This window comes from Loktanella sp. Alg231-35, from assembly GCF_900143545.1.
GTDB lineage: Bacteria > Pseudomonadota > Alphaproteobacteria > Rhodobacterales > Rhodobacteraceae > Yoonia.
Genome location: NZ_FREV01000001.1, coordinates 396,164 through 452,135 on the forward strand (window position 1 = coordinate 396,164; position 55,972 = coordinate 452,135).

Consider the following 55,972-nt stretch of genomic DNA (forward strand, 5'->3'; position numbering starts at 1 on the left):
GCAGATGAGACTGACCTGCATTTCGTGCAGATCAGTGCGATTTTTACGGGTGTGCCGGACCTGCGCAAAGTGTTCGAAGCTGCCAAGATGCGCCGTCAGAATGGCAAGGGCACGCTGCTGTTTGTGGATGAGATTCACCGCTTTAACAAAGCGCAGCAGGACGGGTTTCTACCCTATATGGAGGATGGCACGATCCTGTTGGTTGGTGCCACGACCGAAAACCCGAGTTTTGAGTTGAACGCTGCGGTTCTCAGCCGAAGCCAAGTGTTTATTCTGACCCGGCTGGGCTTCAAAGATCTCGAACTGCTGGCGCAACGTGCGGAGAAGGAATTGGCCAAAGCCCTGCCGCTGGACGGCCCGGCGCGCGATGCGTTGCTAGAGATGGCGGATGGGGATGGCCGTGCCTTGCTTAATTTGATTGAGCAGGTGAGTGCTTGGAAAACGGACAAGAAGCTATCCACCGATGATCTGACCAAGCGTTTGATGAAACGCGCCGTCAAATACGACAAGTCAGGTGACGAGCATTACAATCTGATTAGCGCTTTGCATAAATCCGTGCGCGGGTCTGACCCGGATGCGGCGCTTTATTGGTTTGCGCGAATGCTGGCCGGGGGCGAAGATCCGCGTTTCCTTGCCCGTCGCATCACCCGCATGGCGGTTGAGGATATCGGTTTGGCCGATCCCCAGGCGCAATCGGTCTGTCTGCAATCTTGGGAGACGTATGAACGGTTGGGCAGCCCTGAAGGGGAACTCGCTCTGGCGCAGGCCGTTACCTATCTCGCGCTCGCGCCCAAATCGAATGCGACTTATGTGGCGTACAAAGGCGCTGTCGCGGCGGCCAAACAAACTGGGTCAGAGCCTCCGCCTGCTCATATTCTGAACGCGCCGACCACGTTGATGAAAGAACAGGGGTTTGGTGCTGGCTACAATTATGACCACGACGCCGAGGATGGGTTTAGTGGGCAGAACTATTTTCCTGAAACCATGAAGCGTGGGGTCTACTACGTTCCAGTGGATCGCGGATTTGAGCGTGAACTGAAAAAGCGTGTCGATTTCTTCGCGGGCCTGCGCGCCAAGCGTGGCAAGAATTGACAAACGACCAGCGAGCCGTCAGAGCAGCGCCATGATGACACCTGTGATCTCTGTAGCCCTTGGCGGGGCGATTGGTTCTGTTCTGCGATACCTTGTGGGGTTGGTCGTGGCCTTTCCATTGGGGACGCTGGCGGTGAATGTAATCGGGTCTTTCGCGATTGGATTGGTCTGGGTGCATTTGGCCGATCGCGGATTGCAGCATTGGTTGCCGTTCTTGATGACCGGCGTTCTGGGTGGGTTCACGACGTTTTCGGCCTTCACTTTGGATGCGCTACGTCTGGTCGAAGAAGGTCGCGTGACCGCTGCCGGGGCCTATGTGTTGGCCTCTTTCATTATGTCGATCCTCGCCTGTGCCGCGGGCCTTTGGATCGCAAGAGGAATGACGACATGAGTGCTGTGCAGACACGGGTGATCGGCCCGGATGATGGCGACCAACGCCTTGACCGCTATTTGCGCCGCCTGTTCCCGCATCTGACCCAAGGGCGGATCGAGAAGATGTGTCGTAAGGGCGAGCTGCGTGTGGATGGTGGCCGGGTGAAATCCAATTCCCGCGTGGAAGTGGGGCAGAGCGTTCGCATTCCACCGCTGCCGACTGAGGAAGAGGCGGCGGCTGCCGCCAACCTTGCCAAGCGTGGTGTGACGAAGGCGGACGCCAAGCTGATCCAGTCCTGTGTCATCTATAAGGACGCGCATATCATCGCGATCAACAAGCCGCCGGGTCTGGCGACCCAAGGTGGGTCAAAGACGACCCGCCATGTTGATGGGTTGTCTGAGGCTTTGATGTTTGATTATGACGAAAAGCCCCGGTTGGTGCATCGTCTGGACAAGGATACCTCGGGGGTTCTGCTGTTGGCGCGGACGCGCATGATGGCCAAGCAGTTAACCGAGAATCTAAAGCATCGCGAGACCCGCAAGATTTATTGGGCCGCCGTTGCGGGTGTCCCGCATCCGCGAGCGGGGACGATCAAATACGGTCTCGTGAAAGCCCCCGGTCATGGCCGGAGTGGCGAGAACGAAAAGATGCGCTGCGTGCATCCGCGTGATCTCGATAGCGTTGAAGGTGCCAAGCGTGCGACCAGCGACTACGCCGTGATGGATACGCTGGCCAGCCGTGCGGCTTGGTGTGCTTTGGTCCCGATTACAGGGCGAACGCATCAGTTGCGCGCGCATATGGCCGAGATAGGGCATCCGATTGTCGGTGATGGGAAATATGGCGGTTCCGGCCAGGAGAACCTTGGCGATGGTTGGGGTGCCGGCATGGGCAGCGAGATCGGGCGCAAGCTGCATCTGCATGCGCGTAGCTTGACGATCGAGCATCCGGCGACAGGGGCGATGCTGCATCTGACAGCGCCACTACCAGAGCATATGCAGAACACCTGGGATTTTGTGGGGTGGGTCGTGGGCCATGCCCCGGTTGATCCGTTCAATATGCCCGATGAGTGATCTGCGACTGGTGATCTTTGACGTTGATGGAACGCTCGTCGATAGTCAGGCCGAGATTGTCGCGGCGATGACGCTGGCGTTTCAGTCCGAGAACCTTCTGATGCCTGATCGCGCAAGGGTCCTTTCGATTGTCGGACTGTCGCTGGCAGAGGCATTTGGCACGCTCTGCCCGCAGGTGACAGAGGCGCAGCGCGACCGGCTAGTGACAGCCTACAAGGATGCATTTGTCAGCTTGCGCAGCGATAACAAGGAAATGGGCCCGCTGTTCCCCGGCGCACAGGCCGCACTAGAGCGGTTACAAGGGCAGGATCATACCCTGCTGGCGGTGGCCACAGGAAAGTCCCGGCGCGGCTTGGACAAGGTGCTGGGCCGACATGGGCTGACAGGCGTCTTTCATAGTGAGCAGGTGGCCGATCACCACCCATCCAAACCACATCCATCGATGATCCTGACTGCGATGTCGGAAACCGGTGTCACATCAGAGCGCGCTGTGATGCTTGGTGACACGACCTATGACATGGATATGGCGCGCGCGGCTGGGATCGGCACGATTGGGGTCACTTGGGGCTACCACCCGGCCGAGAACTTGCACGCTGACATCATGATTGACGATTTTGCGGCCCTCAGCGATGCCGTTGACCAACTCGTGGGACCTTGAAGAATGAGTGACTGGAAACCAAAACGCTTCTGGAAGGCCGCAACGGCGACAGAAATCGAAGGTGGCTTTACCGTCCTGTTAGATGACAGGACGGTGCGAACACCTGCGAAGGCCCAACTGACCGTGCCGACAATGGCGATGGCAGAGGCGATTGCGACCGAATGGGACGCGCAGGAAAAACTGCTTGATCCTGCGACCATGCCCGTGACGCGTGGGGCCAATGCCGCAATTGACAAAGTGCGGGCGCAGCGGCCTGAGGTGATCGCGCTTCTGGCAGAATATGGTGACAGCGATTTGCTGTGTTATCGGGCGGCGGGGCCGGAGGAGCTGCTTGCCAAGCAGGCCGAAGGGTGGGACCCGATGCTTGAGTGGGCCGCTAATACCTTGGGCGTGCGGCTTTCTGTGGGCGAGGGTGTGATGCACGTGACGCAAGACCCGGCTGCCTTGCAAATACTGGCGGACGAAGTCGCAACGTTTGACGATTTCGCCTTGGCTGCGGCCCACGATCTGATCAGCATTTCGGGGTCCTTGATCCTGGCGTTGGCTGTCACGAAATCGGCCATTCCGGTGGATGACGCATGGCTGTTGTCACGCATTGACGAGCACTGGCAGATCGCGCAATGGGGCGAAGACGAAGAGGCTGCCGCAACGGAAAGTAGCAAGCGCGACGCCTTTGTCGCGGCTGCCCGTTTCTACCAGCTTTCGGTCAAATAATCGAAACAGTGCGTTTCCTGGCAAAGCCAAAAAATCATCCAAATTTGGAGCATTTTGGTCGAAGTCTAGAACAGTTGCCCTTGACTCTAGCCACGTTTGATCAAAGTCTGCGTGCATTGAGTTGGGAGAACCCATCTCATTCATCATGACTGTCTATCGGGACGGGATAAAAATTGGCCACCCTAGCGGGGTGGAAACTCAGGAAGAGGTAAAAATGAAAAAAACCGCATTTTACGGCGCGCTCGCTGTTGCTGGTCTTGCTGCATCGACAGCATCTGCTGCGACACTTGACGACGTCAAAGCACGTGGTGTGCTCAACTGTGGCGTGACAACTGGTCTGGTCGGCTTTGCATCGCCAGATGCGAACGGTGTCTGGAACGGTTTCGACGTTGGCGTATGCCGCGCAGTTGCTGCTGCTGTCTTGGGTGACAGCGACGCGGTCGAGTTTGTCCCAACAACAGGTAAGACACGCTTTACTGCGCTGGCCTCTGGTGAGATCGACGTGCTGGCACGTAACACCACATGGACTTTCAGCCGCGACGTCGACCTGAAGTTCGAATTTGTTGGCATCAACTACTATGATGGCCAAGGCTTCATGGTTCCACGTGATCTGGGCGTTGCATCTGCAAAAGACCTTGATGGCGCGACTGTCTGCATCCAGACAGGCACAACAACAGAGCTGAACCTGGCGGACTTCTTCCGCTCCAACAGCATCAGCTATGAGCCAGTGCCAATCGAAACAAACGCCGAAGCACAGCAGCAGTACATTGCTGGCGCATGCGACGTTTACACAACTGACGCATCCGGCCTTGCCGCTACGCGTGCATCTTTCGAGAACCCTGGCGACCACGTTCTGCTGCCAGAGATCATCTCAAAAGAGCCACTCGGCCCGCTTGTTCGCCACGGCGACAACGACTGGGGTGACATTGTACGTTGGTCCCTGAACGCGCTGATCGCAGCTGAAGAGCTGGGCGTGACATCGGCAAACGTCGAAGAGCTAGGCGCTGCACCAACTGGTAATCCAGAAGTGAACCGTCTGCTGGGCACCGAAGGTGAGCTGGGCGCGATGCTGGGTCTGGAAGCAGATTGGGCAAAGAGCGCGATTGCTGCTGGTGGTAACTACGGCGAGCTGTTCGAAAAGAACATCGGTGAGAACACACCAATCGGTCTGGCGCGCGGTCTGAACGCGCAGTGGACAGACGGTGGTCTGCTCTACTCTCCACCATTCCGCTAAGGACTGACTAAACGATCAAAGGGCGCGGTTTCGACCGCGCCCTTTCAGCAAATACGACCAAAAAATTGGCGCACCGGAACTGCAACAAATGCAGTCGAAAACAAGCGCCAAATAAACGGGGAAAATTTATGACGTCGATTACAGACCCGCCACGGGGGTCATTCCGCCCGTCGATGCTGATCAACGACACGCGCTACCGATCCTATACGTTTCAGGCGATCGCGTTTGTTGTTCTGGCCTTGTCGATTGGCTATCTGATCAACAACCTGTTCACCAACCTGGCCGCGCAAGGTCTGGACATTGACTTTAGCTTTCTGGGTGCGCCCGCCGGCTATGACATCAACCAACGCCTGATAGAATACACCAGCCAGTCAACAAACTTGCAGGCCGCCTTTGTTGGTATCCTGAACACTTTGCTGGTTGCCTTTCTGGCCTGTGTGACCGCCACGATCTTTGGTGTGCTTGCCGGGGTCCTGCGACTGTCGAACAACTGGCTCGTGCGCAAACTGATGGCGATCTATGTTGAGATCTTCCGCAACATTCCGGTGCTGATCTGGGTTCTGATTATCTTTACGATCATGATCGCGGTGCTGCCCGGGCCACGGGAATTCCGCGGCGATGATCCATCCGCAACCATGTTCCTCGGCATATCTGCCTTCACTAACCGTGGCGTCTATATTCCCCTGCCATTCTTCGAGCGCGGCTTTGGCGGCGGTCTTGATTTTCTGATGGTGCTGGCTGTGCTGGTGGGGTCGTTCTTTGGTGCTCGCGCCGTGAACGCCCGCGCCACCCGCATTCAGGAGGCAACGGGCGTTCGTCCTGCGACGCTGCTCACAAACCTTGGCATCTGGTTCGGTCCGTTGATCGTCATGTTCCTGGTCTTTGGCCTGCGCTTCGAAGTGCCAGAGCTGAAGGGGTTCAACTTTGCAGGCGGTATCAAGGTCGGTGGTCCACTGATCGCGATCTGGTTTGCGCTGTCGATCTACACCGGTGCCTTTATCGCGGAAAACGTGCGTGCCGGTATTCAGGCCGTGTCAAAAGGCCAGACAGAGGCCGCAGGCGCGCTGGGCATTCGTCCCGGCCGCATCATGAGCCTTGTGGTTCTGCCGCAGGCCCTGCGGGTGATCATTCCGCCGCTGATCTCAAATTATCTAAACATCACCAAGAACTCTTCCTTGGCGATTCTGGTGGGCTATGCGGATGTGACTGCGACGCTGGGTGGTATTACGCTGAACCAGACGGGTCGCGCGATCGAATGTATTCTTTTGCTGATGTTGTTCTATCTCACGATCTCTTTGCTGATCTCAGCGGTGATCAACGTCTACAACAACGCAATCAAGTTGAAGGAGCGCTAGGATATGACGACTGATCGTACAATCGCCTTCGTCCGCACCGAAGACGTTCCTGCAATGCCACCGCCGCCCAATGCAGTGGGACCGGTAAGATGGATCAAGGACAACCTGTTTGCGACACCCGCAAATAGTGTGCTGACGATTCTTGCGATCCTGGCCATCTATATGATCCTCAACGGCACTGTGCCGTGGATGGTCAATGGTATCTGGGCATCACCAAGCCTCGCTGTGTGCCGCGAAATCCTTGATGGCGCATCGGGTGCCTGTTTTGCGGTGCTTGGCGAGCGTTGGAACCAGCTCTTGTTTGGGTTCCAGTATCCCGCAGACCTTTACTGGCGTCCGGGGCTGGCCTTTGTGTTGCTGTTTTTTGCAGCCGCACCGGTGCTGTTCTTTGACTTGCCGCGCAAGCTCTTGATCTTCACAGCGCTTTATCCCTTTATCGCCTACTGGCTGATCTGGGGTGGGTCCATCTTTGGACCATTGCTGGCACTTGTTGGCATCGTAGCGGGCGCGTTGTTCTACCAGCGGTTCGTGAAGAACAGCTTTGCTATTGGCTTCTTTGGCGCAATTGCTGTGGCCTTCGTGGTCTGGACCATCGGCGGGGCAATCCTTCCCGATGGGGGGATCACCGAAGGGGCCATGCGCTCTGTGCCAAGCCGAGACCTTGGTGGGTTCATGCTGAACATGATGCTGGGCGTCACCTGCGTGTCATTGTCGTTGCCAATTGGCATCGCTTTGGCGCTGGGGCGGCAATCCAGCATGCCAATCATCAAGCTGATCTGTGTGATCTTCATTGAGTTTGTGCGGGGTGTGCCGCTTATCACATTGCTCTTCGTGGCAAACGTGATGCTGGGGTACTTCTTCCCTCCGGGCTCTGGCGTTGATTTGTTCCTGCGCGTTGTGATCATGATCACGATGTTCTCGGCAGCCTACATCGCCGAGGTGATCCGGGGCGGCTTGGCGGCTTTGCCAAAGGGCCAGTACGAAGCTGGTGATAGCCTTGGGCTTGATTATGCGCAGGCGATGCGTCTGATCATCCTGCCGCAGGCGCTCAAGATCTCGATTCCGGGCATCGTGAACGTGTCGGTGGGTCTGTTCAAAGACACCACGCTTGTCTCGGTTATTTCGATGTTCGACCTTGTCGGAATGATCCGTGGTCCGATCCTCGCGTCTGTTGAATGGCAGGGTGTCTACTGGGAGCTATTCGGCTTTGCCGCGCTGCTTTTCTTCATCACCTGCTACGGCATTTCACAATACTCACAATGGTTGGAGCGTAGGCTCGCAACCGACCATCGCTAAGGGAGGCTGAACTAATGGCCGAAGCAACACAAATGCAGGTATCCGACGAACTTGCGATTACCATCGAGAACATGAACAAGTGGTACGGCGCGTTCCACGTGCTGCGCGACATTGATTTGTCCGTGTATCAGGGCGAGCGGATCGTGATCTGCGGTCCGTCGGGGTCTGGCAAATCGACGCTGATCCGCTGCATCAACGCATTGGAAGAACACCAGCAGGGCAAGATCGTGGTGGATGGCACAGTGCTGTCATCCGATCTCAAGAACATTGACAAGATCCGGTCAGAGGTCGGCATGTGCTTTCAGCACTTCAACCTCTTCCCGCATCTGACGATCCTTGAGAACTGCACGCTCGCTCCGATCTGGGTGCGCAAAACGCCCAAGAAGGAAGCCGAGGAAACCGCGATGCATTTCCTTGAGAAGGTGAAAATCCCTGATCAGGCGATGAAGTATCCGGGCCAGTTGTCCGGTGGTCAGCAGCAGCGTGTGGCGATTGCCCGGTCGCTTTGCATGCGCCCACGCATCATGCTGTTTGACGAACCGACATCGGCGCTTGACCCTGAGATGATCAAGGAAGTGCTCGACACGATGATCGAGCTGGCCGAAGAAGGTATGACCATGCTTTGCGTCACCCACGAGATGGGCTTTGCCCGTCAGGTGGCCAACCGCGTGATCTTTATGGACCAAGGCCAGATCGTGGAACAGAACGAACCGGAAGAGTTCTTTAACAACCCCAAGTCCGAGCGGACACAGTTGTTCCTGAGCCAGATTTTGGGTCACTGAGATTGATCAAAGACAAAGAAAAAGCCCCGGTGAGAGCCGGGGCTTTTTCGTTTGAGTGGCTTCTTTGAGTCCAAGTGTCCAATGCATCGAAATGCATGTTGCTGCAGTCAAGGTGTAGAACGGAAGTTCGCAACACGCACGAAATGAAATTAAGCGGCTAGGCGCAGCGGACATTGGATGAACTGACTACCTGGGATTAGTGGCCTCTTTTTTGTGTAGATGTCATTCATAAATGACCGTTATCGCAATCCGCAAGGCGGTCTACCCGATCGATGGAGCAAGATGAACCACAATGAAAGTCTATATCGCTAACTTCGGTCGACAGAACTATGAATGGCCGATTTGTCGGGAGCGTGGAACAGTAGCGACTATGAACGCCGTCGACGCCCAGAAATATTGGGACGCGAATGACCGTGCGGGTTACGTGTCCAACCGGATGGCGAACGATACCACTTCGGCAGGAAAGAAACCGACCAAAGCTACAGCCTCCCGCTGGTTCAACCTGATGACTATTGTCGCTGAGACTTTGGGCGATGTTTGGGTTCACAAAGACGGGAACGAACTTTGGTGGACGACCTCTCGCAGTGAAGTACCTTCTTTCGAAACGAAGAAGGAACCAATCGAGCGAGGTCGTGAGGTCGTAATTTGCCATAAGCCCTGTGAGCTCTGGTCAAACAAATCAAAGAAAGGCGTTCCACTGAGGTGGAGCGAACTACACCCTAAGGCGAAAGACTTCTTGTCTACCGAGGCTACGCTACAGTCTCTCAGCCCCTTGTACAAAGACTACACATTGGCGTTGATCGCCGGAGAAGATTTGAGCCAGTGGCACGCCAGTCCCCGTTGGGCGCAACGCGTCGAAACTGCCAAAAAGGGATATGCCCCGATCAAGTATGGGTCGCAAGCTGACAAGATTGCGTACCAGCGAGCTTCGGAACTCTTCGATGCTGCTGACGCTGCCGACCGCATGGCACGTACCGCAGTTAACACAACGAATTCAGCAAACGGCCAAACGGTGGAGCGCGTTGTGAAAAAGAAGGATCTCGGTTTCCCGTCAGCGGCAGCTCTTCAGGACTACATCACGGAACTTCTGGGGTCTCAGGAATATAACTGCGAACTGACGGGCCTTCCGCTGGAGCTGGATGAGGTGAATGGCGATCCTGCGATGTTCGCTTCTTTGGACCGCATCGATAGCAGCGGGCATTATGCGTCCGGCAATCTTCAGGTCGTTTGTCGTTTTGCTAACTTCTGGAAAGGTGCTTCTAATGATACGGAGTTTCGACGTTTGATCGATGTTATTCGATCATCTGTCAGTACTTAGTCAGCAGGTTCTTAAGCTAGTGTCCCGATGTGGACCGCGATCCCTGCATTTTCGAACTTTGCTCAATGATTGTAGAGGGCCGAAATCGACAGTTTGGCAGATCAGAAGGAAGGTCGGGAAAGTCCGCAAAGCAGATATAGATATCCGCTAAATCTACATTTACTCAATGTCGTGCGCCGAAGTTCCAATCAGATCACGTGGAACCACAAATGCCCGACACCGGCCAGTCTGTGGCTGAATATCCCGCCACCCACCAACCTCAAAATCAATTACCGTTGTCGCACAGGTGGGGTAGTCACTGAACCGGCGATGGTCTGCGGCTTTGTCGACCAACTCGTTGGCCAGCATCCCGATGCCGGGATTGTGTCCGATGACGCCAACCGTCTGCACTTCTTGCCGCCTGACCAGATCAAGGATCGTGTCGGGTGCCGCATGGTAGAGCCGCGCCGAAAGTTGCAGGCGCGGCGCGGGTGAGAGTGCCGGAATGATCAACCCCGCCGTTTCCTGCGTCCGCTCCGCGTCCGAGCAGAGGAGGACATCGGGCACATATCCCTGCGCGGCCATCCACGTTCCGATTGCCGTGGCTGATGCTTGGCCGCGTTTGTTCAGGACACGTGCATGATCGTCGGCAAAGGGATCGCCCCAACTGGATTTGGCGTGGCGGATCAGGATCAGGCGCAGGGTCACAGAAAGGCCTCCATATGGAACGCGGCTTGTGCGGGCAGGCGGTTGCCTTGGCCCACAGGGCAGGCCCGACGGGCCAGACATCCCGCCCTGCGGCAGTCATCGCCTGCGGCTGAGGCAACATGCGCTTTGCAGGTTGCCACGTCATAGCCGTCGTTGAATGCGCCAACAGGGCAGGCGGTTGCACAGGGTTGGCCGGTGCAGGTCAGGCAGGGTTGTTCAGAGGTGCCCAATTGGGCGTCACCGTTCCAGCGCAATGCGCCACGGAAGGATGCAAAAAGCCCCGCCTCATCATGTACCAGAAACCCGATGGGCGAAGGCCAAAACCGCCCCGATTGCACTGCCCAGGTATAGAACGGGGCATAGGGCGGGCCACCAAAGGGAAAGAGCGGCTCTGCGTTCATTTGCATAGCCACCTTAGAGACAACACGATGCGACCAGCGATCCAACGGATCATCGTCACCATCCTTGTATTCGGCGCTGTCGCAAAAGATGGGCCAAAAGCGGGGTTCATCCGGGCCGACTAGCGTGATCCTGCCTGCGCCATCAGGGCAGTCGCCCATCTGTCGCAGCCCATATTGATGCAGTGTCGTGTCCAGATCGTCAGATACCATTTGCGCCACCTTAAGTGGCTTTGATGCAATCGCAACCTCTTAGCGGCGGCGCCACATCCTTGGCATCCGGTTGGTGCTTGCCACGCCACCAACTGTCGCCTCAAAGCGGAGCGTATCGCCCGCACATTCAAACCAGCCAATACCGCCGCCACCCAAGCCAGTGTCGGATGAAAAGGGAATTTCCATTGTTTGGCCAAGGACGTCTGCCGACCCAACTAGGCTGTAGTCGTCGACCGCCGCCAGAAATGTGTTGTCGGATGCATCCATCTGACCTGCGCTATACCCGACGACCTTAACATCCATGGCTGGTACATCCGGCATCTGGACATTGATGATCATATCGTCAGCCAACAGGGTAAAGCTGCCATCTGCAGCGATCTGCATCGACACCTCTCCATTCACTGGCGTTGCGGCACCTTGCATCTGGGCGGCCATCATAGCGGCGATATCGCCCATATCAGCGATCCAAGTGTCAACCATGCAGGCCTCCACATCGGCGTGGGCCTGGGCCGCGATTATCGAGGTTATCAGTGCAATCGCCGGTAGGGCAGGTTTCATCGGAGCCTCCACTGTGGTCCATCGAAACGCTAGCACAGGGCCCAAGTGGGCCAAAGTAAGGTTATTATGACCTTGGTTCGCGGATCAGTGATCCGGCACCGTGATCCGTAAACAGCTCTAGCAGGCAGGCATTGGGCGCCCGCCCGTCGAGGATAACAACCGCACGCACACCGTCTTTCATCGCGGCAAGGGCTGTTTCGGTCTTGGGGATCATGCCCCCTGCGATGGTGCCATCGGCGATCAACTCGGGGATCTTGGCAGGTGCAATTTCGGTCAGGACTTCGCCTGACTTGTCCTTCACCCCTTCCACATCCGTCAGCAGCAACAAGCGGTCCGCGTTCAACGCCCCGGCAATCGCCCCTGCGGCAGTGTCGCCGTTGATATTGAATGTCTCGCCGTTGCGGCCCAACCCCAAGGGGGCAATCACGGGGATCGCATGGGCGGCGTGCAAGTCGCGCAGGATTGTTGGGTCAACGTCTGCGGGTGTGCCCACAAAACCAAGCGCGGGATCCGTCTGATCGCACACAATCAGGTTGGCGTCTTTGCCTGACAGGCCAACGGCCTTGCCGCCCTCATCGCTTATGGCTTGCACAAGGCGGTTGTTCACCTGACCGGACAAAACCATTTCGACAACATCCATGGTGGCCTGATCGGTAACCCGTTTGCCATTCACGAACTCGGAGTGGATATCCAGCTTGCCCAGCAACTCATTGATCATCGGACCGCCGCCGTGAACAATCACCGGGTTCAGTCCAACCTGACGCATCAGCACCACGTCGCGCGCAAAGCTGCGCATTGCCGCATCGCTGCCCATGGCGTTTCCGCCCAGCTTGATCACAACCGTCGCGCCGGCATAACGCTGCATATAGGGCAGGGCCTGGCTTAGGGTTTGCGCGGTTGCGATCCAATCACGGTTCATGTCCTGGTCCCTTGTCTTCACTGGATGCCTGCAATGATAGCGCGCAGGGTCGGGATGCCGTCGCCCTTCTCCGAGGATGTCAGGATGATCTCTGGGAAGGCCGCGGGGTGCTTGGCCAAGGCAGCCCTTGTCTTGTCGAGCGAGGCGTTCAGCGCGTCGCCTTTCAGCTTATCCACTTTGGTCATGACAACCTGAAACGTCACTGCAGCACTGTCGAGCAGCGACATGATTTCTTCGTCAACGGCCTTGGCGCCGTGCCGCGCATCGATCAGCACAAAGACCCGGCGCAGTGTTTGGCGGCCCGAGAGGTACTGCTTGAGCAAGCGCTGCCATTTTTCCACAACGGCGACCGGCGCATTGGCAAAGCCATAGCCGGGTAGATCGACAACGTAGATGTCGCCTGCGGTGAAAAAGTTGATCTCTTGTGTGCGTCCCGGCGTGTTGGACGCGCGGGCGAGGCCCTTGCGCCCTGTCAGCGCGTTGATCAGGGATGATTTGCCGACGTTTGACCGCCCGGCAAAGCAAATCTCGACCCGGTCCGCAGCGGGCAGGCCATCCATGGCCACAACGCCTTTGACGAAATCGGTCTCACCCGCGAACAGCAGGCGCCCTTTTTCGAGGGCCTGTGCGTCAGGCTCTGCCACCTCGGGGAACCGCATTTCCATCGTCAGACTACCTTTGCCGTGTCGTTCGTGGCGATCTTACCGCCCTTGATCACCTTGGCATAGACGCCAAAGTCCTGATGGTTCCAGCCGTCGCGCAAGGCCGCCAGGGTGTCGGCGTCACGTTTGCCGGTGTGCGGGTTGGCCATGGTGTGCTTGCAGCGCTCAATGGGTTCGACGACGTGCAGGATGGCCTCTCCGATCTGGACGTCTTTGCCCAGCCATTCCAGTTCTTCCCAAGGGCCTGCATCATCCAGCCAGATGTTCCCGCGCCAGCGCTCGATCTCAAGCGGGCGACCCAGTTTTTGCGACACGGCGTTGTGGCTCGCGTGGGTCATGATGGACACCGTTGGATAGTTGCTGTCGGTCATCCCGCGGTCGGGCGCCTTGGCTAACCCGGTGGGCTGGCGTTTGTCCGCCGGACAAAGCGGTTGCACCCACGCGATGAAACGGGCCACGTCGGTGGGATCATCGGGGCGAAAGCTGATCGCGCCCAAGGCGTCGTGCCGCAAGGCGATAGTCGCGTTCGTTTCGTCCAGTGTTGCCCAGATACCGGCAAGGTCCGGGGTGGCTGCGCCAATCATGAAGTTCCGACACATCACCCATGCTGGGTTGCTGTGGTCAAACTTTGTCGCGTCATGGGTCACAGCCCAATGCCTGTCCCAAGGCATCGTCTGCCCTGCGATAAGCGTGACCTGATCCAGCGCTTCGCGACCGTGACTTTTGATGGGGTGCCGCCACAGTGCTGCGACACTTGGCATCTACTTGCCCTCTTTCTTGTCGGTCTCGGTGGCGGGCGCCTTTTTCTTGAGGCTGGATTTGATGTTGCCAAACACATCCGGTTTCGCCCCATGGCTGCGCATAATCGCATACTGCTGGGTGAAGGTGATGATGTTGTTGGCAATCCAGTACAGCACCAGACCGGATGCAAACGAGCCGAGCATGAACATGAAGACCCATGGCATCCAAGCAAAGATCATCTGCTGTGTAGGGTCGGTTGGCGCGGGGTTCAGCTTTTGCTGCAACCACATGGACACACCCAGAAGGATCGGCAGGATACCAATCATGATGACCGCAAGGATTGACCCCGGCTCTGGTCCGGCAAAGGGCAGCAAACCAAACAGGTTCAGGATCGAGGATGGATCAGGCGCGCTGAGATCCTCAATCCAGCCGATCCACGGTGCGTGGCGCAGCTCGATGGTGACAAAGATCACCTTGTAGAGCGAAAAGAAGATCGGAATTTGCAACAGGATGGGCAAACAGCCCGCAGCGGGGTTCACCTTGTTGTCCTTGTAGAGCTTCATCATGCCTTGCTGCATGGCTTGCTTGTCATCGCCCGCGCTCTCTTTGAGCTTTTCCATCTCTGGCTGTAGCTCTTTCATCTTGGCCATCGACACGTAGGATTTATAGGCCAGCGGCAGCACGATGATCTTGAGGATCACGGTCAGCGCGAGGATCGACCAGCCCATGTTGCCGATAAAGATGTTGAGGTAGTGCAACAGCGCAAAGATCGGCTTGGTCAAGAAGAAGAACCAGCCCCAGTCGATACTATCAAGAAAGCCCGACACGCCACCTTCGTTTTCATAGCTGCGGATTGCTCCCCATTCTTTGGCACCGGCAAAAAGGCGGGTGGTTACGGTCGCTGTCGCACCCGCTTCCACGGTTTCAATTGGCATTACCGCTTCGGCCTGAAACAGGTCGCGGGTGTCGAAATATTTCGAGGTTGAGCGGAACGGCGTCGCCTGATCAGGGATCAGGGTCGTCATCCAATAGTGGTCGGTGTAGCCCAGCCAGCCAGAGCCGGTAACATCTAAACGCTCGGCTTGTGTGCGTTCGCGCGGATCAACGTCGTATTCCGTGATGTCGTCATAGTCGGTTTCCTCCAGCTCACCATCTGTCATCCGCACAAGGCCTTCGTGCAGGATAAAGAAGTTCTTGAGGTCATCGGGTTCGCCGTGACGGCGCAGCAAACCATAGGGCCGCGCGGACACCGCGCCGCTGCCAAGGTTTTCAACGCTTTGTGCGAAGGTGAACATGAAAGCATCATCAACCGCGATTTCGGTGCGGAAGATCTGACCAGCACCATTGTCCCAAGCCAAGGTAACCGGGTTTGACGGGGTCAGCGTATCGCCGCTTTCTAGCGACCAAATTGTTTCGGGGCCCGGCACGGCGCTGGCGTCGATGCCGTCAGTTGCCGTCCAACCGAAGGCCGCGAAGTAAGCACCGCTTTCGCCCACCGGGCGCAGCAAGCGTACGATGTCGGCGTCGTCATCGGTTGTTTCGCGGTACTGCGTCAAAGCCAGATCGTCGATCCGACCACCCTGCAACGAGATGGAGCCTGCAAATTGCGGCGTCTCAATTGCGATGCGGGGGGCCGCTGCGGCAGGTTCTGGCGCCGCGGACGGTGCCGTGGCCGCAGGGGCCACAGGATCAGCAGCGGGCAGTGTCGGGTCTTCCGCGACCTGCGCCGTTTCGGTGCCTGGTTCAACCGGCAATTCTTCGGGCGGAAACAGTGTGGTCCAGGCCACAATGACGGCAAAGCTCAACACCGTTGCCAAGATCAGGTTTCTATTCTGGTCGTCCATCTGAAAATCGCCCATTTTCACTAAGAAAGTCTGGGGGTCGTTCAACCTGTCAGGGGCCAAAAGGTCAAGCTGTTTTCAGTGAAAATGGGGCGATTGCGGCAACAGGCGTCAGGCCGTTGCCAGCCTTGGCCATTCGCTGCAATTGTCAGGTGATCAGTTTTTCGGGTCGTTGAACCGGCGTTTGACGGTTTGAAATACCTTCAGAAGACGTGGGTCTTGGCTTGCCAGCTTAGAAACCATCTCGGAAAAAGCGGCGTCGTCTTGCCCATAAAATGCTTGGGCTGCCTCTTGCGGGCTCATGGATTGAGATACTGACTTCATACGTGTTCACCTTTCGCACCTACTATCAGATCCACACTAATTGTGTATCTGGGTGAAAATGAGGCCGTATTGGGGCCATCTTCTTGATTTGCCCACGTGTATGGAATGTCACGTGAAAGCCGGGTTGAGCGCTGTTTCGATAAAGCAAATAGCCTTTTGAGTCGCTCTATAAATTACGTTTACGTTAGTTGCCATATTGAACCGACTCGCAACCACCATTTCAAGAGCGATCTTTCTTGAAGATTAACAATAAGTTAACGGAAAATTACATGCTTAAGTTGTGTAACTCGTTGAGTTACAATCTATCCCTGAGGCTGTACCAGAGCATTGCGAGTACCAGAAGCGGTGCGCGCAGCGCGGGCCCGCCTGGGAATTTCAGTGTCGGAACCTGTGCCATGATGTCGAACCGTTCGGCCTGTCCGGCGATGGTTTCTGCCGCAATTTGACCGGATAACGTGGCAAGCGCGACACCAGCACCAGAAAACCCTGATGCGGTCAGGATATTCCCGCCGAGCCGCTCAAAGTGCGGCATCCGGTTCATCGTGATCCCCAGCGTCCCGCCCCATGCATGATCAATGCTGATATCATTGAGTTGCGGAAAGATTTCGGCCAGCGGTCTGCGCACGGCAGAGGCGATATCGGTGGGAAACTTGTACCCATAACTTTCGGTGCCGCCAAAAAGCAGCCTGTGATCTTCGGAAAACCGAAAGTAGTTCACCACGAATTTGCTGTCGGCAACGGCATGGTTGTTGCGCAGCACATCTTCCTGCGCCTCAGGCGACATAGGGCTGGTGGCAACAATGTAGTTGTTGATCGGCATGACCCGCTGCGCCACATGCGGTTGAATGGTCCCTAGATAGCCATTGCACCCCAACACCACATGCGAGGCCTTGATCTGCGCCTGATCGGTGCTGATCGTGACGGGGTCGCCCTCTGCTAGACTGGTGACCTTGCTTTGCTCAAAGATGCGCGCGCCGGATTTTACCGCGAGCCGGGCCAGACCCAGCGCCAGTTCCAGCGGGTTCACATGACCGCCGCCCATATCAAGGGTGCCACCATGATATGCAGGCGAATTGACCAGATGTCGGCATTCGTCAGGCTCAAGCACGCGCAGTTGGTCGTAGCCATATTTGCGCGACATATGATCGACATAGGCTTGGTTGTGATGGTGGTCGCGCTGGCGATGCACGGTGTGGATGATGCCGTCATTGAAATCAGTATGAACCTCGGCCATCTGGCAAAGCTCTCGCACGAGGCCTACGGCCTGACTGCCAATGGACCAGAGCTGGCGTGCGTGCGCGTCGCCGACCATATCCTCCAGCTCATCCTGATCGCGGCGCTGGCCCATGCTGACCTGACCGCCGTTGCGTCCCGATGCGCCAAAACCGACCCGCTGCGCCTCGACCAGGATCACGTCATAGCCGCGCTGGGCCAGATGATAGGCGGTGGACAGGCCAGTAAAGCCTCCACCCACCACGCAGACGTCACAGGTCAGCGCGCCCTTTGCGCTTGGAAAACGCGCCAGCTTGTCGGCACGCGCGGCATAGTAGGACGGCGGGTATTCCCCTTGTCGATCATTGACAGTCAGCAGATCCATGTCGGTCAGCCTGTTTTCATCAATCCATCAGCCAGCACTTGCTCGTAAGCCTCATCCAGTGACTTGCGCGCACGCGTGATCAGGATGTCGATCTCTTCGATGGAAATCGTCAGCGGAGGCGAGATGATCAACCGATCCCCCACGCTACGCATGATGATGTTATTTGCAAAGCAACGGTCACGGCAGATAAACCCAACGGTGCCCGGATCAGGGAACGCGGCGCGAGTGGCCCTGTCGGGCGTCAGCGCGATGGAGGCCATCATGCCGACGATCTTGGCCTCGCCCACAAGAGGGTGATCCATCAGCCCTTCCCATTGTTCGCGCAGGTATGGGGCAGTCACGTCGCGCACAGTGTCGATGATTTTTTCTTCTTCCAGAATACGCAGGTTTTCAAGCGCAACCGCACAGGCCACCGGATGGCCCGAATAGGTGTAGCCGTGGTTGAACTCCGTCTCGCGGAGCACCCCTGCAACCTTGTCTGATACAATCGACCCGCCAATCGGAATGTAGCCAGAGCTAAGGCCTTTCGCGATGGTAATCACGTCAGGTTCAATCCCTACGGTTTGAGAGCCAAACCAGTTGCCAGTCCGCCCAAAGCCGCAAATCACCTCATCGGCGATCAGCAGAATGTCGTAGGCTTTGCAGATGCGCTGAATTTCCGGCCAATAGGTCTCTGGCGGTACGATCACACCGCCTGCACCCTGAATGGGTTCGGCGATGAAGGCCGCGACCTTGTCCGGCCCGACCTCCTTGATCTTTGCCTCTAGCTGTTGGGCACGTTCCAGCCCGAAGGCCTCTGGTGTCGTATCACCGCCTTCGGCCCACCAGTTTGGTTGATCGATGAACTCAATGCCAGGGATAGGCAGGCTGCCCTGGCCGTGCATCCCCTTCATGCCGCCCAGTGATGCCCCGCCGATGGTGGAGCCGTGATAGGCGTTCCAGCGCGAAATGATCACATCACGATCTGGCTGGCCTTTTTCTGCCCAATAGGTGCGCACAAGGCGGATATTGGTGTCATTGGCATCCGAACCACCGCTGGCAAAGAACACATGATTTAGATCACCCGGCGCCAGTTCCGCCAGTTTCTGGGCGAGCATGATCGCGGGCACGTGGGTCGTCTGAAAGAAGGTATTGTAATAGGGCAGTTCTTTCATCTGGCGGGCCGCGGCTTCGGCCAGTTCATCGCGGCCATAACCGATGTTCACACACCACAGGCCTGCCATACCGTCGATGATCTCTTCGCCTTCGCTGTCCTTCAGCCAGACGCCATTGGCGGCTGTGATGACGCGGGGGCCTTTGTCTGACAGCTCGTTGGCATGGGTGAATGGATGCAGGTGATGGGCAGCGTCCATTTCCTGAAGCTCGGCTGTGGGCGGATAGTTGGCAAGGATATTCATTGCGACCTCGGATCATGCAGTTGCTGGGAAGAACGTGACACCGATTTACGGTTTCGAAAAGGCCTGCAAAGCATCCACCATGGATTTTGCACGCTGCGGGCGCGTTTGACCTGTCTCAGATGCCAAATCCGAGAAAATCAGGACATTCTATTTGCAAAATTGCCGTTCTTGTTAAAGACTTTGTCGATGAAGCGAAATCCTAGGGGAGACATGGATGCTTAAGATGAAAACCGGCGTCATTCTGGCTGCCGCCGTTGCAACTGCACAGGCAGGCTGGGCGGAAGAAGTGCGCGTTTACAACTGGTCCGACTACATCGATGAAGACCTGCTAACCAAGTTTGAAGAAGAAACCGGGTACGAGCTGATCTACGATGTGTTTGACAGCAACGAAGTCCTGGAAACTAAACTTCTCGCTGGTGGATCTGGCTATGATGTTGTGGTGCCATCGGGTACATTCCTGCAACGCCAAATCACAGCGGGCGCGTTTCAGCCGCTAGATGCATCCATGCTGGAAAATACCGGCAACCTCTGGGACGTTGTTCAAGCGCGTACGGAAACATATGATCCCGGTGGTGCTTACTCCATCAACTATATGTGGGGCACCACCGGCATCGGCGTGAACGTCGATAAGGTGACAGAGCTTCTGGGCGAGGACGCGCCCATTGCATCGCTCGACCTGATCTTTGACCCTGCAAACATGGAAAAGCTGGCCGAATGTGGCGTGCATTTCCTTGATGCCCCGTCCGAGATTATCCCGGCGGCCTTGCAGTACATTGGCGAAGACCCTGACAGCAAAGACGAAGACGTGCTTGCCAAGGCAGAGCCGATCCTGACTGCTGTGCGTCCCTATGTGCAGAAGTATCACAGCTCTGAATATATCTCGGCGTTGGCCAATGGTGATATCTGTGTGGCTTTTGGCTGGTCCGGCGACATCCTGCAATCGCGCGACCGCGCATGGGAAGCCGACAATGGGGTTGAGGTCGCCTATAATGCGCCATCCGAGGGTGCATTGATGTGGTTTGACCAAATGGCGATCCCAGTGGATGCGCCAAACCCCGCAGGCGCCCACGCCTTCCTTGATTTCATCATGAATGCGGAAAACATGGCTGCGGCCTCAAACTACGTCTACTACGCCAACGGCAACGTGGCATCGCAGCCGCTGTTGGAAGAGGACGTGATCGGAGATCCGGCGATCTATCCAGATGCCGAGACGCTTGAGACACTTTATACAACTACACCCTATGATGCGCGCGCGCAGCGCTTCGTGACACGGATGTGGACACGTATCAAATCCGGCACCTAAGTGCCTTGTCCGGCCCGACAGATGTCGGGCCGGACTACCTTTCCCAGTGCCGGCCCCGGAGCCCTGACCGCATATGTCCCAAAACGAATTCGCGCCGTGGAACGATTCTGCCGCAAAGCCGTTGATCCAGTTTCAGAATGTCACCAAGCAATTCGGGGATTTTACCGCCGTCGATGATCTGAGCATCGACATCTATGAACAAGAATTCTTTGCCCTGCTTGGCCCGTCGGGCTGTGGCAAAACCACGATGATGCGCATGCTGGCCGGGTTTGAAAAACCCACAGGCGGGACGATCCTGCTGGACGGCAAAGACATCTCGCCGATCCCACCCAACAAACGCAGCGTGAACATGATGTTCCAATCCTACGCGCTGTTCCCGCATCTGACGGTCTATGACAACATCGCCTTTGGTCTGAAACGATCCGACATGCCAAGAGATCAGATCGACGACCGCGTTAACAAGATGCTCAAGCTGGTCCAGATCGAGAAATTCGCAAACCGCAAGCCCGAGCAGATTTCCGGAGGCCAACGCCAGCGCGTGGCTTTGGCCCGCGCCCTTGCGAAAGCACCCAAATTGCTGCTGCTGGATGAGCCGCTTTCTGCACTGGATAAGAAACTCCGTCAGGACACCCAGTTTGAGCTGATGGATATTCAGGAAAAAACCGGCACCACCTTTGTGATCGTCACCCATGATCAGGAAGAAGCGATGACGGTGGCCAGCCGCGTGGCCGTGATGAATTTCGGCAAGCTCATTCAGGTCGATACGCCGACCCAGATTTATGAAGCGCCCAATAGCGCCTATGTGGCCGACTTTATTGGCGACGTGAACATCATCGAAGGCAATGCAACGAAGGACGGCGATAAGGTGTCGATTGCCTGGGCCGAGGGCCAGCCAGAGATCGTCGGCACCCCGTCGCAGCCCGTTGGCGAAGGGCGCGTCAGCTTTATCATCCGCCCTGAAAAGATCACGATTTCATCGGACAAGCCGACCGACCGGCGCAATGCGGTGCAGGGTAAGGTGCTCGACATTGCCTATCTAGGCAATTTGTCGACCTACCACGTGGAAATGCCCAATGGCATTGTGATCAAGGCGCAGGCCGCCAACCAGCGCCGCCGCGATAGCCTGCCATTTACGTGGGAAGATCCGGTCTGGCTATCATGGAGCGATACCGCCGGTGTCGTGCTAGAGGGGTAGGGGCAGGTATGAACTGGCGCCGCATCGCACTCATCTCTGTTCCGTATTTCTGGCTGCTGGGGTTGTTCCTTGTCCCGTTCTTTATCGTCCTCAAGATATCTCTGTCAGACATTGCGCTGGCCATCCCGCCCTATACGCCGACGCTAGAGCTATCCGAGGGATGGTCGGGCCTGCGCGATCTGGTTGCCCAGCTTGATTTTGAAAACTTCGCCTTTCTGGCAGATGATGATCTTTACTGGAAAAGCTATCTTTCCAGCGTGCAGATCGCGTTCATTTCGACGTTTATCTGCCTGCTGATTGGCTTTCCCATCGCTTACGGCATGGCCAATGCGCCCACCGAATGGCAACCGACCCTCATGCTGCTGGTGATCCTGCCGTTCTGGACCAGTTTTCTGATCCGGGTCTATTCGCTGATCGGACTGCTGAGCCAGGAGGGGATGATCAATCAATTCCTGATGTGGATCGGGATTATTAATGAACCGCTGATGATCCTCAATACCAACTGGGCTGTCTATATCGGGATTGTTTACACCTATTGCCCGTTCATGATCCTGCCGATTTACGCCACGCTGATCAAACTCGATGCCTCGCTTTTGGAAGCCGCCGAGGATCTGGGTTGTTCCCGAACAGAGGCGTTTTGGCGTATCACGATCCCCCTGTCCAAGGCGGGTATCATCGCCGGGTGTTTCCTTGTTTTCATCCCTGCGCTGGGCGAATTTGTGATCCCATCGCTGCTGGGCGGCTCTGGCACGCTGATGATCGGCAAGGTCCTGTTTGAGGAGTTCTTTGCCAACCGTGACTGGCCGGTGGCCAGCGCTGTGGCGGTGATCTTGCTGTTGATCCTGATCATCCCGATCGTGATGTATCAACGCAATGAGCAAAAAATGATGGAGGCCGACACATGAGACGGCTGACATGGTTCAATGCAACGTCACTCACCCTGGGGTTTGCGTTTCTCTACATTCCGATGATCATTGTGATCATCTATAGCTTCAACGAAAGCCGTCTGGTGACAGTCTGGGGTGGGTTCTCGACCAAATGGTACGGGGAGCTTTTCCAGAATGAAGCGTTTCTGGATGCCGCATTGGTCACGTTTCAGGTTGGTCTGATCTCATCCCTGATTGCCACTGTACTTGGCACCATGGGAGCCTATGTGCTGGTGCGCGGGGGGCGGTTCTTTGGGCGCACGCTGTTCTCTGGGATGATCTACGCACCGCTTGTGATGCCCGAAGTGATCACGGGCCTGTCGCTGCTGCTGTTGTTCATCTCGATCGGGTTGGACCGTGGCATGACGACAATCGTGCTGGCGCACGCAACATTTTCGATGTGCTACGTCTCAGTGGTGGTCAGTTCACGCTTGGTCAGTTTTGACCGTTCGGTAGAAGAGGCCGCTCTTGATCTGGGATGCACGCCTTTTGACGCTTTCCGTTCTGTCACCCTGCCCATCATCGCACCGGCCGTGATTTCCGGCTGGTTGCTGGCGCTGACACTGTCGCTGGATGATCTGGTGATTGCATCCTTCGTGGCGGGCCCGTCCTCAACCACACTGCCGATTAAGGTCTTCAGCTCGGTCCGGCTGGGCGTCAGTCCCGAGATCAACGCGCTTTCAACAATCCTGATCGGGATCGTCACGATTGGCACGGTCGCCGCTTCCCTGACTACCAAACGGGCGGCACTGCGCCGCAAGCGCGAGCAACAGATGGCAGAACAGGCAAGCGGCTAAGCCTAGCTATCGAGTGAAAGATCCATATCGACCTTGGTATCAATATAGGTGCCATAAGCGGGGTGCGCGAATGCATGCATCACGTACATCGCTTCGTTCCAGATCGCTGGAATGAACCGCTTCTGCGCCAGCCCATGGATGAGCGCGATTTTTTGGGTGTCGTGATTTGCGTTGAACTCATTGATTGCCAGCAGTTCGCCCACAAATTCGCAGTGCAATTCGTTGTCGGGACCGATCGTATCATCAAAGAAGCAATAGGTTCTGGGCAGCATTTTTGAGGAATCAGCGTCAAAAATCCGAAAGGCCGCCATGGTCGAAGTGTAGAAATCCAGATCGAAGGATACAAAACCGACCGGTGCGACGTCATCACGCTTGCAGAATTCAGGCACGGTATCGGCGACATCCCCGATAACAAGCTGCGCTGTTGTTAGGCGCGCCCTCAGCTTGGGCACATCCATTTTGAACTGTTCCATCTTCCATGCATAAGGCAGGTCGCGGTAATCAAGCGGGCGCGGCAGGCCTTCACCAATATCGAAGCCGTAGACATCAACCCGAACGCCGACTTCCTTGCCGACGTCTGCTGCGATTTGTTCCAGCGCCAAAAGCCCGTTGCCGCCGGCACAGCCAAACTCGATTGCGCTAATCGCATCAATGCCCAAGGCCTTTGCCTGCTCGGCTGCGCGGTGGACGCCATAGGCGAAATGAGGGCGGCCATAAGCGTCAAAATCAACTTTTTCACTGACCGTCGCGGCGGCGCCTTGCTTCAATCGCTGTTGTTTGAATCGTGGCGGATCAAGCGCCAGAACTGCCTTATCACGTGCGGCGCGCACCGCCTTCTTTATCGCATTCATGAACCATTTCCCAAATCACTTTGGTACCAATAATTGGTACACCTAATCTCTTACAAACGCGTGCTTTGTCAGACCAACGCTTCAAACACACCTGTATTGTTTGCCAGTCCGGTACCAATCGCACAAGCCTCCTCGTGACGGACAGCCCCCGGCGACCGCCGTACCAGATTTGTCAAAGCGTGGTGCCTGCGCATAGACTGAATGCGTATTTGAGCAAATTTGGTAAATGAAATGCATTCCAGACGAGGCTTTCTTTTGGGCGGGACGGCCGCCGTGGCCATGCCGCTCAGCGCGTGTGACAGCCTCCCTGCGATCTTCTCACTCAGCCCCAAGGGCGCGGTTGATATCCACAATCACATCTTCAATGGCAGGGATGTGCCCGCAACAGGGTTCATTCGGCAGGTGGTGCTTAGGGATGCGGATGCCCCGGTGACATCGGGCGGTTTGTTAGAGTCTCTGATCAAATTGCTGGCCCTGATCATGCTGTCAGGTACACCCACGCCAGAACAGGAGTTGAAAAGCCTGGGGCAACCACAGGCGCGTACACCAGAAGATTTGCTTGCGCAGGACGAGCGAAACACCGCACGCGGTATTGCCCGGTTTCAGCGCGAGAGCGGGGCAGAGACGTCGGGATTTCGTACGCAGCCCCGCGATGACCAAAACATTCTGGGACAGATAGAAGCCGAGCTTGGCATCGCATCAGGTCCGGGACGCACCTTCCAATTGCGCGCTGACTATCCCGCCACATTGGCCCGCGAGATTTACCGTGAAGGCACTGGGGCTCCGGACAAGGTAGGGCGCTCGTTTCAGTCAAGTAGCCGCCTTTTGTCGACGATCCGTTGGGCTGGTTTACTGACCCGCGCGCGCAATGACATTTTCGAAGAGTTGAAGCGGCTTTACGGTGGCGAGGGACAGATCAGGATATTCTCACCTTCATTGGTTGATTTTCAGCGGTGGCTAAGGCCGCGTGACACGGTTAGCTCTGTGCGGTCCCAGATCGAAGTGACGTCCCGGATTGCGCAATTGCACAAGGATGATCTGATCCTGCCCTTTGCTCCGTTTTGCCCGCTGCGCGCAGCGCTAGACGCCGAAGACAGCGAGGATCCCAATTTCGATACGCTGGCCGATCTCAAATACGCCGTGGCAAGGGGTTTTGCTGGTGTAAAGCTTTACCCGCCCATGGGTTTTCTGCCGATGGGCAATGCCAATCTGCCGAACCGCCCCTTTGTCAGGCGCTGGCCTTTGGGCGGTGGTCAGGCATTGGATGACGAGCTTGAGAAATTGTATAATTGGTGTGTCGCCGAAGGCGTGCCGATCAAGGCACATGCCAATAACTCGCTTGCGGCACAGCCGTGCAGCAGCCTTTATGCTTCGCCAACCAATTGGGTGCCTGTTTTGGCGGATCCGCGTTATCGGGAACTGCGGCTGAACCTAGCGCATTTCGGAGGGTTTGAAGAAACGCTGGATCCACCAGAGCGGTGCCGCGATCCACAAGGACGAGATTGGGAACGCATCATCGCAGGCATGCTGGACCAATATCCCAACCTCTATTTTGATATTGGGTATTGGTCAGAACTGCTCGGCCCTGGCAGCGAAGATTATGAGGATGTTATCAACAAGACGATCGCCTTGTCCCAATCGCAGCCCCTGATCGCAGAACGGATGATGTACGGTTCAGATTGGTCGATGCTGGGACGTGAACCCGCCCACAACACCTATAAGCTGCGCGTCGAAGAGGCGATGGCACGCATGTTCCCTGATCAGGACCAGCGCAATGCGATCCTTGGTGAGAATGCGCTGCGATATCTGGATTTGCGCCGCGGTACGCAGCAATGGGCGCGCTTGTCGGCCTTTTTTGCGGACAACAAGGTTTTTGCAGGATTGCTGCGCCGCGGCTGAGAATATCAGAAAATCTGTTGATCTTGACCGATGGGCCATGGTTCAAATGTATCATACCTTGGCAATAAAGGCATTGCGCGCTGCTGCTTGGGTGGGCGGAGCCTTTCTGCTCATAAGCTGGGTCTGATCGGCCCAAAGCGTGCAGCCGGCTCCATTCAACATCACAAGGCGGCGCGCCGCCAAAGCTGAAGGGTAAGCCATGCTTCACAATGATATGCTCGCGCAATGGGATCGCGATAACTTCTTTCACCCCTCCACACATCTGGCAGAATTTGCGCGGGGCAATGTGCCCCAGCGTGTCGTTACCGGTGGTCAGGGCTGCTATATCGAAGATCGCGACGGCAACCGATTGCTGGATGCCTTTGCGGGGCTCTATTGCGTCAATGTGGGCTACGGGCGGCCCGAGATTGCTCAAGCCATCGCCGATCAGGCCAGCGAGCTGGCCTATTATCACTCTTACGTCGGTCACGGCACCGAGGCCTCGATCACCCTAGCAAAGATGGTGATGGACCGCGCGCCGGATCACATGTCCAAGGTCTATTTCGGCTTGTCGGGATCAGATGCCAATGAAACCAACATCAAACTGGTCTGGTACTACAACAACATCCTTGGCCGCCCGCAGAAGAAAAAGATTATCTCGCGGTGGCGGGGCTACCACGGGTCCGGCCTGATGACTGGCTCGCTGACCGGGTTGGAGCTGTTTCACAAGAAATTCGACCTGCCATTGGCACAGGTGTTGCATACCCAAGCGCCCGACTATTTCCGGCGCAGCGATCTGGGCCAGAGCGAGGCGGCGTTTGTTGCGCATTGCGTGGCAGACCTAGAGGAGCTGATCGACCGCGAGGGGGCCGATACAATTGCGGCATTCATCGGTGAACCCGTGCTGGGCACTGGGGGGATTGTGCCGCCTCCGACGGGGTATTGGCCCGCCATTCAGGCCGTTCTGGATAGGCACGACATCCTGTTGATTGCGGATGAGGTTGTCACCGGATTTGGCCGATTAGGCACAATGTTTGGCGCAGATCACTATGGCATGCACCCGGACCTGATCACTATCGCAAAGGGACTGACATCGGCCTATGCGCCGCTGTCTGGGTCCATCGTATCGGACAAAATGTGGGCAGTGCTGGAACAGGGCACCGATGAAAATGGCCCCATCGGGCATGGATGGACCTATTCCGCCCATCCGATTGGTGCTGCTGCAGGTGTGGCGAATCTTGCGTTGATCGACACGCTGGGCTTGGTCGAGAATGCAGGCAGTGTTGGCGCTTACCTGAATGCAAAGATGCACGCGGCGCTGGGCGATCACCCACATGTGGGCGATGTGCGCGGCGAGGGCATGCTTTGCGCTGTCGAATTTGTAGCCGACAAGGACAGTCGACAATTTTACGATCCAAGCGCCAAGATCGGGCCGCAGATTGCGGCCAATCTGCTGGAACAAAGCAACGTCATCGGGCGGGCCATGCCGCAGGGTGATATCTTGGGCTTTGCCCCACCATTCTGCCTGACCCGGTCAGAGGCCGATCACATCGTCGCCGCGGCCCATCGGGCCGTCACATCCGTGCTTGGGTAATTCAGCGAAAGGACCATACGATGACCACACATAATGCTGCCTTCGCGACATCCGAATATGACCGTCGTATCGCTAAGACGCGCAGTGCCATGGCCGCTGTTGGGCTGGATGCGATCTTTGTCACCGACCCGTCCAATCAGGCATGGCTCACCGGGTATGACGGGTGGTCGTTCTATGTGCATCAGGGCGTGCTGTTAACCATGGAGGGAGAACCCATCTGGTGGGGTCGCCACATGGACATGCTGGGCGGACGCCGGACCTGCTGGATGCACCACGACAATATCATCGGTTATGGCGATCACTATGTGCAATCCACTGTGATCCACCCGATGCAGGACCTTGCTACACAGATCAAGGCGCGCGGGCTGGCGCAGGCCCGCATCGGCGTTGAGATGGAAAACTACTATTACTCCGCCAAGGCCCATGCGGTTTTGACCGAAGCGCTGCCCAACGCCACGCTGGTGGATGCCACGGCGTTGGTCAACTGGCAGCGGTTGGTCAAATCCGATCCCGAACTTGCCTTTATCCGCAAAGCGGCCCGCATCTCTGAAAAGGTGATCAACACGGCGATTGAACGCGCAGCGCCCGGCGTGCGCAAGAATGACCTTGTGGCGGACATTATGCACGCAGGCATTTCTGGCGTGGACGATGATTGGGGTGACTATCCCGCAATTGTGCCACTCACCCCATCAGGGCTGGACGCCACCGCAGCCCATCTAACGTGGGATGGGGCACCCATGCGGGCGGGCGAGGCTACGTTCTTTGAATTGTCCGGGTGCTACCGCCGCTACCACGCCCCGCTGTGTCGCACTGTTTTTCTTGGCACACCACCGGATGAGATGCGGCGCGCAGAGGCGGCCCAGCTTGAAGGCATCGCCGCTGGGTTAGAGATGGCAAGGGCAGGCAACCGCACCTGCGACATCGCCAACGCCTTCATGCAGGTCATGGCCATGCACGGTATCGAACGATCCGGGCGCATGGGCTATCCCATCGGGTTGAGCTATCCGCCCGATTGGGGCGAGCGCACGGCCTCGATCAGGAGCGAAGATGAAACCGTGCTCGAACCGGGGATGACCTTCCATTTCATGCCCGCACTTTGGATGGATACATGGGGGCTGGAGACAACCGAGACGATCCTGATCCGCGCTGATGGTCCGGCTGAGACCCTCTGCGATATCGACCGCAAACTCTTTGTGAAAGACTGATTCAATGATTGCAGAGACCAAGCGTATTCTGGCGGATCTGATCGCCTTTCAGACTGTCTCGGCGGATAGCAACTTGCAGATGATCGCCTATCTTGCTCAGCGGTTGGAGGCTTGCGGTGCAAGCGTCGATGTTTTCCAAGACAAAAGCGGCAAGAAGGCCAACCTCTTTGCCGCGTTGGGGCCTGCATGCGACGGGGGCATTGTGCTTTCTGGTCATTGCGATGTTGTTCCGGTTACCGATCAGGACTGGACCAGTGACCCTTTCGAGATGGTGGAACAAGACGGCAAGCTATACGGGCGCGGCACCTGCGACATGAAGGGGTTCATTGCGGCAACGCTCGCCATGGCCCCGCATCTGGCGCAAAGCGTGCGCGAACGTCCACTACATTTCGCCTTCACCTATGACGAGGAAACCGGCTGCATCGGGGCCGGGCATCTGGCGCAATCCCTGACTGATCGTGCGATCAAACCGTCGCTGGCGATTATCGGTGAGCCGACAAACATGCAGATCATCGAAGGGCACAAAGGGTGCTATGAATACACGACCCGGTTTCAAGGGCTTGAGGGCCACGGCTCGGCCCCTGATCTGGGAGTGAACGCCGTGGAATTTGCGGTGCGTTACGTTAGCCGGTTGCTGGCCCTGCGCGCTGCGCTGAAAACCATGGCACCAGACAGCAGCCGCTTCGATCCCCCGTGGACCACGCTCAATATTGGGGCGCTAAAAGGGGGCAGTGTGCATAATGTCATTGCGCCTAAGGCACAGGTGGATTGGGAAATGCGCCCGGTTCAGGTCAGCGACGCGGATTTCGTCAAATCCTCTATCGCGGCCTACTGCAACGACGTGCTTTTGCCGCAAATGCGTGCGGTCCACCCGGCGGCATCGATTGAGACGGAAGTGATCGGCGAAGTCGCGGGGTTGGTTCCAGTGGACAACAACGAGGCGCTGCGCATCGTCATGGAGCTAACCGGGGCCAATGGCGCTGACGTGGTGCCCTTTGGAACCGAGGCGGGTATTTTTCAGTCCCTTGGTATGGATGTTGTCGTTTGCGGGCCGGGGTCGATTGAACAGGCCCATAAAGCAGATGAATTCATAAAGGTTGATCAACTAAGCCAGTGCCTGACGATGCTGGAGAAACTGGGTGGCAAGCTATCCGATACGATGAACAGGTTGTGAATTTCGGTGGTAGAACGGACTTTCCCCTTCGCCCCAAGAGGTGGCTAAGAATGACATAAGTATATGTAAATATTGTATTTAAATACTGCTCCAGCACATGAATAATTCATGAACGCAGCGTTTCGAAGTGGTTCACTGGGCCTGTGGCATCAAAGCAGAGGAACTTGAGCGCTCACGTATCTTGCGATTCGTTGATGCGCAGAAGAGAGAGAAGAGATGCTAGTGGTCAACTTTGGTTTGCTGAAAGAAGCCGACGCGAAAGAAGTTCGTCATGAAGAGATTGATATCATGACCGGGGCGATTGACGCGATCGCGACAGAGTCGTCACGTTTTCCTAGCGTGGACAGCGTTGTCAGTGACATCGAAGAAAGATGGGACACATCTGCCCTCGTGGCGTAGATGCATCGTTAGATAGTGTGAAAGTTCATCGCTGAAATGCATAGAAAATTGGGAAGAATTCTGTTGGCCGCTATCCTGGGGCTGCTGCCTAAGGTGGCGATGGCTGACATGCTTGAGCTGTCTCAGGAACAGATGCGACAGCTTGTCGCCCAACAGCAAGTTCTGGGTACCGAGGCGATCTTAACAGACGCTTCCGCCACGTTTGGTGGCGATGTGATGGACATCCGCGGTTTTCTGTCAGAAGGCCGAATGACCTACCGTTTGCTGTTGAAACGTGGTGATGGGTCGGTTGTCGAATTACTCTATAACGGCGTCAACGGACAGCGCGTTTCGCACAACAGCGAGATGGGTCAGAGCGTTTCAAAGGTAGCACAAAGCAGCAACGGTAACTCGGGCGGCAACGGCAACTCTGGCAACAACGGCAATGGCAACGGGAACTCCGGTAACAACGGCAATGGCAACGGCAACTCCGGTAACAACGGCAATGGCAACGGCCGCGGAAACTAAGGCAATGCGCATTTTTCTGGCAATTCAGGGCACATCTCACTAGCAATTGATGCATGCGTATTCTTGTTGCTGAAGATGATATCGAACTCGCCGAACAAGTAAGACTGTCCCTGTCTCGGGAAGGGCATGCTGTTGATCTTGCCCCGGACGGCGACGAAGCAAAGTTTCTTGGTGAAACGGAACCCTATGACCTCATCGTGCTGGACCTCGGCTTGCCGAAACTGGACGGGATCACCGTTCTCAAGGCTTTGCGTGAGGCTGGCATCGACATTCCCGTTCTCATTCTGACGGCCCGTGATGGCTGGGCAGACCGGGTTGATGGGCTTGATGCAGGCGCCGATGACTATCTGACAAAACCGTTTCATGTGCTTGAATTGCTGGCGCGTTCGCGCGCCTTGCTGCGTCGAAATGCAACGCAGCGGAGCCCGGTCTTTAAAAAGGACGGCGTAAGCTATGACAGCAGGAACGGGCGGGTGACGCTTGACCAGATTCAAATCACATTGACGGCACAGGAAACCGCTGTGTTGTCCTATCTCTTCCATAATGCCAATCGGCCCATTTCGCGGACAGAGCTGTCCGAGCATATCTATCAATATGGCGATGATCGCGATTCTAATACGATTGCGGTCTTTATTACGCGTCTACGCAAGAAATTGGGCAATGAGCTGATCCAGACAGAACACGGTCGAGGTTATTCGATCCAGCTTGGGACGTGAAGTCGCTTCGCAGCCGTGCTGTTGCTGGGGGTGCCGTTTGGGCAACGATCGTGGCCTTGGCCGGAACGTCTGCTGTTGGCAACTACCTTGATCGCCTCACGCTATCGCGGTTTGATGAATTCCTGACCGCCCGGCATGCGCAGGTTGTTGTCGCCCTTGCAAACAGCCACGGAGAGGCTGAGGCAATGCCGCGCCAGATCGGTGATCCCGTGTACCAGCGGCCATTTTCGGGCAACTACTGGCAAGTCGAAAGCGATGACGGGCGCATACTCGTATCTCGGTCCATGGCGGATTCACTCCTGCCAACAATGCCGTCAGCCAGCACTGATGTTACCGTGCAGAACGTCGCTGGCCCCGCAAGTCAGGAATTGCGCGTGCTCGCGCAAGAAGTGACGCTTGATGATGGAGCGGTCTGGCTTGTCAGAGTCGCCTCATCGACCCAAACAATTGATGCGGATCAGGCCGAACTCCGACGTCGTTTGAATATCTCTTTTGCTTTTGTCGGTGTGCTGGCGATTGCCGGTGCATTGCTGATCGTCTGGTTCACACTCAGGCCTCTGTCGCAATTGCGCCGGGACGTGATTGACCGCGAGACATATGAAGGCGAACTGCCCGTCGATGATTATCCGTTGGAAGTTCGCCCTCTTGTGACCGAAATCAACAATCTGCTGGACCGGAACCGGGATATCGTTGACCGGTCTCGCAGGCAAACTGCCGATCTGGCCCATGCGATCAAGACCCCATCCTCTGTGCTGCGCAATGAACTGTTTGAACTGCAACTGGGTGGCGTGTCGGTGCAAAGCGGCATCAATGCGCTTGACCGATTGGATGCTCAGCTCAACCGATCCTTTGCCCGGATGAAGGCCTCGCAGGATGGCGCGTCGGAAAAAGAAACGACAAGTCTGGATATCTGTCTGGCCCGTTTGGGGCGGGCATTCACGGCACTGGCCAAGAACAAGGATCGCGATGTGATCCTTGATGCCCCACCGGATTTGCATGCAAAGATCAACCAGATCGATTTTGAAGAAATTCTCGGCAATCTGTTGGACAACGCGCTCAAGTGGTCACGGTCTGCAATTGGCCTGAGTGTGTCGTCGTCGGACGATTGGGTTCATTTCAGCGTCGAGGACGACGGCGATGGCATTGCGGCTCATGCCGAGAAACGCGCGTTGATCAGCGGCCAGCGTCTGGACGAAACCAAACCGGGCACGGGCTTGGGGCTGGCCATCGCCTCTGATCTGGTAGCAGCCTATCAGGGCACAATTGATGTTGGCCGGTCCGAGGCGATGGGCGGCGCTAGGATTGTCGTGAATTTGCCTCGTGCGCATTAGCCCAAACTGAAGCCGAAAACTATGAAATCCAAAAGTGCGGATAATCTAGCCCCGCGCGGTGATACTTTGGGTGGCACGGCACAAACGCGCGAACTCTCATTATTGAGTCGGCTGGGGCTATTGCTGAGCGAATGCTTGTTTCTCCGCGAGTAAAGCTATCCAAAAATTACTTTGAAAAATAGATACTTATGACATTCACGCCTTTCTACTAAAATTTTAGTTTGACAGATCCAGCATTCCGCGCTCACATTAGCGTGTCGGCGAAAACCGGCACAAAACATCTCAAGGGAGGAGAAAAGATGCGCAAGTATCTGCTCTCCGCAGTTGCGGTTTCTGCCGTGGTTGCGGGGTCCAATAGTGCTTTGGCTGATGAAGCGGCAGCACAGCGTTGGATTGATCAAGAATTCCAGCCGTCGACACTGTCCAAGGACGAACAGATGGCTGAAATGCAGTGGTTCATTGAAGCCGCACAACCCTATGCCGGGATGGAGATTAACGTGCTCTCCGAAGGCATTCCAACCCATTCCTACGAAAGCGAAGTGCTGACACGCGCCTTCGAGGAAATCACCGGCATCAAGGTGAACCACCAGATTTTGGGCGAAGGCGAGGTCGTTCAGGCCGTGCAGACCCAGATGCAAACCGGCCGGAACCTTTATGACGCTTACGTCAACGATAGTGACCTGATCGGGACACACTCGCGTTTGCAGTTGGCGCGCAACCTGACCGACTTTATGGCCGGTGAAGGTGCGGCGGTGACGAACCCCGATCTTGATCTGGATGACTTCATGGGTATCCAGTTCACGACGGGTCCAGATGGTGATCTCTATCAGATGCCGGATCAGCAGTTTGCGAACCTTTATTGGTTCCGCAAGGACTGGTTCGACGATGAAGAAAACAAAGCTGCGTTCGAAGCCAAATATGGCTACGAGTTGGGCGTGCCGGTGAACTGGTCCGCTTATGAGGACATCGCCGAATTCTTCAGCAATGACGTGCAGGAAATCGACGGTGTGCGCATCTACGGTCACATGGATTACGGCAAACGCGCGCCTGACCTTGGCTGGCGGATGACCGATGCCTGGCTGTCGATGGCCGGTGCAGGGTCTGTTGGCGAACCCAATGGTATCCCCATCGATGAATGGGGCATCCGCATGGAAGCGGGCACATGTAACCCCGTTGGTGCATCTGTCACACGCGGTGGTGCGGCGAACGGTCCGGCTGCGGTCTATGCGATCCGCAAATGGGACGAATGGTTGCGTGCTTATGCGCCTCCAGGTGCCGCAAGCTATGACTTCTATCAGTCACTGCCTGCATTGGCCCAAGGCAACGTGGCCCAGCAAATCTTCTGGTACACGGCCTTTACCGCCGACATGGTCGCCCCTCAGTCTGCGGGCAACAACACTGTGGATGCCGATGGCAACCCACTGTGGCGCATGGCCCCATCCCCGCATGGGCCGTACTGGGAAGAAGGCCAGAAGGTCGGCTATCAGGACGTGGGTTCCTGGACGATCCTGAACTCCACACCACTGGATCGTGCGCAAGCGGCTTGGCTTTATGCACAGTTCGTCGTGTCTAAAACGGTTGATGTGAAAAAATCCCATGTGGGTCTGACTTTCATCCGTGACAGCACAGTGAACCACGAGTCGTTCTCTGAGCGTGCGCCGCAACTGGGTGGTTTGGTGGAATTCTACCGCTCGCCTGACCGTGTTGCATGGTCGCCAACGGGCATCAATGTGCCTGACTATCCAAAGCTGGCCCAGATTTGGTGGCAGCAGATTGGTGACGTGAATTCTGGTGCGTTTACCCCGCAAGAGGCGATGGATCGTCTGGCTGAGGAAATGGACATCACCATGTCACGGATGCAGGCCGCTGATGAAGCTGCCAACGTCTATGGCGGCTGTGGCCCACGTCTGAACGACGAACAAACTGCGGAGTACTGGTTCGCAAACGGCGGCGCCAAGCCACCGCTTGAGAACGAAAAGCCGCAGGGCGAAACCGTCAACTACGACGAATTGGTTGCCCGGTGGGCAACTGAGTAACCTCCCTGTCTGGCGCTCTTTGCGCCGACGTCTGCCGGGGCCTGTGATGGGCCTCGGCAATTCACTCTGACGCAGCGAAGAGCCTTTATGACACTGCAAGTTAAGAATATTACCAAGGTCGTCGATGGCCGGACCCATATCAAGTCCACGTCGCTGACACTTGAGACCGGGCACTTCAACGTGCTGTTGGGCCAGACCGGATCGGGCAAGACATCCCTGATCAAGATGATGGCGGGGTTGGAACCGATTGCCAGCGGCGCAGTCATTTTGGATGGCCAGGATGTCACCAAATTGAGCACCCAAAGGCGCAACATCTCTTTGGTCCACCAGTTCTTTGTCAATTATCCCCATATGACGGTCTACGATAACATCGCTTCGCCGTTGAAAGTGGCCGGTATGGCGAAATCTGAAATCCAAGGCCGGGTCGAAGAAGCCGCCGATATCCTGCAGCTGCGCCCCATGCTGCTCCGCCGCCCGCATGAATTGTCCGGTGGTCAGCAGCAACGCACCGCCCTGGCCCGAGCCATTGCTAAAGAAAGCCGCGCTGTGTTCCTTGATGAACCGCTGGCCAACCTCGACTATAAGCTCCGCGAGGAATTGCGCGAACAGCTGCCGGAACTATTTGCCGGACGGGGCGCGGTTGTTGTCTATGCCACGTCAGAGCCGGAAGAAGCCCTGTTGCTGGGTGGTCAGACGGGTTTGATGGATGATGGCCAGGTTGTGCAGTTCGGACGCACAGCGGATCTTTATCGCACACCGACGTCACTGACTGCGGCTGCAGTATTCTCTGACCCGCCGATCAACCAAGCGTCAGTGACAAAAACTGGCGATCAGATCAAAATGGGCGATACCGTTTGGCCTGCCGAGGGCGAGGCCAAGGGGTTGGCAGATGGTGACTATGTCGTTGCCATTCGTCCCCACCACGTTACCCCGACGGCCACAGACAAGAACACCGTGCCGCTTTCTGGCCGCGTGCTTGTGATGGAATTGTCAGGCTCTGAAAGCTCTGCCCACTTTCGTCTACCCGTAGGGGATTGGGTGTCGCTGTCGCATGGCACTCATCCCTATCAGGTTGGTGTGGATCACCCGTTCTATCTTGATCCCTCAGCTTGTTTTTACTTCGCACCTGATGGTGCCACTGTAGCAGGAGCAGCCATCTAATGGCCAAGATTACCCTGTCGAAGCTGCGGCATAGCTATTTGCCCAATCCGACATCGCCTGCTGATTATGCGCTCAAGGAAGTCGACCTTGATTGGTCCGATGGCGGCGCATACGCCTTGCTGGGCCCGTCCGGCTGTGGCAAGTCAACGTTGCTGAACATCATTTCCGGCTTGCTGACGCCATCGGAGGGGCAGATCCTGTTTGATGACCAGGACGTCACTGCGTTGCCACCTGACAGACGCAATATCGCGCAAGTTTTCCAGTTTCCTGTCATCTACGACACGATGACAGTCTACGACAATCTGGCCTTTCCCTTGCGCAATCGCGGTATGAATGAGGCAATGGTCAGCGCACGTGTTGCAGAGATCGCTACCATGCTCGAAGTCACTGATTTGCTAAGCGCCAAGGCCGCAGGCCTGTCCCCTGATAACAAGCAAAAGATATCCATGGGACGTGGGTTAGTCCGAGACGACGTAAATGTCGTGATGTTTGATGAACCGCTCACCGTGATTGACCCGCATCTGAAGTGGAAGCTGCGTTCCAAGCTGAAGGAACTGCACCAGAAGGTGCAGGCAACGATGATCTATGTGACCCATGACCAGACCGAGGCACTCACCTTTGCCGATCAGGTTGTGGTGATGCAGGACGGTGAAGTTGTGCAGATCGGCACGCCAGAAGAATTGTTCGAACGGCCCGCGCATACATTTGTCGGCCACTTTATCGGATCGCCCGGCATGAACGTTCTTTCTGCAGAAATGCGTGACGGCGGCGCGTTCCTTGGCGAGCATAATGTTGCCCTAGAAGGTGCGGTCACGGCAAAGGAGGGCACACCACAGATTGGCATCCGACCCGAGTTTGTACAGATCGGCGATGTGGGCCTGCCCGCGACGGTGCGCAAAGTGTCCGATATTGGCCGCCACAGCGTGGTCGAGGCGATGATCGGTGACACATCCGTCAAAGCGATCACCGATGGTGCTGTGCCAGAACAGGGTGCCGCCGTTCATCTGCAATTTCAACAAGACCAGACCCGGCTTTACCGCGATGGCTGGCTTGCGACGACAGGGGCAGCATCATGAAAACCCAAAATCACAAGGCGTGGTTCTTTGTTTTGCCGGTCCTTTTGCTGGTCGCGTTCAATGCGTTGATTCCGATGATGACGGTGGTCAATTATTCGGTGCAGGAAACATTTGGTAACAACGTGTTCTTCTGGGAAGGGCTGCGTTGGTTCGAAGAATTGCTGAATTCCGACCGGTTTCATGCGGCATTGGGCCGTCAGTTCCTTTTCACAGGGTTGATCCTTTTGATCGAGGTTCCGTTGGGTGTGATCATCGCCTTGTCGATGCCGCGCAAGGGCCCTTGGGTGCCAGTTTGTCTAGTGCTGATGGCGTTGCCGATGCTGATCCCGTGGAACGTCGTGGGGGCGATGTGGAACATCTTTACCCTGCCTGACATTGGCCTTCTGGGCTATCTGATGAACACCACGTTGGGCATTGACTATGACATGACGCAAAGCCCCTTTGCGGCCTGGGCGACCATCATCACGATGGATGTCTGGCATTGGACGTCGCTTGTTGTGCTCTTGTCCTACGCAGGCCTCGTGTCGATCCCAGATGCCTATTATCAGGCGGCCAAGATTGACGGGGCGTCGCCTTTCAAAGTGTTCCGCTACATTCAATTGCCCAAAATGAAACAGGTCCTGACCATCGCGATCCTGCTAAGATTCATGGACAGCTTTAACATCTACACCGAGGTCTTTGTGCTGACCGGTGGTGGCCCCGGCAACTCAACCACATTGTTGTCAATCGACCTTGTCAAAATCGCCCTTGGGCAGTTTGACCTAGGCCCGGCGGCGGCGATGTCACTGATCTACTTTGCCATCACATTGCTGGTCAGCTGGCTGTTCTACACACTTATGACGAAAGACGACGCGAAATGAAAAAGCGGTCCCTCATCCCGATCATCTACATCGCGTTCCTGATGCTGCCGATCTATTGGCTGGTGGCGATGTCGTTCAAAACCACGAATGAGATCTTGGCAGGGTTCAGCCTGTTCCCCCAAAGTTTCACGCTGGAAAACTATGTCACCATCTTTACCGACCCGACTTGGTACTGGGGTTACATCAACTCGATCATCTATGTTTCGCTGAACACGGCCATATCGCTGGCTGTGGCTTTGCCTGCGGCCTATGCGTTCAGCCGCTATCGCTTCTTAGGTGACAAGACGCTGTTTTTCTGGCTTTTGACCAACCGAATGGCCCCCGCGGCGGTCTTTGCTTTGCCGTTCTTTCAGCTTTATTCAGCGGTTGAGCTTTTCGACACGCATATCGCGGTCGCGCTGGCGCATTGCCTGTTCAATATCCCGCTGGCGGTCTGGATTTTGGAAGGGTTCATGAGCGGGGTACCTAAGGAGTTGGACGAAACCGCCTATGTTGATGGCTATTCCTTCCCCCGGTTCTTCACCACGATCTTTCTGCCTTCCATCAAAGCTGGCGTGGGCGTTGCCGCTTTCTTCTGCTTCATGTTCTCATGGGTGGAGTTGCTGCTCGCTAAGACACTCACGGCAGTCGAGGCCAAACCAATTGCCGCAACGATGACCAAAACGGCCTCATCGGCGGGCTATGAACTGGGGCTGTTGGCAGCAGCAGGCACATTGACCATCATACCGGGCGCCATCGTGATTTATTTCGTGCGCAACTACATTGCCAAGGGCTTTGCCCTGGGGAGGGTCTGATATGTTTGGCTGGATGGCATGGACTTGGCCTACGGGGCTGTTTTTCATCGGGTTGTTCACCGCAATGGGGATCATCACCTTCATCGAAATCCGCTACCCCGGCACGTCCGAGCGCAAGGGCATTTTGGGGTTAACGACGACGCGGGGCGATAGATTGTTTCTGTCGTTGTTGGGTACGGCTTACATCTTTCTGGCTTGGATATTCTTCTTTGGCATGCCGCTTTGGGGCCCGCTGGCGATCAGCATTGGCTGGGGGCTGATTTGTTTTTGGAAGGTCTGATGCGAAATTTCTTGGACATACGAAGGTCTTAGTATCTACTCTGCTCTGGGGAGCAGTTCAGACGATGGCGGTGTGCAGTATGCGGCAAAAGAAAAAAGTTGAGTTCCTGACCGAGGTCGAGCTTGAGTTCATGACAGAGCTTTGGGCGTTGGGCGAGGGGAGCGTGCGCGATGTGCTTGCGCAACTCGCCCCGGAACGCAATCTGGCCTATACATCTGCCGCCACAATCCTGCGGATCATGGAACAAAAGAACTTCGTGACCAGCGAAAAGCGGGGCAAGACATTCGTCTACAAACCCATGCTGGCCAAGGATGCATATCAGTCAAAGACCCTGCGCGATCTGTCAGACAAACTGTTTGATGGCACACCAGCAACCATGGTGGCGCGTCTGGTCAGCGATCAAGGCATGTCTGAGGAAGCACTGGAAGAAATACGGGCACTTTTGGATAGGAGGTTGAAAGAAAATGACAACTGAACACCTACTAAGCGCCTACATCGACACGAATGTGGTCCTGATCACCGCAGCCCTGATCTGGTTTGTTTCAAAGCAACTATTCGCGCGGTCCTCGTTGCGGCAGGCCTATCAGATCCAGATCAACCTGCTTTACGGGCTTGTGGCCATGGTTGTCCTGTCGCCGTTCATTGCGACCGGGATTGAGGCCTTCCAACGTTGGGGTGTGCTGTCTGATCACGCGGGGCTTAGCTTGTCGGATTTTCTTGTCTCGCAGTATCTGCACGGGAACATTGCCCTTGCGCCAACCGAGTTTGAGCGCCTTCTGATGTGGCGCACCGAAGTAACGCACGACATTGCTTCGCTGTCGGGCTGGCTGGGTTATGCCGTTCTGGGTGCTCTGATCGGCGGCTTCTGCATTGTGGTTGTGCGCAACGCGCGCGATACGCTTTGTCTGATGAGGATGATCCGCAACAGCTATGTGCTGCACCGGATCGGGCGCATCGACGTCCGCTTCACCCATGAAACCCGCGTTCCCTATTCGACGCGCGGACTGTTTCGCTACTACGTTGTCCTGCCCACCGACCTGCTGGCGCATAAGAATGACGTGCGGATTGCCGTGTCGCACGAGGTGCAGCATATCCGCCAGCATGACCTGACATGGGAAATCGCGCTTGAGTTGATGCGCCCTTTCTTCTTCTGGAATCCCGCCTTTGCGTATTGCAAACGTGATGTGGAACGGTTGCGCGAACTGGCCTGTGATCAACAAGTCCTCAGCAAGAACACCCATCCCGTACGGGATTATTGTGAATGCCTTTTGCGGGTGTGCCGCACCAGTCTGATGGGCGACCGTACAAACCAGATCATTACACCCAGCGTACCTTTTGTGCAGCTTGATCGCCGCATGAACGCCAGCCACTCCGGCAGCTTCCTGCGGTTGCGGATCGTATCGCTGCTGGACGGTGATGTGGCCAGCGAGCGGCGGCGTATTGGTTCGGTGCTCGTGGCGCTGACGGTGTGTCTGACGTTGTTTGCAACAGTGGCACTTCGCCCGACAAATGACTGGAGCCACGACCGGCTAATGCTGTCGACCATCGTCAATCTGGAACGGTTGAACACCCGGTCCGTGCTGCCATAATCCACGCGCACCAAAAGGCCCGCGCGATGCCGGGTGGGTCAACAAAAAGAAGCCCTGCCGCTTTTCAGCGACAGGGCTTTTTTTGCACCCCATTGGGGCAGTTTCATCGGTCATCTGGTGCGATAATCCGGCGAAACCTAGGTTTGTGGTACTTAAGGCAGCAAGACGCTGTCGATCACGTGGATCACGCCGTTTGAAGCGATGATATCCGCGGTTGTGACAGTCGCATCTTCGACTGTCACGCCATTGGTGCCATCGATGTGGACGTTTGCACCGTTGACTGTCGCAACGCTCATGCGCTGGCCGGCCAGTTGGTCGGATGTGACCGCGCCGGGTACAACGTGATATGTCAGGATCGCAACCAGCTGATCCTTGTTCTCTGGCAGCAGTAGGCTGTCGACGGTGCCGGCAGGCAGGGCGGCAAACGCATCATCAGTTGGGGCGAAGACAGTGAATGGACCCTCGCCTTTGAGTGTGTCCACAAGACCAGCAGCGGTGACCGCGGCGACCAATGTGTTGAAGTCGCCGTTGGATGCAGCGATGTCGACGATGTCCGGCTCGCTCTCCATCATGGGGGCGCAGGCTGCGGCAGCAGCAACACCAGCGGCAAGGATGGCAGACTTAATAGCAAAACGACGGTTCATTTGGGTTTCCTTTCGTGTCCCTGTTAACAATGTTGTTACGGGGGCAAATCAGGATTGGTTGCCATTTTGACAATGAGTTGATGAACTGTATTAAAGTCATCCAAGACAGTCGCTTGAACGTAATGAGCCGTCAGTTTTCGTTGCAGTGCTGCCGAAAACTTTGCTTGAGCATATCCAGCTCTGCACGCAACAAAGCAATCTCGGCCCGCAGATCTTGCGCCAGCACTTGTCCTGCAAGAATGGCAAAACTGCCCAATGTGTCTTCGGCCTGATCCTTGATCAGCACGGTTTGCACCCCATCGCTAATCAGCTCTGCCGGAATAGGCACTTGCACCAGCCAAAGACCGTCTGCACCCCCGGCAGACACAGTGACACCCTCAAGCGTGCGCCCTTCATGGGATGCGGTTAGCGCGGGCGCGTTGGTACCTGCACCGGCCAATGTGCCTTCCCAAACGCCAGAGATGATCTGCGATGTGATGAAATGTGTGATGCTCATGCAGGCCTCATATCAGATCTCGGCCCGTGGATAGCGGGCGAGGTTCAGATCGCGGATCACGATCTTGTTCATGTGGGGGGCGGCAATCATCAGATCAATCCACATCCGCTCGGCCCGTTTTTCGTTCAATTGCCCATAGGCCAGATCGAACTCTACCATTGTGTCAGCTGTGTCATCGGGCAGTGTCAGCAGGATCTGCTCGGTGTTGGGGCCGTTGAGTATGTTGAGGCGGGCGTCAATCTTTGTGGGTTGTTCACGCTCGATCACCGCTGCCAGCCGGATCAGATGCTTCTTGCGTAATCCCTCGCAAGCGGCCGGGGGCACCTCGATGACCAACGACAAATAGTCGCCAGTAAAGCGCAAGACCTCCAAGGACAGACCAAAGGGCGCCAGATCACTGCTGCCGCTGTTGCGGATCTGGCGGAGGCTGATCTGCCTGTTTTTGCAGTCGTGGAAAATGCGCAGGTCGCCACCCAACCGGGTTTTCGACAGTGCCGGTGCTAATCCTTTTTCGGGCAGGCGCACGCGCCAGGGCTTGGGCCGCCACGACCAATCCGTGCCAGGTGGACGCGGAAAGGTGGTTGATCCCGCGCGCGGCAAGGCAAGGCGGCTTTCGGCGGTTTCGGTCAAACGCTGGAGAGGGCGCAGCAATTGGCTGGCCATGTGTTGTTGCTGGCCCAGCACAGTCAGATCAGCGGTGTCAGCGGCGTTGGCTGCCAACCGCCAGCGCGCAACCGCGCGCCGATTGAAAAACCGCGCAAGCACTGCATGAGGAGAGAAAGCCATAAGCGATTGTCCTTTGCTGGGCAGCGGTTTGTCAAACCCGCGGGGCGGCTACACCTCTGGTACGGCTTCAACAACGGTTTCCGCCGCTGCCTGCACACCCGCAAGGATCAGTTTCAGCAACCCCGCACCGGGGCCATCCTGCAACGGGGCCACCGCCAAACCGCGCACGGCAATCGTCACCAACCGTCCGTTCACATCGGTGAAGGCCCGCCATTCCTCGCCCTGCAATCCGGCCATTGGTGGCGCACCAGCATCCGAGAAATGCACCATGACGCGCCCGTCAAACGCTTGCGTCGACAGTATCTCGATATCCTGCCCATTGCCCGTCGTGCTCAGCAGTCCTGCACCGCCTTCGGTGATCAGGTAATCGCGCAGGGTGGCCTCTGCCCCCGCGACTGCGCCGCTATCAGGGGGGCCGACCTGCACCGTTGCCACACCAACAACGCTGGGCGCTGGGGCAATGGCACCCAAAGTGGCGCAGGGGGCCAGCAACGCAAAGCCCTGTGCGGGCTTGCTGGTTTCATCATCGACACAATAGCCCTCAGGCGAAGTTGCCACGACACCACCTTCCAGTAGCGCCATTGACGACGGTGCTTCCTGCGCGACGCAGGCCGAAAGCCCCAGCGCCATAGCAGTCAGTCGCAGAATCAACTCAGAGATCCATATAGATGTGTTTTTCGTCCTTGGCACCGGGATGTGTCACCGCACCCAGACGCGCACCGCCCACAAGTTGCGCATATTTCCATAGCGCACCAGAGGCATAGATCGTCTCTTTGGGGCCTTTCCAGTTGGCTTTGCGGGTGGTCAACTCCTCGTCGCTCAGGTCAACTTTCAGCTCACCGGTGATGGCATTGATGGTGATCACGTCGCCGTTCTCAAGCAGGCCAATCGGGCCGCCATGTGCGGCCTCTGGCCCCACGTGACCCACGCAGAACCCGCGTGTTGCACCAGAGAAACGGCCATCGGTGATCAGCGCCACCTTCTTGCCCATGCCTTGGCCAGAGAGGGCGGCTGTGGTCGCCAGCATCTCACGCATGCCGGGGCCGCCGGAGGGGCCTTCGTTGCGGATGACCAAAACTTCGCCTTCTTCGTATTGGCGGGCTTTGACGGCTTCAAACGCTTCTTCTTCGGACTCAAAGCAACGCGCGGGGCCGGTGAACGATTGCTCTTCTTCTGACATGCCCGCAACCTTCACGATCGCGCCTTCAGGGGCTAGGTTCCCTTTCAGCCCAACAACACCGCCTGTGGGTGTCAGCGGGGTTTCAACCGCATAGATGACTTTGCCGTCCGCATCGCCTTTGATCATGTCCAGCTCTTCACCCATGGTACGGCCAGAAGCAGTCATGCAGTCTTCATGGATCAGACCTGCCTTGCGCAGTTCCTTCAGCACAACTGGCACGCCGCCTGCTTCATAAAGGTCCTTGGCGACATACTGACCACCCGGTTTCAGATCGACGAAGTACGGCGTGTCGCGGAAGATGTCGCAGACATCAAAAAGGTCGAAGTCGATGCCGGCCTCATGGGCAATTGCCGGCAGATGCAGGCCGGCATTGGTCGATCCGCCAGTGCAGGCCACGATGCGGGCTGCGTTTTCCAGCGATTTGCGGGTGACAATGTCACGGGCGCGGATGTTCTTGTCGATCAGGTTCATGACCGCTTCGCCGGATGCGATGCCATATTGATCGCGAGATTCGTAAGGGGCAGGGGCACCGGAAGAGTTCATCAGGGCAAGGCCAATCGCCTCGGACACGCAGGCCATGGTGTTGGCAGTAAATTGACCACCACAAGCGCCCGCAGATGGGCAGGCCACGCGTTCCAGCACTTCCAGTTCCGCGTCAGACATGTTGCCCGCTTGGTGTTTACCCACGGCCTCGAACACGTCTTGCACGGTCACGTCTTTGCCTTCCAGACGGCCCGGCAGGATCGACCCACCATAGATAAAGACTGATGGTGTGTTCAGGCGAACCATCGCCATCATCATCCCCGGCAGGGATTTATCGCATCCGGCAAGACCCACGATAGCGTCATAGCAGTGCCCGCGCATGGTCAGTTCAACCGTGTCGGCAATCGCTTCACGAGACGCCAGCGATGACCGCATGCCTTCGTGGCCCATGGCGATCCCATCGGTCACGGTGATTGTGGTGAATTCGCGCGGCGTACCAAAGGCTTTCTTTACGCCCAGCTTGACCGATTGCGCCTGACGGTTCAGCGCGATGTTGCAAGGTGCGGCCTCATTCCAGCAGGTGGCGACGCCGACCCAAGGCTGGGCAATCGCCTCTTCATCCAGACCCATTGCATAGTAATACGACCGGTGTGGCGCGCGTGCGGGCCCTTCGGTGGTATGGCGGCTGGGGAGGTTGGATTTGTCGACCTTGCCTTTGAGCATCTGAATTCTCCTGCGGAACTGTTCGGAAAGGGTCTAAATAGTGGGGCCACCCGGCGCAAGCCCGTATGCAGAGTGGTTGCGGCCTTAGGCATACCCGGCATAGGGTCGGGCATAATGTACCCCTACGCCGCTCACTCAAACTTTGTTCGTCCTGCATGGCCCGCCCGTCAACTCTGGCGTGTGATCGTGATGATGATCGCGTTTGAGGTCGTTTTTTACGCCTCTTTTGCGATCTTCGCGGCCTTCCTGCCGGGTGAGGCAGCGGTGAATGCCTTCAATGAGGGGACCACGGCCTTTGGCACATTGGCGCAATTTTTTGCCTTTGGAATTTCGGCCATGGGGTTCTTGCTCTTGCTGCATTTGCTGCATGCGCGGGGGTTCTGGACGCTGATCGGACCCTATGCCGACGCGCGGCGCGACCTGATTAGTGTCACGTGCGCTGTGGGCTTGCTGTTGCTGGTGTTGGAACTGGCACCACCCTGGATCGAAATTTCCGCGCTGGCAGAGGTGCGGGCCCTAAGTGTCTGGCTTACGCTTGTGCCGGTGACACTTGTGGCCCTGCTGATCCAGGTCGGGACCGAGGAAATGGTGTTTCGCGGGTATCTGCAACAGCAGTTCGCCTGCCTCTCAAACAGCCGCTGGGTCTGGATGGGGGTGCCGTCATTGATGTTTGGTTCCATCCACTATTGGAACGGAAATGGGGCAGCAGAGGGGATCGCTTGGGCGATTTGGGCAACATGTCTGGGGATAGCCTGTGCCGATCTAACCGCGCGCAGTGGGAACCTTGGTGCCGCAATCGGGCTGCATCTGGCGAATAATGCCTTTGCCTTGTTGGTTGTGTCGGTGCAGGGGTGGCCATCCTCTGGTGTGGCGCTGTTCCTTTATCCCTACGAAGACCCCGCGCTTTATGCTTACGGAACCGAGGCACTGATGACGCCCTGGTTCATGTTCCAACTTTTGGTGATGCTGACCACCGTCTATGTGATGTGGTTGGCCGCAAGGATTGCGATCAAGCGCTGATTGCAATTCAGAGCGGGGCATCATATTTCATCAAGCAGATTGCACCAAAGGCAGCACATATGAACTGGATCACCAACTACGTCCGCCCGAAGATCAACTCGCTGTTTTCGCGACGTGAGGTGCCGGATAACCTTTGGACCAAGTGTAATGACTGCGGCACGATGTTGTTTCACCGCGAGTTGGCGGATAACCTCAATGTCTGCACCAACTGTGACAACCACATGCCGATCCATGCCCGCGACCGGCTGACCTCGATTTTCGATGGCGGTGTTTTTGTTGAAGTGGACGTACCAGAACCGGTAAGCGATCCGCTGCATTTCCGCGACCAGAAACGCTATGTCGATCGGATCAAAGAGGCACGCAAGAAGACCGGCGAAAAAGATGCCATGCTTGTCGCCGAAGGTGAAATGGGTCGCACGGGCGTCATTGTCGCCGTGCAGGATTTCTCGTTCATGGGCGGGTCCATGTCGATGTTTGTGGGTAATGCCATTGTCGCGGCCGCCGAACGCGCCGTTGCCACCAAACGCCCGCTGATCCTGTTCTCCGCCGCCGGTGGCGCGCGCATGCAGGAAGGCATCCTTGGCCTGATGCAGATGCCGCGCACGACCATAGCCGTGCAGATGCTCAAAGAGGCTGGGTTGCCCTACATCGTTGTCCTGACGCACCCGACCACGGGTGGTGTGACGGCCTCTTATGCCATGCTGGGCGATGTGCAGATTGCCGAACCCAATGCGTTGATCGGATTTGCCGGTGCGCGGGTGATCGAACAGACAATCGGTGAAAAACTTCCCGAGGGGTTCCAGCGTGCGGAATACCTGCTGGATCACGGGATGCTTGACCGGGTGACAAAACGGACTGATCTCAAGGAAGAGCTGGTGACGATAGTGCGCATGCTGATGAAGCAGGACGCGCCCATCAAAGGCGATTTGCCCGCGCCAGAGATCACATCGGTGGCGGCTGACGAAATCGCAGCGGCGGACGACCAGAAGTGACACCCAAATCTGACGTGATCCTGGAACGGATGATGGCCTTGCACCCCAAGGTCATGGATCTGGTGCTGGATCGGGTGTGGCACTTGCTGGACGCGCTGGGCAATCCGCAAAATCGGCTGCCCCCGGTGATCCATGTGGCGGGCACCAACGGAAAAGGTTCAACACAGGCCATGATCCGCGCAGGGCTGGAGGCCGATGGCGCAAAGGTTCATGCGTATACTTCGCCGCATCTGGCCCGTTTTCACGAACGGATCCGGCTGGCGGGGGACCTGATTTCCGAAGATGCGCTGACGGATGTGCTTGACCGTTGTTATGCGGCCAATGGTGGCGATCCGATCACCTATTTTGAGATCACGACTGTTGCGGGGCTTCTGGCCTTTGCTGACACGCCAGCGGATTACACATTGTTAGAGGTGGGGCTGGGCGGGCGTCTGGATGCCACAAACGTCGTGGACAAGCCCGCGCTCTGCATCATCACGCCCGTCGATTTGGACCACCAACAATTTCTGGGCGAAACCTTGGCCGAGATTGCCGGTGAGAAGGCTGGGATCATCAAACGCGGCGTGCCTTGCGTTGTAGGCCCGCAACACGAAGAGGCGCTTGAGGTGATTGAGGCACGCGCAGCAGCGCTTGGCGCGCCGCTTCTGGTACATGGGCAGCACTGGCATGTGAGCGTGGAGCGGGACCGGCTGATCTATCAAGACGAAACCGGTTTGCTGGATTTGCCATTGCCCAATCTGCCTGGCCCGCACCAGATCATGAACGCAGGTGCCGCGCTTGCCGCGCTGCGTTATCTGGGCCGCGATGATGTCGCCTGCGAAGCCGCTGTAACCAAGGCTTATTGGCCTGCACGTATGGAAAAGCTAACCGCAGGTGCGCTGGTCGATCTGGCTGCCCCGGCAGAGCTTTGGCTGGATGGCGGGCACAACCCGGCCGCCGGTAAAATGCTGGCCGCTACCCTGCGCCAGCAAGCGCCGCGCCCGACGCATCTGATCTGCGGCATGCTTAACACCAAGGATATCACCGGCTATCTGGCGCCACTGGCCGAAGTCGCGGAAAGCCTTACGGGTGTGTCGATCCCCGGCGAGGCAAACACCATCCCCGGTGAAAAGACAGCCGCAGAAGCGGGCAAGGTAGGACTGCGAGCCGAGGTCGCAAAGGATGTGCAAACCGCCATCAAGCAAATCACCAAGGCGACGCCAAACGCCCGCATTTTGATCTGTGGTTCGCTTTATCTTGCAGGGCATGTGATCCGGGAAAACGAGGCGTGATCCGCAAGCTGGTCATCGCCCTGTCGCTGATTGGCAGCCAAGGCCACGCGATAGATTTCTATTTCTGCTGGCAAGGGGGGAATGATTTCACCATGACCGGGCAGATGACGATCAATCCCGTTGCGCTGAACAAACCTGTGGTCTCGCAGGACGATGTGCTGGTATTTCGGATCGCGGGTTATCAGAACGGCCAACTTCTGGGAAAATGGGATATGGCCACGCGTGACGCTGATGACAGCTGGCTGTTAAACTATGATCCAGCGCGCAGTGTCTTTATGACGCCGGACGATGTGGGGCTTGGCGTCAGTCAGGCCTGGAACGCGGATGGCACGGCAACGGACTGTGGAAACCCCGGATTTGGCTTCAATTTGGGCAATTTTGCCCAGGATTTCTGCCTCGACGGGGTCTGGATCGAAGAAAGTGGGATGCCACCCGAGACACCATTTCTGGTTAGCCCGGTGCCCGTTGACCCGCTTTGCCGGGTCTATGCCCCAACAAGTTGAAGCGATTCGCGAATCAGTTGTTGACGCCGAATCACTTCATCGCGTAATGTCCAATTTAACGTGAAGCACCCTTAAAAACAGGTGCGTGCGGGCAGTATTGGCAGGGCAAGCGGACAGGCCACAAGGCCTGTCTACTTGTGTTTTTCAACCTCTTCGAATCAGTCAAACCATGCGCTTTGCGGCAATCGTTTGAATTTGCCCGATCCGCAACAATTTGCCGCTGCAACAATGCCTGATTTACATACGAACACTTGTGATGCAGTTTTGCGATCATAAAACCAGAGGTTCGAGCGCGCAGTGTTTAGACAGACTTTTTCCATCGCCGCATTGGCATGCCTGATTGCGGGCACAACCCCGGCAATGGCCGACCCCGATGCAGGTGCCTATCTGGCCGCACGTCAGGCTGGGATCTCCAATGATTTTGATGCCGCATCGCGCTATTTTGCACAAAGCCTGATTGGGGACCCGGCAAACATCTATCTGCTTGAAAACGCAATGACGACATTCGTCGCTATGGGGCAGATTGAACGTGCGGTCCCCGTGGCACAGACCCTCGTTGATCTGGGGCAGGACAGTCAGGTCGCCCATCTGATCCTGAGCGTTGCCGATGTGAACGCAGGCAACTGGGATGATGTCTTTGCCGCGCTTGAGCAGGGCCGCAGCATTGGCCCCTTGGTGGATGGCCTGTCACAGGGCTGGGCGCATCTGGGCAAAGGAGAAATGGCTCGTGCCTTCGCGAGCTTCGATCAGGTGATCGAAACGCCCGGCATGACGATCTATGGGCTGACGCACAAGGCCTACGCGCTGGCCTCTGTCGGTGATTTCGAAGGGGCCGCGGCGCTCTTGCAATCCAAGCCCGACGGCGGGATGCGCTTTAACAGACAAAGCGCCATTGCTTATGTGCAGATACTCAGCCAGCTGGACCGCAACGCAGATGCGCTGAACCTGATGGATCAGGTCTTTGGTGTGCAGCTTGACCCAAGTTTGCAACAATTGCGCGACCGTCTGACAACGGGCGAGGCTGTGGCCTATGACGCGGTACGCACACCGACCCAGGGGATGGCTGATCTTTTCCTGATGATTGCGGGGCTCTTGCAAGGCGACGCGCCTGACGCCTTCCGCCTGCTTTACGCGCGTTCAGCGGTGCATTTGGCGCCGGACAACACGCAAGCGGTGCTGATGACAGCCGAATTGCTTGAAACACTCGACCAATACGCGCTGGCCAACACCGTCTATTCTAGTGTTTCACGCGATGATCCCTCGTTTCATGCTGCAGAGCTTGGGCGCGCTGATGTCTTGCGCAAAGCGGGTCGTGACGACGCGGCAATTGAAGTGCTCGAAGCATTGGCACGCAGCTACCCCAATCTACCGCAGGTCTTTGCCACCAAAGGTGACAACCTGCGCTATGCAGATCGCTACACCGAAGCGCGCGATGCTTATACCCGTGCGCTGGACCTCTATGACGATACCAACGCGGCCAAGTGGTTTGTCTTTTATACTCGTGGCATCACCAACCACAAAATGGATCACTGGCCTGCCGCCGAGGCCGACTTTCGCGCTGCCCTCGCGCTACGCCCTGACCAGCCACAGGTTCTGAACTATCTGGGCTATTCGCTGGTGGAACGTGGCGAGAAACTGGATGAAGCGCTGGGTATGATTGAAACGGCAGCCGCTGCGCGGCCCGACAACGGGGCGATCATCGACAGCCTTGGTTGGGTGATGTTTCAGATAGGCCGCTATGACGAGGCAGTGGGGCACCTTGAACAAGCGGCCTCGCTTGAACCGGTCGACCCTGTGATCAACGACCACCTTGGTGATGCGCTCTGGGCTGTTGGTCGCGAGATTGAGGCCCGGTTCCAATGGCAACGCGCGCTGTCATTCGCGCCAGAGGAGGAAGCGGCCACACGCATCCGCGACAAGCTGGATCGTGGGCTCGATCTGGTGCTGCTGGATGAGGGCGAAGAACCGATCCGCATTGCACGTGGCAACGATTAAGGCCAACGCCCCCGCCAAGGTCAATCTGACCTTGCATGTCACGGGACAGCGTGACGATGGCTATCACCTGCTTGATAGTCTGGTTGTTTTTGCCGACGTGTCGGACAAGCTCTCGGCGACGCTTGCGTCAGATTTGCGGATCACGGTCACGGGCCCTTTTTCTGACGGCGTCCCTGCAAATGAAAACAACCTGATCCTGCGTGCGGCCCAAGCGCTGCGAGTGGCGCGCGGTGTGACGCAAGGCGCGCATCTAACTTTGGAAAAGCACCTGCCGCATGCCGCAGGCATTGGCAGCGGCTCATCTGATGCGGCGGCGGCTCTGGCCATGCTGGCCGAACTGTGGGGCGTGGCCCCGATACCTGCAACAGCGCCAGAGATTGTGGCATTGGGCGCTGACGTACCGGTCTGCATGCGTGCGCCAAACCCCGCCCGCATGTCAGGTATCGGCGAAGACCTGTCGCCGGTGCCGGTCTTGCCCGATTGCGCGCTGGTGCTGGTGCGCCCGCCCGTTGGTGTGCCCACCGGACCTGTCTTTGCGGGGCTGGACAGCAAGCAAGGCAGCCCAATGACCCGGTTGTCCGAAGGTTTGGACTATGAAGGGTTCGCCCGCTGGCTGGCGGCACAACGCAACGATCTTCTTGCCCCGGCCCAAGTGCATGCACCTGAAATCAGCGAGGCCTTGGCCAAACTACGTGCGCTGCCTGCGGTCAGCTTTGCCAGCATGTCAGGATCGGGGGCTACCTGCTTTGGCTTGGTCAAGGATAAGGCGACAGCGCGCCATGTGGCCCGGATCGTACAGGTCGCACAGATGAACTGGTGGGTCGCCCCGGCAGAAGTGCTTTAGCCGCGACTACTCTGACCCGTCACGCCATCCTTCGTCGCGGTGTGATCCATCACAGAATGGTTTGTTCTTCGAATGGCCGCACCGGCACAGCACGTATTTTGTCTGGCTTGCACCTGCTCCGTTAAAGTCTGCATCGAGGGCAACATTTTTGATCCGGTAGGGTCCGTGTCGCTCTATCTGCATGTCGGTCTCTCCGTCGACCATATGCTGGGGTGCTGTGGTTGCTACCTCCAACCGCAACGCGCCCGACGGGCATTTTGACATGGCGACCAACAGTTCAGCCATATTGCCGTTCTCCGGCACGATCCATGGTTTGCGGCTTGGATCAAAGACAGCACCCGAGGCCCGCACACATTCAGCGGCATGTGAACACAAAACTGGGGTGTAGTGGACAGTAACATCCATGCCATCAACCGTGCCCGTATAGCTTAGCGGCGTGTTGCGAATTTTGGATTTGTCTGACGTGCTCGAAAAACCCGCGGCGTTATGAGAGCCGTCGCAAAATGGTTTTTTGGCCGAAAGCCCGCAGCGGCAAAGAGCCATTTTTTCGCCGCTCTCAATTGTCTCACCCACTGCGTCGCGCAGATTGGGGGCGTTGGTTACCATCAATGGACCGTTCTCGATTGGTGTGATCTTGGGGTGGGCCGTCATCTTGGTTCTCCTGCTGAGGCGTGGAAGGTCATGGGGCTGATCGATGCCCTGCAGTGTATGCAAGCGCGTCGGATGTCATTCTTCTTCATCTTGGACCATGCGTTTCCATAAAATGCTCAGCAAGGTTTCTCCTGCCAGCGGATTGGCGCAGTCCGAGATGAGAACAGGTGCGCCAAAGGGTACAGGCGCAGGCAGTGGCACGCTGTCATGTGGGGCCTTGGCAACGCATGGAATGCTGGTGAAATCGACAACATCGGTCATGCCGTTAGATTAGCGGCACCGTCGTGATCAGGCAAATCACGCCTCGGCGCGCAGGAGCGTCACCCAAGTATCCCCGTAGCGCCTTTGATCCAGACTGGTAAAGCCACGTGGTGCAATCTGTGCTTGGTCCTCTTCCCAGACGATCAACGCATCAGCCGCGATCCAACCTGCCGTTCGGGCCGTAGCAAGGGCCTTGCCGCCAAGGTCTTGCCCATATGGTGGATCAAGAAACACCAGATCACAGGCCGAGCCCTGCGGCAGTCGTGCGGCATCGGTGCCAAGCAGAGTTGTATCTGCCTGTCTACGCAGCTTGGCGATGTTTTCGCGGATCAGCTTTTGTGCTACGCGCCCGCTGTCAACAAAGGTGACATGCGCCGCCCCGCGCGACAGCGCCTCAAGCCCCAGCGCACCGGTGCCTGCAAACAGATCCAACACCTGCGCGCCGGTGATCGGATCACCAAACCGGCCGCCCTGCAGCACGTTAAACAGGCTTTCACGCACGCGGTCTGTGGTTGGACGCAAATGCGCACCTGCATCGCCCTTGCCAACGGCGGCAAGGGCCGTGCTGCGATGGATGCCGCCAATGATCCTCACGGTTTGAGCAGAGCCTTCATATCAGTCGCCGGGTCGGTGATCTGTGCAGGCGTTGGGCTGCGCCCCGCCTCGATCAGTCGTTTGCCGATCATGTAGTTGCGTGGGTCGTTCATCGCATCAACAGCCAGCAACCTGTCACCTTTGAAATACCAATGTGACTGCACGCCCGGCGCGTCGCCCGTGCGCACATAGACATCCGTGTAGCCGATGTTCAGCCCGGCAATCTGCAGTTTGCAGTCGTATTGATCCGACCAAAACCAAGGGTTGGGTACATAGGGCTTATCGCCGCCTGCGATATTCACGGCGACCACCTCGGCCTGATCAATGGCATTGCCGACGCTTTCGATGCGGGTCGTCTCATTTTGAAACTGGCAAGAGGCGCAATCGCCCGCCGCCCAGATATGCGGATCAGAGGTGCGCCCATGGGCATCGGTGGTGATCCCATTGCCCACATCCACACCTGCACTGTCGGCAAGGATCGACGCGGGGGCAATGCCGACACCGACAACGGCGAAATCAATGGCGATCTCTGTCCCATCCGTCAGCCGGGCACCGGTGACGTGGGTATCGCCCAGCAGTCGTTCCAGCCCCACGCCTTCACGGATTGTCACACCATGCGATGTATGCAATTCGCGGAAGTAATCCGAGGTTTCAGGGGCTGCGACCCGCTGCAAGATACGGTCGGACATTTCGACCAAAGTAACCTCCAACCCCAGTTTGGAGGCGACCGCAGCGGCCTCTAATCCAATGTATCCTCCGCCAATGATCAACACCCGTTTGCCAGCGGTAAAGGCAGGGGCCATCGCATCGGCATCCGCCAGATCGCGCACCGCAAAAACGCCATCCAGCGTGCCGCCGATTGCTGCAGGCAAGGTGCGCGGATGGGCGCCGGTTGTCAGGGCCAGTTCATCATAGGAGAGGGTGTCACCATCGCTTAGCGCCACAGTTTTGGCCACTCGGTCAATCGCCGTCACTCGTGTGTCCAGACGCAACGTGATGTTCTGATCGGCGTAAAATTCTGCCGGGCGCAGATAAAGCCGCTCTTCGGCCATTTTCCCCAGCAGATAGGCTTTGGACAAGGGTGGGCGCTGATAAGGTGGGACGGGTTCGGCGCCGATCAGGGTGATGTCGCCGGTAAATCCTTCGCTGCGCAGCTTTGCAGTCAGTGACGCGCCAGCCTGTCCTGCACCAATAACGACAACATGGGTCATGGGGATTTTCCTTTGCACCTATGGCACTTGTTTCGCTGCACTCTATATGTGAAGCCTGCGGCGACACAACGTGAACAGGGGCGACAGATATGACAATTACGACAGGCGATACTCTGCCAAATGCGACATTGCTGCAGATGGGCGAAGAAGGGCCAGAGCAGATCGTACTGGCGGACAAACTGGACGGGCGCAAGGTGGTGATCTTTGGATTGCCAGGGGCCTTTACCGGCACCTGCTCTACTGCTCATGTGCCCAGCTTCATGGTGACTTACGATGACTTCAAAGCCAAAGGGGTGGATGAGATTATCTGCGTGGCAGTCAACGACCCCTTCGTGATGAAGGCATGGGGCGAAAGCACGCAGGCAACTGCGGCAGGAATCACGATGCTGGCCGACGCCGAAAGTGCGTTCACAACGGCCATCGGCATGAACTTCAGCGCGGCCCCTGTGGGTTTCGTGGACCGCTCCAAGCGCTACGCGATGCTGGTTGAGAATGGGGTTGTAAAAATCCTGAACGCCGAGGCAAGCCCGGGTGAGTGCGAAATCTCAGCTGGTGAGACATTGCTGGACGCGATGGAATGAATGAAAAGAGGCGGCCTAATTGGCCGCCTCTTTTGTCTATAAGGTGTGGTCTTTAGCCTTCGACTTGCACAATCGTGCGTGTCGGGAACGGGATATCGACCCCTGCTGCATCCAACGCCTCTTTCACCTTCCGCTTCATATCGGCCTGATAAGCAAAGTAGTCGCTGCTTTTGCACCAAACACGCACCAGAAAATCAACCGAACTGGCGTTGAGGTTATTGACCTGAAAAAACGGCTCGGGGGCGGTCATAGACCGTTCATCGGCCATGATTGTGTCGCGGATCGTCTGCTCGGCCAGTTGCAGGTTTGCCCCATAACCCACGCCAAAGGTCCATTCGGCCCGACGGGTGTCATAGCTGGAATAATTGACGATGGTGTTCCCCCAGACCTGCGAGTTGGGGATGATGATCTGCACATTGTTGACTGATGCCAGCTCAATAAAATTCAGGGTGATATCCTTGATCGTACCCATCTGGCCGTTCACTTCGACAAATTCACCAATTTTGATGGGGCGGAAAAAGACAATCATCACACCGGCGGCAACGTTCGACAGCGTGCCTTGCAAAGCCAGACCGATGGCCAGACCGGCGGCACCGATGACAGCCACAAAGGATGTCGTCTGCACCCCGAATGTGTTGAGCACAAAGAGAAAGGCAAAGCCGATGACGATGTAGCGCGCAACATTGCCAAGAAAGTTGAACAGGGTGATATCCAGATGTGCGTGCTTGCCACCCAGTCCCACCAGCCGTCTGCGTACCCAGCCACCGACGATGAAGCCAACAATCAGGATCGCAATCGCGGCGAGCACATTACCCACCGCAGAGGCCAAAAATTCA

The 55,972-nt window shown here is 56.8% G+C and carries 58 protein-coding genes (2 of these 58 cut by a window edge); 37 read left to right on the forward strand and 21 right to left on the reverse strand.

Translation table 11 applies throughout. The features are described from left to right. The 10 genes from DHN10_RS01970 to DHN10_RS02015 all read left to right on the forward strand — a co-directional run. On the forward strand, nucleotides 1–1,092 hold the 3' portion of the coding sequence (locus DHN10_RS01970; RefSeq protein ID WP_108813562.1) for a replication-associated recombination protein A. 219 nt of this gene lie to the left of the window's left edge; 1,092 of the gene's 1,311 nt are visible here — the last part of the coding sequence; the start codon falls outside the window, past its left edge; it ends in the stop codon at nucleotides 1,090–1,092. Between the two features lie 31 nt (nucleotides 1,093–1,123). After that, nucleotides 1,124–1,483, forward strand: a complete 360-nt coding sequence (gene crcB / locus DHN10_RS01975; RefSeq protein WP_108813563.1) for a fluoride efflux transporter CrcB — start codon at nucleotides 1,124–1,126, stop codon at nucleotides 1,481–1,483. Then, nucleotides 1,480–2,535, forward strand: coding sequence for an RluA family pseudouridine synthase (locus DHN10_RS01980; RefSeq protein ID WP_108813564.1), 1,056 nt, complete (start codon nucleotides 1,480–1,482; stop codon nucleotides 2,533–2,535). The genes crcB and DHN10_RS01980 overlap by 4 nt, the downstream gene beginning before the upstream one ends. Then, on the forward strand, nucleotides 2,528–3,193 hold the full coding sequence (locus DHN10_RS01985) for an HAD-IA family hydrolase (protein WP_108813565.1): 666 nt from the start codon (nucleotides 2,528–2,530) through the stop codon (nucleotides 3,191–3,193). Before DHN10_RS01980 ends, DHN10_RS01985 begins: the two co-directional genes overlap by 8 nt. A gap of 3 nt (nucleotides 3,194–3,196) precedes the next feature. Next, complete coding sequence (locus DHN10_RS01990) at nucleotides 3,197–3,907, forward strand: ATP12 family chaperone protein (RefSeq protein WP_108813566.1); 711 nt, start codon at nucleotides 3,197–3,199, stop codon at nucleotides 3,905–3,907. A gap of 214 nt (nucleotides 3,908–4,121) precedes the next feature. Continuing rightward, nucleotides 4,122–5,141: an amino acid ABC transporter substrate-binding protein gene (locus tag DHN10_RS01995; protein WP_108813567.1), complete on the forward strand. Its 1,020-nt coding sequence runs from the start codon at nucleotides 4,122–4,124 to the stop codon at nucleotides 5,139–5,141. 128 nt (nucleotides 5,142–5,269) lie between these two features. Continuing rightward, on the forward strand, nucleotides 5,270–6,496 hold the full coding sequence (locus tag DHN10_RS02000; protein WP_108813568.1) for an amino acid ABC transporter permease: 1,227 nt from the start codon (nucleotides 5,270–5,272) through the stop codon (nucleotides 6,494–6,496). A gap of 3 nt (nucleotides 6,497–6,499) precedes the next feature. Next, nucleotides 6,500–7,792, forward strand: a complete 1,293-nt coding sequence (locus DHN10_RS02005; RefSeq protein ID WP_108813569.1) for an amino acid ABC transporter permease — start codon at nucleotides 6,500–6,502, stop codon at nucleotides 7,790–7,792. Nucleotides 7,793–7,806: 14 nt separating this feature from the next. Next, nucleotides 7,807–8,574 (forward strand): amino acid ABC transporter ATP-binding protein, encoded by a 768-nt coding sequence (locus tag DHN10_RS02010; RefSeq protein ID WP_108813570.1) that lies wholly within the window; start codon nucleotides 7,807–7,809, stop codon nucleotides 8,572–8,574. A gap of 292 nt (nucleotides 8,575–8,866) precedes the next feature. Further along, complete coding sequence (locus DHN10_RS02015; RefSeq protein WP_108813571.1) at nucleotides 8,867–9,892, forward strand: hypothetical protein; 1,026 nt, start codon at nucleotides 8,867–8,869, stop codon at nucleotides 9,890–9,892. A gap of 159 nt (nucleotides 9,893–10,051) precedes the next feature. On the opposite strand, the gene DHN10_RS02020 is transcribed toward DHN10_RS02015, so the two are convergent. From DHN10_RS02020 to DHN10_RS02060, 10 genes are all read right to left on the reverse strand, one after another. Beyond that, nucleotides 10,052–10,579, reverse strand: a complete 528-nt coding sequence (locus DHN10_RS02020) for a SixA phosphatase family protein (RefSeq protein ID WP_108813572.1) — start codon at nucleotides 10,577–10,579, stop codon at nucleotides 10,052–10,054. Continuing rightward, nucleotides 10,576–11,190: a ferredoxin gene (locus DHN10_RS02025; protein ID WP_108813573.1), complete on the reverse strand. Its 615-nt coding sequence runs from the start codon at nucleotides 11,188–11,190 to the stop codon at nucleotides 10,576–10,578. Before DHN10_RS02025 ends, DHN10_RS02020 begins: the two co-directional genes overlap by 4 nt. A 39-nt stretch (nucleotides 11,191–11,229) precedes the next feature. After that, a complete protein-coding gene (locus DHN10_RS02030) occupies nucleotides 11,230–11,748 on the reverse strand; it encodes a hypothetical protein (RefSeq protein WP_108813574.1) in 519 nt (172 codons plus the stop codon). A 64-nt stretch (nucleotides 11,749–11,812) separates the two neighbouring features. Further along, nucleotides 11,813–12,667, reverse strand: coding sequence for an acetylglutamate kinase (gene argB, locus DHN10_RS02035; RefSeq protein ID WP_108813575.1), 855 nt, complete (start codon nucleotides 12,665–12,667; stop codon nucleotides 11,813–11,815). A 17-nt stretch (nucleotides 12,668–12,684) separates the two neighbouring features. Beyond that, nucleotides 12,685–13,332, reverse strand: coding sequence for a ribosome biogenesis GTP-binding protein YihA/YsxC (gene yihA, locus DHN10_RS02040; RefSeq protein ID WP_108813576.1), 648 nt, complete (start codon nucleotides 13,330–13,332; stop codon nucleotides 12,685–12,687). 2 nt (nucleotides 13,333–13,334) lie between these two features. After that, nucleotides 13,335–14,090 carry an MOSC domain-containing protein gene (locus DHN10_RS02045; protein ID WP_108813577.1) on the reverse strand — a complete coding sequence of 252 codons (756 nt, stop codon included), beginning with the start codon at nucleotides 14,088–14,090 and terminating at the stop codon, nucleotides 13,335–13,337. Continuing rightward, the gene (gene yidC, locus DHN10_RS02050; RefSeq protein ID WP_108813895.1) at nucleotides 14,091–15,914 is read right to left on the reverse strand and encodes a membrane protein insertase YidC; all 1,824 of its coding nucleotides are present in this window, start codon (nucleotides 15,912–15,914) and stop codon (nucleotides 14,091–14,093) included. 153 nt (nucleotides 15,915–16,067) lie between these two features. After that, on the reverse strand, nucleotides 16,068–16,235 hold the full coding sequence (locus DHN10_RS19640; protein WP_159086892.1) for a hypothetical protein: 168 nt from the start codon (nucleotides 16,233–16,235) through the stop codon (nucleotides 16,068–16,070). Nucleotides 16,236–16,530: 295 nt separating this feature from the next. Next, on the reverse strand, nucleotides 16,531–17,832 hold the full coding sequence (locus DHN10_RS02055) for an NAD(P)/FAD-dependent oxidoreductase (protein ID WP_108813578.1): 1,302 nt from the start codon (nucleotides 17,830–17,832) through the stop codon (nucleotides 16,531–16,533). Nucleotides 17,833–17,837: 5 nt separating this feature from the next. Beyond that, nucleotides 17,838–19,229 (reverse strand): aspartate aminotransferase family protein, encoded by a 1,392-nt coding sequence (locus DHN10_RS02060; RefSeq protein WP_108813579.1) that lies wholly within the window; start codon nucleotides 19,227–19,229, stop codon nucleotides 17,838–17,840. A 223-nt stretch (nucleotides 19,230–19,452) separates the two neighbouring features. Here DHN10_RS02060 and DHN10_RS02065 point away from each other — a divergent pair, with 223 nt between their 5' ends. The 4 genes from DHN10_RS02065 (at nucleotide 19,453) to DHN10_RS02080 (ending at nucleotide 23,450) form a co-directional block, all read left to right on the forward strand. Continuing rightward, nucleotides 19,453–20,532: a polyamine ABC transporter substrate-binding protein gene (locus DHN10_RS02065; RefSeq protein ID WP_108813896.1), complete on the forward strand. Its 1,080-nt coding sequence runs from the start codon at nucleotides 19,453–19,455 to the stop codon at nucleotides 20,530–20,532. A gap of 73 nt (nucleotides 20,533–20,605) precedes the next feature. Next, nucleotides 20,606–21,727 carry an ABC transporter ATP-binding protein gene (locus DHN10_RS02070; RefSeq protein WP_108813580.1) on the forward strand — a complete coding sequence of 374 codons (1,122 nt, stop codon included), beginning with the start codon at nucleotides 20,606–20,608 and terminating at the stop codon, nucleotides 21,725–21,727. 8 nt (nucleotides 21,728–21,735) lie between these two features. Beyond that, on the forward strand, nucleotides 21,736–22,632 hold the full coding sequence (locus tag DHN10_RS02075; protein ID WP_108813581.1) for an ABC transporter permease subunit: 897 nt from the start codon (nucleotides 21,736–21,738) through the stop codon (nucleotides 22,630–22,632). Next, nucleotides 22,629–23,450, forward strand: coding sequence for an ABC transporter permease (locus DHN10_RS02080; protein WP_108813582.1), 822 nt, complete (start codon nucleotides 22,629–22,631; stop codon nucleotides 23,448–23,450). Before DHN10_RS02075 ends, DHN10_RS02080 begins: the two co-directional genes overlap by 4 nt. 2 nt (nucleotides 23,451–23,452) lie before the next feature. On the opposite strand, the gene DHN10_RS02085 is transcribed toward DHN10_RS02080, so the two are convergent. Then, complete coding sequence (locus tag DHN10_RS02085; protein ID WP_108813583.1) at nucleotides 23,453–24,301, reverse strand: hypothetical protein; 849 nt, start codon at nucleotides 24,299–24,301, stop codon at nucleotides 23,453–23,455. Nucleotides 24,302–24,532: 231 nt separating this feature from the next. On the opposite strand from DHN10_RS02085, the gene DHN10_RS02090 reads away from it, so the two are divergent. The 16 genes from DHN10_RS02090 (at nucleotide 24,533) to DHN10_RS02165 (ending at nucleotide 40,901) form a co-directional block, all read left to right on the forward strand. Then, nucleotides 24,533–26,200, forward strand: a complete 1,668-nt coding sequence (locus DHN10_RS02090) for an amidohydrolase family protein (RefSeq protein ID WP_108813584.1) — start codon at nucleotides 24,533–24,535, stop codon at nucleotides 26,198–26,200. Nucleotides 26,201–26,399: 199 nt separating this feature from the next. Then, nucleotides 26,400–27,773: an aspartate aminotransferase family protein gene (locus tag DHN10_RS02095; RefSeq protein WP_108813585.1), complete on the forward strand. Its 1,374-nt coding sequence runs from the start codon at nucleotides 26,400–26,402 to the stop codon at nucleotides 27,771–27,773. A gap of 20 nt (nucleotides 27,774–27,793) precedes the next feature. Continuing rightward, nucleotides 27,794–28,978 (forward strand): M24 family metallopeptidase, encoded by a 1,185-nt coding sequence (locus DHN10_RS02100; protein WP_108813586.1) that lies wholly within the window; start codon nucleotides 27,794–27,796, stop codon nucleotides 28,976–28,978. A gap of 4 nt (nucleotides 28,979–28,982) precedes the next feature. Further along, nucleotides 28,983–30,152, forward strand: a complete 1,170-nt coding sequence (gene argE / locus DHN10_RS02105; RefSeq protein WP_108813587.1) for an acetylornithine deacetylase — start codon at nucleotides 28,983–28,985, stop codon at nucleotides 30,150–30,152. Between the two features lie 216 nt (nucleotides 30,153–30,368). After that, complete coding sequence (locus tag DHN10_RS02110; RefSeq protein WP_108813588.1) at nucleotides 30,369–30,551, forward strand: hypothetical protein; 183 nt, start codon at nucleotides 30,369–30,371, stop codon at nucleotides 30,549–30,551. 63 nt (nucleotides 30,552–30,614) lie between these two features. After that, nucleotides 30,615–31,058 (forward strand): hypothetical protein, encoded by a 444-nt coding sequence (locus tag DHN10_RS02115; RefSeq protein ID WP_108813589.1) that lies wholly within the window; start codon nucleotides 30,615–30,617, stop codon nucleotides 31,056–31,058. A gap of 53 nt (nucleotides 31,059–31,111) precedes the next feature. Beyond that, on the forward strand, nucleotides 31,112–31,774 hold the full coding sequence (locus DHN10_RS02120) for a response regulator transcription factor (protein WP_108813590.1): 663 nt from the start codon (nucleotides 31,112–31,114) through the stop codon (nucleotides 31,772–31,774). Further along, nucleotides 31,771–33,105, forward strand: a complete 1,335-nt coding sequence (locus DHN10_RS02125; protein WP_108813591.1) for an ATP-binding protein — start codon at nucleotides 31,771–31,773, stop codon at nucleotides 33,103–33,105. Before DHN10_RS02120 ends, DHN10_RS02125 begins: the two co-directional genes overlap by 4 nt. Nucleotides 33,106–33,404: 299 nt before the next feature. After that, complete coding sequence (locus DHN10_RS02130) at nucleotides 33,405–35,141, forward strand: ABC transporter substrate-binding protein (protein WP_108813592.1); 1,737 nt, start codon at nucleotides 33,405–33,407, stop codon at nucleotides 35,139–35,141. Nucleotides 35,142–35,228: 87 nt separating this feature from the next. Beyond that, complete coding sequence (locus DHN10_RS02135) at nucleotides 35,229–36,302, forward strand: ABC transporter ATP-binding protein (RefSeq protein ID WP_108813593.1); 1,074 nt, start codon at nucleotides 35,229–35,231, stop codon at nucleotides 36,300–36,302. Beyond that, the gene (locus tag DHN10_RS02140) at nucleotides 36,302–37,378 is read left to right on the forward strand and encodes an ABC transporter ATP-binding protein (RefSeq protein WP_108813594.1); all 1,077 of its coding nucleotides are present in this window, start codon (nucleotides 36,302–36,304) and stop codon (nucleotides 37,376–37,378) included. Before DHN10_RS02135 ends, DHN10_RS02140 begins: the two co-directional genes overlap by 1 nt. Then, on the forward strand, nucleotides 37,375–38,238 hold the full coding sequence (locus DHN10_RS02145) for a carbohydrate ABC transporter permease (protein ID WP_108813595.1): 864 nt from the start codon (nucleotides 37,375–37,377) through the stop codon (nucleotides 38,236–38,238). Before DHN10_RS02140 ends, DHN10_RS02145 begins: the two co-directional genes overlap by 4 nt. After that, nucleotides 38,235–39,032, forward strand: coding sequence for a carbohydrate ABC transporter permease (locus DHN10_RS02150; protein ID WP_108813596.1), 798 nt, complete (start codon nucleotides 38,235–38,237; stop codon nucleotides 39,030–39,032). Before DHN10_RS02145 ends, DHN10_RS02150 begins: the two co-directional genes overlap by 4 nt. A gap of 1 nt (nucleotide 39,033) precedes the next feature. Then, nucleotides 39,034–39,312, forward strand: coding sequence for a DUF2160 domain-containing protein (locus tag DHN10_RS02155; RefSeq protein WP_108813597.1), 279 nt, complete (start codon nucleotides 39,034–39,036; stop codon nucleotides 39,310–39,312). Nucleotides 39,313–39,391: 79 nt separating this feature from the next. Next, nucleotides 39,392–39,787, forward strand: a complete 396-nt coding sequence (locus tag DHN10_RS02160) for a BlaI/MecI/CopY family transcriptional regulator (RefSeq protein ID WP_108813598.1) — start codon at nucleotides 39,392–39,394, stop codon at nucleotides 39,785–39,787. Beyond that, nucleotides 39,777–40,901 carry a M56 family metallopeptidase gene (locus tag DHN10_RS02165; protein WP_108813599.1) on the forward strand — a complete coding sequence of 375 codons (1,125 nt, stop codon included), beginning with the start codon at nucleotides 39,777–39,779 and terminating at the stop codon, nucleotides 40,899–40,901. The genes DHN10_RS02160 and DHN10_RS02165 overlap by 11 nt, the downstream gene beginning before the upstream one ends. Before the next feature lie 152 nt (nucleotides 40,902–41,053). On the opposite strand, the gene DHN10_RS02170 is transcribed toward DHN10_RS02165, so the two are convergent. The 5 genes from DHN10_RS02170 to ilvD all read right to left on the reverse strand — a co-directional run bounded on the left by DHN10_RS02170 (nucleotide 41,054) and on the right by ilvD (nucleotide 45,213). After that, the gene (locus DHN10_RS02170; RefSeq protein WP_108813600.1) at nucleotides 41,054–41,545 is read right to left on the reverse strand and encodes a fasciclin domain-containing protein; all 492 of its coding nucleotides are present in this window, start codon (nucleotides 41,543–41,545) and stop codon (nucleotides 41,054–41,056) included. Between the two features lie 130 nt (nucleotides 41,546–41,675). Continuing rightward, nucleotides 41,676–42,041, reverse strand: coding sequence for a hypothetical protein (locus DHN10_RS02175; RefSeq protein ID WP_108813601.1), 366 nt, complete (start codon nucleotides 42,039–42,041; stop codon nucleotides 41,676–41,678). Between the two features lie 12 nt (nucleotides 42,042–42,053). Continuing rightward, nucleotides 42,054–42,827: a DUF6478 family protein gene (locus tag DHN10_RS02180; protein WP_108813602.1), complete on the reverse strand. Its 774-nt coding sequence runs from the start codon at nucleotides 42,825–42,827 to the stop codon at nucleotides 42,054–42,056. A gap of 48 nt (nucleotides 42,828–42,875) precedes the next feature. Next, nucleotides 42,876–43,478: a dihydroxy-acid dehydratase gene (locus tag DHN10_RS02185; RefSeq protein WP_108813603.1), complete on the reverse strand. Its 603-nt coding sequence runs from the start codon at nucleotides 43,476–43,478 to the stop codon at nucleotides 42,876–42,878. 1 nt (nucleotide 43,479) lies between these two features. Beyond that, nucleotides 43,480–45,213: a dihydroxy-acid dehydratase gene (gene ilvD, locus DHN10_RS02190; RefSeq protein WP_108813604.1), complete on the reverse strand. Its 1,734-nt coding sequence runs from the start codon at nucleotides 45,211–45,213 to the stop codon at nucleotides 43,480–43,482. Between the two features lie 192 nt (nucleotides 45,214–45,405). Here ilvD and DHN10_RS02195 point away from each other — a divergent pair, with 192 nt between their 5' ends. The 6 genes from DHN10_RS02195 to DHN10_RS02220 all read left to right on the forward strand — a co-directional run bounded on the left by DHN10_RS02195 (nucleotide 45,406) and on the right by DHN10_RS02220 (nucleotide 51,838). Further along, complete coding sequence (locus DHN10_RS02195) at nucleotides 45,406–46,233, forward strand: CPBP family intramembrane glutamic endopeptidase (RefSeq protein WP_234416958.1); 828 nt, start codon at nucleotides 45,406–45,408, stop codon at nucleotides 46,231–46,233. 59 nt (nucleotides 46,234–46,292) lie between these two features. Next, nucleotides 46,293–47,225, forward strand: a complete 933-nt coding sequence (accD, locus tag DHN10_RS02200; RefSeq protein WP_108813898.1) for an acetyl-CoA carboxylase, carboxyltransferase subunit beta — start codon at nucleotides 46,293–46,295, stop codon at nucleotides 47,223–47,225. Between the two features lie 29 nt (nucleotides 47,226–47,254). Then, the gene (locus DHN10_RS02205) at nucleotides 47,255–48,496 is read left to right on the forward strand and encodes a bifunctional folylpolyglutamate synthase/dihydrofolate synthase (protein ID WP_108813899.1); all 1,242 of its coding nucleotides are present in this window, start codon (nucleotides 47,255–47,257) and stop codon (nucleotides 48,494–48,496) included. Beyond that, nucleotides 48,493–48,999 carry a hypothetical protein gene (locus tag DHN10_RS02210; RefSeq protein WP_108813605.1) on the forward strand — a complete coding sequence of 169 codons (507 nt, stop codon included), beginning with the start codon at nucleotides 48,493–48,495 and terminating at the stop codon, nucleotides 48,997–48,999. Before DHN10_RS02205 ends, DHN10_RS02210 begins: the two co-directional genes overlap by 4 nt. 297 nt (nucleotides 49,000–49,296) lie before the next feature. Next, entirely contained in the window at nucleotides 49,297–50,994 is a 1,698-nt protein-coding gene (locus tag DHN10_RS02215) for a tetratricopeptide repeat protein (RefSeq protein ID WP_306419248.1), read from the forward strand. Next, nucleotides 50,951–51,838, forward strand: coding sequence for a 4-(cytidine 5'-diphospho)-2-C-methyl-D-erythritol kinase (locus tag DHN10_RS02220; protein WP_373456657.1), 888 nt, complete (start codon nucleotides 50,951–50,953; stop codon nucleotides 51,836–51,838). Before DHN10_RS02215 ends, DHN10_RS02220 begins: the two co-directional genes overlap by 44 nt. Before the next feature lie 6 nt (nucleotides 51,839–51,844). On the opposite strand, the gene DHN10_RS02225 is transcribed toward DHN10_RS02220, so the two are convergent. The 4 genes from DHN10_RS02225 to DHN10_RS02240 form a co-directional block, all read right to left on the reverse strand. Beyond that, nucleotides 51,845–52,489: a CDGSH iron-sulfur domain-containing protein gene (locus DHN10_RS02225; RefSeq protein WP_108813608.1), complete on the reverse strand. Its 645-nt coding sequence runs from the start codon at nucleotides 52,487–52,489 to the stop codon at nucleotides 51,845–51,847. Between the two features lie 75 nt (nucleotides 52,490–52,564). Next, nucleotides 52,565–52,750: a hypothetical protein gene (locus tag DHN10_RS02230; RefSeq protein WP_108813609.1), complete on the reverse strand. Its 186-nt coding sequence runs from the start codon at nucleotides 52,748–52,750 to the stop codon at nucleotides 52,565–52,567. 36 nt (nucleotides 52,751–52,786) lie between these two features. Next, complete coding sequence (gene rsmD / locus DHN10_RS02235) at nucleotides 52,787–53,344, reverse strand: 16S rRNA (guanine(966)-N(2))-methyltransferase RsmD (RefSeq protein WP_108813610.1); 558 nt, start codon at nucleotides 53,342–53,344, stop codon at nucleotides 52,787–52,789. After that, complete coding sequence (locus tag DHN10_RS02240; protein WP_108813611.1) at nucleotides 53,341–54,555, reverse strand: NAD(P)/FAD-dependent oxidoreductase; 1,215 nt, start codon at nucleotides 54,553–54,555, stop codon at nucleotides 53,341–53,343. The genes rsmD and DHN10_RS02240 overlap by 4 nt, the downstream gene beginning before the upstream one ends. Before the next feature lie 89 nt (nucleotides 54,556–54,644). Here DHN10_RS02240 and DHN10_RS02245 point away from each other — a divergent pair, with 89 nt between their 5' ends. Then, entirely contained in the window at nucleotides 54,645–55,136 is a 492-nt protein-coding gene (locus tag DHN10_RS02245; RefSeq protein WP_108813612.1) for a peroxiredoxin, read from the forward strand. 52 nt (nucleotides 55,137–55,188) lie between these two features. On the opposite strand, the gene DHN10_RS02250 is transcribed toward DHN10_RS02245, so the two are convergent. Next, nucleotides 55,189–55,972, reverse strand: partial view of a mechanosensitive ion channel family protein gene (locus DHN10_RS02250; RefSeq protein ID WP_108813900.1) — the 3' portion only. The gene runs 50 nt beyond the window's last position; the window shows 784 of its 834 coding nt (coding positions 51–834); its start codon lies beyond the right edge, outside the window; its stop codon occupies nucleotides 55,189–55,191.

What these genes read in the sequence shown, in the direction of transcription:
- crcB (WP_108813563.1), top strand. Translation starts at nt 1,124, where the DNA reads ATGATGACACCTGTGATCTCTGTAGCCCTTGGCGGGGCGATTGGTTCT.
- DHN10_RS01980 (WP_108813564.1), top strand. Translation starts at nt 1,480, where the DNA reads ATGAGTGCTGTGCAGACACGGGTGATCGGCCCGGATGATGGCGACCAA.
- DHN10_RS01985 (WP_108813565.1), top strand. Translation starts at nt 2,528, where the DNA reads ATGAGTGATCTGCGACTGGTGATCTTTGACGTTGATGGAACGCTCGTC.
- DHN10_RS01990 (WP_108813566.1), top strand. Translation starts at nt 3,197, where the DNA reads ATGAGTGACTGGAAACCAAAACGCTTCTGGAAGGCCGCAACGGCGACA.
- DHN10_RS01995 (WP_108813567.1), top strand. Translation starts at nt 4,122, where the DNA reads ATGAAAAAAACCGCATTTTACGGCGCGCTCGCTGTTGCTGGTCTTGCT.
- DHN10_RS02000 (WP_108813568.1), top strand. Translation starts at nt 5,270, where the DNA reads ATGACGTCGATTACAGACCCGCCACGGGGGTCATTCCGCCCGTCGATG.
- DHN10_RS02005 (WP_108813569.1), top strand. Translation starts at nt 6,500, where the DNA reads ATGACGACTGATCGTACAATCGCCTTCGTCCGCACCGAAGACGTTCCT.
- DHN10_RS02010 (WP_108813570.1), top strand. Translation starts at nt 7,807, where the DNA reads ATGGCCGAAGCAACACAAATGCAGGTATCCGACGAACTTGCGATTACC.
- DHN10_RS02015 (WP_108813571.1), top strand. Translation starts at nt 8,867, where the DNA reads ATGAAAGTCTATATCGCTAACTTCGGTCGACAGAACTATGAATGGCCG.
- DHN10_RS02025 (WP_108813573.1), bottom strand. Translation starts at nt 11,190, where the DNA reads ATGGTATCTGACGATCTGGACACGACACTGCATCAATATGGGCTGCGA.
- DHN10_RS02030 (WP_108813574.1), bottom strand. Translation starts at nt 11,748, where the DNA reads ATGAAACCTGCCCTACCGGCGATTGCACTGATAACCTCGATAATCGCG.
- argB (WP_108813575.1), bottom strand. Translation starts at nt 12,667, where the DNA reads ATGAACCGTGATTGGATCGCAACCGCGCAAACCCTAAGCCAGGCCCTG.
- yihA (WP_108813576.1), bottom strand. Translation starts at nt 13,332, where the DNA reads ATGGAAATGCGGTTCCCCGAGGTGGCAGAGCCTGACGCACAGGCCCTC.
- DHN10_RS02045 (WP_108813577.1), bottom strand. Translation starts at nt 14,090, where the DNA reads ATGCCAAGTGTCGCAGCACTGTGGCGGCACCCCATCAAAAGTCACGGT.
- yidC (WP_108813895.1), bottom strand. Translation starts at nt 15,914, where the DNA reads ATGGACGACCAGAATAGAAACCTGATCTTGGCAACGGTGTTGAGCTTT.
- DHN10_RS19640 (WP_159086892.1), bottom strand. Translation starts at nt 16,235, where the DNA reads ATGAAGTCAGTATCTCAATCCATGAGCCCGCAAGAGGCAGCCCAAGCA.
- DHN10_RS02055 (WP_108813578.1), bottom strand. Translation starts at nt 17,832, where the DNA reads ATGGATCTGCTGACTGTCAATGATCGACAAGGGGAATACCCGCCGTCC.
- DHN10_RS02060 (WP_108813579.1), bottom strand. Translation starts at nt 19,229, where the DNA reads ATGAATATCCTTGCCAACTATCCGCCCACAGCCGAGCTTCAGGAAATG.
- DHN10_RS02065 (WP_108813896.1), top strand. Translation starts at nt 19,453, where the DNA reads ATGAAAACCGGCGTCATTCTGGCTGCCGCCGTTGCAACTGCACAGGCA.
- DHN10_RS02070 (WP_108813580.1), top strand. Translation starts at nt 20,606, where the DNA reads ATGTCCCAAAACGAATTCGCGCCGTGGAACGATTCTGCCGCAAAGCCG.
- DHN10_RS02075 (WP_108813581.1), top strand. Translation starts at nt 21,736, where the DNA reads ATGAACTGGCGCCGCATCGCACTCATCTCTGTTCCGTATTTCTGGCTG.
- DHN10_RS02080 (WP_108813582.1), top strand. Translation starts at nt 22,629, where the DNA reads ATGAGACGGCTGACATGGTTCAATGCAACGTCACTCACCCTGGGGTTT.
- DHN10_RS02085 (WP_108813583.1), bottom strand. Translation starts at nt 24,301, where the DNA reads ATGAATGCGATAAAGAAGGCGGTGCGCGCCGCACGTGATAAGGCAGTT.
- DHN10_RS02090 (WP_108813584.1), top strand. Translation starts at nt 24,533, where the DNA reads ATGCATTCCAGACGAGGCTTTCTTTTGGGCGGGACGGCCGCCGTGGCC.
- DHN10_RS02095 (WP_108813585.1), top strand. Translation starts at nt 26,400, where the DNA reads ATGCTTCACAATGATATGCTCGCGCAATGGGATCGCGATAACTTCTTT.
- DHN10_RS02100 (WP_108813586.1), top strand. Translation starts at nt 27,794, where the DNA reads ATGACCACACATAATGCTGCCTTCGCGACATCCGAATATGACCGTCGT.
- argE (WP_108813587.1), top strand. Translation starts at nt 28,983, where the DNA reads ATGATTGCAGAGACCAAGCGTATTCTGGCGGATCTGATCGCCTTTCAG.
- DHN10_RS02110 (WP_108813588.1), top strand. Translation starts at nt 30,369, where the DNA reads ATGCTAGTGGTCAACTTTGGTTTGCTGAAAGAAGCCGACGCGAAAGAA.
- DHN10_RS02120 (WP_108813590.1), top strand. Translation starts at nt 31,112, where the DNA reads ATGCGTATTCTTGTTGCTGAAGATGATATCGAACTCGCCGAACAAGTA.
- DHN10_RS02130 (WP_108813592.1), top strand. Translation starts at nt 33,405, where the DNA reads ATGCGCAAGTATCTGCTCTCCGCAGTTGCGGTTTCTGCCGTGGTTGCG.
- DHN10_RS02135 (WP_108813593.1), top strand. Translation starts at nt 35,229, where the DNA reads ATGACACTGCAAGTTAAGAATATTACCAAGGTCGTCGATGGCCGGACC.
- DHN10_RS02140 (WP_108813594.1), top strand. Translation starts at nt 36,302, where the DNA reads ATGGCCAAGATTACCCTGTCGAAGCTGCGGCATAGCTATTTGCCCAAT.
- DHN10_RS02145 (WP_108813595.1), top strand. Translation starts at nt 37,375, where the DNA reads ATGAAAACCCAAAATCACAAGGCGTGGTTCTTTGTTTTGCCGGTCCTT.
- DHN10_RS02150 (WP_108813596.1), top strand. Translation starts at nt 38,235, where the DNA reads ATGAAAAAGCGGTCCCTCATCCCGATCATCTACATCGCGTTCCTGATG.
- DHN10_RS02155 (WP_108813597.1), top strand. Translation starts at nt 39,034, where the DNA reads ATGTTTGGCTGGATGGCATGGACTTGGCCTACGGGGCTGTTTTTCATC.
- DHN10_RS02160 (WP_108813598.1), top strand. Translation starts at nt 39,392, where the DNA reads ATGCGGCAAAAGAAAAAAGTTGAGTTCCTGACCGAGGTCGAGCTTGAG.
- DHN10_RS02165 (WP_108813599.1), top strand. Translation starts at nt 39,777, where the DNA reads ATGACAACTGAACACCTACTAAGCGCCTACATCGACACGAATGTGGTC.
- DHN10_RS02170 (WP_108813600.1), bottom strand. Translation starts at nt 41,545, where the DNA reads ATGAACCGTCGTTTTGCTATTAAGTCTGCCATCCTTGCCGCTGGTGTT.
- DHN10_RS02175 (WP_108813601.1), bottom strand. Translation starts at nt 42,041, where the DNA reads ATGAGCATCACACATTTCATCACATCGCAGATCATCTCTGGCGTTTGG.
- DHN10_RS02180 (WP_108813602.1), bottom strand. Translation starts at nt 42,827, where the DNA reads ATGGCTTTCTCTCCTCATGCAGTGCTTGCGCGGTTTTTCAATCGGCGC.
- ilvD (WP_108813604.1), bottom strand. Translation starts at nt 45,213, where the DNA reads ATGCTCAAAGGCAAGGTCGACAAATCCAACCTCCCCAGCCGCCATACC.
- DHN10_RS02195 (WP_234416958.1), top strand. Translation starts at nt 45,406, where the DNA reads ATGATCGCGTTTGAGGTCGTTTTTTACGCCTCTTTTGCGATCTTCGCG.
- accD (WP_108813898.1), top strand. Translation starts at nt 46,293, where the DNA reads ATGAACTGGATCACCAACTACGTCCGCCCGAAGATCAACTCGCTGTTT.
- DHN10_RS02205 (WP_108813899.1), top strand. Translation starts at nt 47,255, where the DNA reads ATGATGGCCTTGCACCCCAAGGTCATGGATCTGGTGCTGGATCGGGTG.
- DHN10_RS02220 (WP_373456657.1), top strand. Translation starts at nt 50,951, where the DNA reads ATGAGGGCGAAGAACCGATCCGCATTGCACGTGGCAACGATTAAGGCC.
- DHN10_RS02225 (WP_108813608.1), bottom strand. Translation starts at nt 52,489, where the DNA reads ATGACGGCCCACCCCAAGATCACACCAATCGAGAACGGTCCATTGATG.
- DHN10_RS02230 (WP_108813609.1), bottom strand. Translation starts at nt 52,750, where the DNA reads ATGACCGATGTTGTCGATTTCACCAGCATTCCATGCGTTGCCAAGGCC.
- DHN10_RS02240 (WP_108813611.1), bottom strand. Translation starts at nt 54,555, where the DNA reads ATGACCCATGTTGTCGTTATTGGTGCAGGACAGGCTGGCGCGTCACTG.
- DHN10_RS02245 (WP_108813612.1), top strand. Translation starts at nt 54,645, where the DNA reads ATGACAATTACGACAGGCGATACTCTGCCAAATGCGACATTGCTGCAG.